62 protein-coding genes and 1 tRNA gene (2 of these 63 only partly in view) are annotated in these 54831 nt (G+C 72.9%); 34 read left to right on the plus strand and 29 right to left on the minus strand.

Annotation, left to right across the window (positions count from 1 at the left end):
- A protein-coding gene (locus FB380_RS21755) for an LLM class flavin-dependent oxidoreductase (protein WP_166757450.1) crosses the window boundary here: on the plus strand, positions 1-460 show its end. The gene continues 584 nt to the left of window position 1, outside the view; the window shows 460 of its 1044 coding nt (coding positions 585-1044); its start codon lies beyond the left edge, outside the window; it ends in the stop codon at positions 458-460.
- Positions 461-467: 7 nt separating this feature from the next.
- On the opposite strand, the gene FB380_RS21760 is transcribed toward FB380_RS21755, so the two are convergent.
- Both FB380_RS21760 and FB380_RS21765 read right to left on the minus strand, forming a co-directional pair.
- The gene (locus tag FB380_RS21760) at positions 468-1205 is read right to left on the minus strand and encodes a GAF and ANTAR domain-containing protein (protein ID WP_166757451.1); all 738 of its coding nucleotides are present in this window, start codon (positions 1203-1205) and stop codon (positions 468-470) included.
- Between the two features lie 99 nt (positions 1206-1304).
- On the minus strand, positions 1305-1727 hold the full coding sequence (locus FB380_RS21765) for a hypothetical protein (RefSeq protein ID WP_166757452.1): 423 nt from the start codon (positions 1725-1727) through the stop codon (positions 1305-1307).
- Between the two features lie 278 nt (positions 1728-2005).
- On the opposite strand from FB380_RS21765, the gene FB380_RS21770 reads away from it, so the two are divergent.
- Entirely contained in the window at positions 2006-3124 is a 1119-nt protein-coding gene (locus FB380_RS21770) for an alpha/beta hydrolase family protein (RefSeq protein WP_166757453.1), read from the plus strand.
- A 179-nt stretch (positions 3125-3303) separates the two neighbouring features.
- On the plus strand, positions 3304-3480 hold the full coding sequence (locus FB380_RS21775) for a hypothetical protein (protein ID WP_166757454.1): 177 nt from the start codon (positions 3304-3306) through the stop codon (positions 3478-3480).
- Between the two features lie 193 nt (positions 3481-3673).
- Here the strand turns inward: FB380_RS21775 and FB380_RS21780 are convergent.
- Positions 3674-3749: transfer RNA gene (locus FB380_RS21780), tRNA-Arg, on the minus strand.
- Positions 3750-3956: 207 nt separating this feature from the next.
- Between FB380_RS21780 and ssb the strand changes: the two genes are divergently transcribed.
- Together ssb and ettA are read left to right on the plus strand one after the other, a co-directional pair.
- Positions 3957-4475, plus strand: a complete 519-nt coding sequence (gene ssb, locus FB380_RS21785; RefSeq protein ID WP_166757455.1) for a single-stranded DNA-binding protein — start codon at positions 3957-3959, stop codon at positions 4473-4475.
- Positions 4476-4591: 116 nt separating this feature from the next.
- Positions 4592-6262, plus strand: coding sequence for an energy-dependent translational throttle protein EttA (gene ettA, locus FB380_RS21790; protein ID WP_166757456.1), 1671 nt, complete (start codon positions 4592-4594; stop codon positions 6260-6262).
- A gap of 182 nt (positions 6263-6444) precedes the next feature.
- On the opposite strand, the gene FB380_RS21795 is transcribed toward ettA, so the two are convergent.
- On the minus strand, positions 6445-6876 hold the full coding sequence (locus tag FB380_RS21795) for a protein-tyrosine phosphatase family protein (protein ID WP_166757457.1): 432 nt from the start codon (positions 6874-6876) through the stop codon (positions 6445-6447).
- A 72-nt stretch (positions 6877-6948) separates the two neighbouring features.
- Between FB380_RS21795 and FB380_RS21800 the strand changes: the two genes are divergently transcribed.
- Entirely contained in the window at positions 6949-7374 is a 426-nt protein-coding gene (locus FB380_RS21800) for an acyl-CoA thioesterase (protein WP_229682278.1), read from the plus strand.
- Positions 7375-7394: 20 nt separating this feature from the next.
- Here the strand turns inward: FB380_RS21800 and FB380_RS21805 are convergent, their stop codons facing one another.
- From FB380_RS21805 to FB380_RS21820, 4 genes are read right to left on the minus strand one after another with little or no spacing between them, the layout of a single operon-like run.
- Positions 7395-7928 (minus strand): MOSC domain-containing protein, encoded by a 534-nt coding sequence (locus FB380_RS21805; RefSeq protein WP_166757458.1) that lies wholly within the window; start codon positions 7926-7928, stop codon positions 7395-7397.
- Positions 7925-8584 carry an energy-coupling factor transporter transmembrane component T family protein gene (locus tag FB380_RS21810; RefSeq protein WP_166757459.1) on the minus strand — a complete coding sequence of 220 codons (660 nt, stop codon included), beginning with the start codon at positions 8582-8584 and terminating at the stop codon, positions 7925-7927. The genes FB380_RS21805 and FB380_RS21810 overlap by 4 nt, the downstream gene beginning before the upstream one ends.
- Positions 8581-9297 carry an energy-coupling factor ABC transporter ATP-binding protein gene (locus tag FB380_RS21815; protein WP_229682277.1) on the minus strand — a complete coding sequence of 239 codons (717 nt, stop codon included), beginning with the start codon at positions 9295-9297 and terminating at the stop codon, positions 8581-8583. Before FB380_RS21815 ends, FB380_RS21810 begins: the two co-directional genes overlap by 4 nt.
- Before the next feature lie 20 nt (positions 9298-9317).
- Complete coding sequence (locus FB380_RS21820) at positions 9318-9881, minus strand: biotin transporter BioY (RefSeq protein WP_166757461.1); 564 nt, start codon at positions 9879-9881, stop codon at positions 9318-9320.
- Positions 9882-10431: 550 nt separating this feature from the next.
- On the opposite strand from FB380_RS21820, the gene FB380_RS21825 reads away from it, so the two are divergent.
- The gene (locus FB380_RS21825; protein ID WP_166757462.1) at positions 10432-10800 is read left to right on the plus strand and encodes a hypothetical protein; all 369 of its coding nucleotides are present in this window, start codon (positions 10432-10434) and stop codon (positions 10798-10800) included.
- 144 nt (positions 10801-10944) lie between these two features.
- Here FB380_RS21825 and FB380_RS21830 read toward each other — a convergent pair whose 3' ends face one another.
- The 4 genes from FB380_RS21830 to FB380_RS21845 form a co-directional block, all read right to left on the minus strand.
- Positions 10945-12483 (minus strand): ATP-binding cassette domain-containing protein, encoded by a 1539-nt coding sequence (locus FB380_RS21830; protein WP_166757463.1) that lies wholly within the window; start codon positions 12481-12483, stop codon positions 10945-10947.
- Positions 12484-12637: 154 nt separating this feature from the next.
- Positions 12638-14167, minus strand: a complete 1530-nt coding sequence (locus tag FB380_RS21835; protein ID WP_229682276.1) for a glycoside hydrolase family 13 protein — start codon at positions 14165-14167, stop codon at positions 12638-12640.
- Positions 14168-14311: 144 nt separating this feature from the next.
- A complete protein-coding gene (locus tag FB380_RS21840; protein ID WP_166757464.1) occupies positions 14312-14710 on the minus strand; it encodes a globin in 399 nt (132 codons plus the stop codon).
- Positions 14707-16110, minus strand: coding sequence for an MFS transporter (locus FB380_RS21845; RefSeq protein ID WP_229682275.1), 1404 nt, complete (start codon positions 16108-16110; stop codon positions 14707-14709). The genes FB380_RS21840 and FB380_RS21845 overlap by 4 nt, the downstream gene beginning before the upstream one ends.
- A gap of 205 nt (positions 16111-16315) precedes the next feature.
- On the opposite strand from FB380_RS21845, the gene FB380_RS21850 reads away from it, so the two are divergent.
- Entirely contained in the window at positions 16316-17314 is a 999-nt protein-coding gene (locus tag FB380_RS21850; RefSeq protein ID WP_208383946.1) for an ABC transporter substrate-binding protein, read from the plus strand.
- 56 nt (positions 17315-17370) lie between these two features.
- Here FB380_RS21850 and FB380_RS21855 read toward each other — a convergent pair whose 3' ends face one another.
- Positions 17371-19449 carry a prolyl oligopeptidase family serine peptidase gene (locus FB380_RS21855; RefSeq protein WP_166757465.1) on the minus strand — a complete coding sequence of 693 codons (2079 nt, stop codon included), beginning with the start codon at positions 19447-19449 and terminating at the stop codon, positions 17371-17373.
- A 133-nt stretch (positions 19450-19582) separates the two neighbouring features.
- Between FB380_RS21855 and FB380_RS21860 the strand changes: the two genes are divergently transcribed.
- The gene (locus tag FB380_RS21860; RefSeq protein ID WP_229682274.1) at positions 19583-20212 is read left to right on the plus strand and encodes an HNH endonuclease; all 630 of its coding nucleotides are present in this window, start codon (positions 19583-19585) and stop codon (positions 20210-20212) included.
- 22 nt (positions 20213-20234) lie between these two features.
- The gene (locus FB380_RS21865; protein ID WP_188959677.1) at positions 20235-21089 is read left to right on the plus strand and encodes an SCO6745 family protein; all 855 of its coding nucleotides are present in this window, start codon (positions 20235-20237) and stop codon (positions 21087-21089) included.
- 9 nt (positions 21090-21098) lie between these two features.
- Here the strand turns inward: FB380_RS21865 and kynU are convergent, their stop codons facing one another.
- Positions 21099-22364 (minus strand): kynureninase, encoded by a 1266-nt coding sequence (kynU, locus tag FB380_RS21870; protein ID WP_166757466.1) that lies wholly within the window; start codon positions 22362-22364, stop codon positions 21099-21101.
- Positions 22365-22400: 36 nt separating this feature from the next.
- On the opposite strand from kynU, the gene FB380_RS21875 reads away from it, so the two are divergent.
- From FB380_RS21875 to FB380_RS21885, 3 genes are read left to right on the plus strand one after another with little or no spacing between them, the layout of a single operon-like run.
- Positions 22401-23837 (plus strand): amidase, encoded by a 1437-nt coding sequence (locus FB380_RS21875; protein WP_166757467.1) that lies wholly within the window; start codon positions 22401-22403, stop codon positions 23835-23837.
- Between the two features lie 46 nt (positions 23838-23883).
- Positions 23884-24216, plus strand: a complete 333-nt coding sequence (ctaJ, locus tag FB380_RS21880) for an aa3-type cytochrome oxidase subunit CtaJ (RefSeq protein ID WP_166757468.1) — start codon at positions 23884-23886, stop codon at positions 24214-24216.
- Positions 24217-24223: 7 nt separating this feature from the next.
- Complete coding sequence (locus tag FB380_RS21885) at positions 24224-24745, plus strand: DUF5130 family protein (protein WP_166757469.1); 522 nt, start codon at positions 24224-24226, stop codon at positions 24743-24745.
- Between the two features lie 110 nt (positions 24746-24855).
- Here the strand turns inward: FB380_RS21885 and pepN are convergent, their stop codons facing one another.
- Positions 24856-27414, minus strand: a complete 2559-nt coding sequence (gene pepN / locus FB380_RS21890; protein ID WP_166757470.1) for an aminopeptidase N — start codon at positions 27412-27414, stop codon at positions 24856-24858.
- A 155-nt stretch (positions 27415-27569) separates the two neighbouring features.
- Here pepN and FB380_RS21895 point away from each other — a divergent pair, with 155 nt between their 5' ends.
- Positions 27570-28235: a DsbA family oxidoreductase gene (locus FB380_RS21895; protein ID WP_166757471.1), complete on the plus strand. Its 666-nt coding sequence runs from the start codon at positions 27570-27572 to the stop codon at positions 28233-28235.
- A gap of 1750 nt (positions 28236-29985) precedes the next feature.
- Here the strand turns inward: FB380_RS21895 and FB380_RS21900 are convergent.
- Positions 29986-30411 carry a restriction system modified-DNA reader domain-containing protein gene (locus tag FB380_RS21900; RefSeq protein WP_166757472.1) on the minus strand — a complete coding sequence of 142 codons (426 nt, stop codon included), beginning with the start codon at positions 30409-30411 and terminating at the stop codon, positions 29986-29988.
- Positions 30412-30660: 249 nt separating this feature from the next.
- Here FB380_RS21900 and FB380_RS21905 point away from each other — a divergent pair, with 249 nt between their 5' ends.
- The 4 genes from FB380_RS21905 to FB380_RS21920 are packed head-to-tail and all read left to right on the plus strand — an operon-like array spanning position 30661 to position 31893.
- The gene (locus FB380_RS21905) at positions 30661-31011 is read left to right on the plus strand and encodes a helix-turn-helix transcriptional regulator (RefSeq protein WP_166757473.1); all 351 of its coding nucleotides are present in this window, start codon (positions 30661-30663) and stop codon (positions 31009-31011) included.
- Entirely contained in the window at positions 31008-31229 is a 222-nt protein-coding gene (locus tag FB380_RS21910; RefSeq protein ID WP_166757474.1) for a hypothetical protein, read from the plus strand. The genes FB380_RS21905 and FB380_RS21910 overlap by 4 nt, the downstream gene beginning before the upstream one ends.
- On the plus strand, positions 31226-31522 hold the full coding sequence (locus tag FB380_RS21915; RefSeq protein ID WP_166757475.1) for a hypothetical protein: 297 nt from the start codon (positions 31226-31228) through the stop codon (positions 31520-31522). Before FB380_RS21910 ends, FB380_RS21915 begins: the two co-directional genes overlap by 4 nt.
- Positions 31516-31893, plus strand: coding sequence for a hypothetical protein (locus FB380_RS21920; RefSeq protein WP_166757476.1), 378 nt, complete (start codon positions 31516-31518; stop codon positions 31891-31893). Before FB380_RS21915 ends, FB380_RS21920 begins: the two co-directional genes overlap by 7 nt.
- 993 nt (positions 31894-32886) lie before the next feature.
- On the opposite strand, the gene FB380_RS21925 is transcribed toward FB380_RS21920, so the two are convergent.
- From FB380_RS21925 to FB380_RS24230, 7 genes are all read right to left on the minus strand, one after another.
- Positions 32887-33711 carry an IS3 family transposase gene (locus FB380_RS21925; RefSeq protein WP_249523878.1) on the minus strand — a complete coding sequence of 275 codons (825 nt, stop codon included), beginning with the start codon at positions 33709-33711 and terminating at the stop codon, positions 32887-32889.
- A gap of 47 nt (positions 33712-33758) precedes the next feature.
- On the minus strand, positions 33759-34049 hold the full coding sequence (locus FB380_RS21930) for a transposase (RefSeq protein ID WP_166756776.1): 291 nt from the start codon (positions 34047-34049) through the stop codon (positions 33759-33761).
- Between the two features lie 494 nt (positions 34050-34543).
- Positions 34544-35662 (minus strand): hypothetical protein, encoded by a 1119-nt coding sequence (locus FB380_RS21935; protein ID WP_166757477.1) that lies wholly within the window; start codon positions 35660-35662, stop codon positions 34544-34546.
- Between the two features lie 73 nt (positions 35663-35735).
- On the minus strand, positions 35736-35972 hold the full coding sequence (locus FB380_RS26345) for a VapC50 family PIN domain-containing toxin (protein WP_481822776.1): 237 nt from the start codon (positions 35970-35972) through the stop codon (positions 35736-35738).
- 3 nt (positions 35973-35975) lie between these two features.
- Positions 35976-36287 carry a PIN domain-containing protein gene (locus FB380_RS24225; protein ID WP_208383948.1) on the minus strand — a complete coding sequence of 104 codons (312 nt, stop codon included), beginning with the start codon at positions 36285-36287 and terminating at the stop codon, positions 35976-35978.
- 41 nt (positions 36288-36328) lie between these two features.
- Positions 36329-36781 (minus strand): helix-turn-helix domain-containing protein, encoded by a 453-nt coding sequence (locus tag FB380_RS21945; protein WP_166757478.1) that lies wholly within the window; start codon positions 36779-36781, stop codon positions 36329-36331.
- 321 nt (positions 36782-37102) lie between these two features.
- Entirely contained in the window at positions 37103-37408 is a 306-nt protein-coding gene (locus tag FB380_RS24230; RefSeq protein WP_208383949.1) for a site-specific integrase, read from the minus strand.
- Here FB380_RS24230 and FB380_RS24235 point away from each other — a divergent pair.
- The 9 genes from FB380_RS24235 to FB380_RS21985 all read left to right on the plus strand — a co-directional run bounded on the left by FB380_RS24235 (position 37400) and on the right by FB380_RS21985 (position 43678).
- A complete protein-coding gene (locus tag FB380_RS24235; protein ID WP_208383950.1) occupies positions 37400-37558 on the plus strand; it encodes a hypothetical protein in 159 nt (52 codons plus the stop codon). The two genes, FB380_RS24230 and FB380_RS24235, sit on opposite strands and share 9 nt — an antisense overlap.
- Before the next feature lie 180 nt (positions 37559-37738).
- Entirely contained in the window at positions 37739-38080 is a 342-nt protein-coding gene (locus FB380_RS24240; RefSeq protein WP_208383951.1) for a hypothetical protein, read from the plus strand.
- 201 nt (positions 38081-38281) lie between these two features.
- Complete coding sequence (locus FB380_RS21955) at positions 38282-38782, plus strand: hypothetical protein (protein WP_166757479.1); 501 nt, start codon at positions 38282-38284, stop codon at positions 38780-38782.
- Positions 38783-38904: 122 nt separating this feature from the next.
- The gene (locus FB380_RS21960; RefSeq protein WP_166757480.1) at positions 38905-41154 is read left to right on the plus strand and encodes a cutinase family protein; all 2250 of its coding nucleotides are present in this window, start codon (positions 38905-38907) and stop codon (positions 41152-41154) included.
- 634 nt (positions 41155-41788) lie between these two features.
- Positions 41789-42235: a DNA-processing protein DprA gene (locus tag FB380_RS26260; RefSeq protein ID WP_373286333.1), complete on the plus strand. Its 447-nt coding sequence runs from the start codon at positions 41789-41791 to the stop codon at positions 42233-42235.
- Between the two features lie 177 nt (positions 42236-42412).
- Complete coding sequence (locus FB380_RS21970) at positions 42413-42625, plus strand: Lsr2 family protein (protein ID WP_229682308.1); 213 nt, start codon at positions 42413-42415, stop codon at positions 42623-42625.
- A 22-nt stretch (positions 42626-42647) separates the two neighbouring features.
- On the plus strand, positions 42648-42779 hold the full coding sequence (locus FB380_RS21975) for an LPXTG cell wall anchor domain-containing protein (RefSeq protein ID WP_166757482.1): 132 nt from the start codon (positions 42648-42650) through the stop codon (positions 42777-42779).
- A gap of 165 nt (positions 42780-42944) precedes the next feature.
- A complete protein-coding gene (locus FB380_RS24995) occupies positions 42945-43229 on the plus strand; it encodes a hypothetical protein (protein ID WP_243851491.1) in 285 nt (94 codons plus the stop codon).
- A gap of 197 nt (positions 43230-43426) precedes the next feature.
- Positions 43427-43678 carry a helix-turn-helix domain-containing protein gene (locus FB380_RS21985; protein ID WP_166757483.1) on the plus strand — a complete coding sequence of 84 codons (252 nt, stop codon included), beginning with the start codon at positions 43427-43429 and terminating at the stop codon, positions 43676-43678.
- Positions 43679-44019: 341 nt separating this feature from the next.
- Here FB380_RS21985 and FB380_RS21990 read toward each other — a convergent pair whose 3' ends face one another.
- Positions 44020-44280, minus strand: a complete 261-nt coding sequence (locus tag FB380_RS21990; RefSeq protein WP_166757484.1) for a hypothetical protein — start codon at positions 44278-44280, stop codon at positions 44020-44022.
- Positions 44281-44710: 430 nt separating this feature from the next.
- On the opposite strand from FB380_RS21990, the gene FB380_RS21995 reads away from it, so the two are divergent.
- Positions 44711-45340 carry a hypothetical protein gene (locus tag FB380_RS21995; RefSeq protein ID WP_166757485.1) on the plus strand — a complete coding sequence of 210 codons (630 nt, stop codon included), beginning with the start codon at positions 44711-44713 and terminating at the stop codon, positions 45338-45340.
- Positions 45341-45472: 132 nt separating this feature from the next.
- Positions 45473-46240, plus strand: coding sequence for an SDR family oxidoreductase (locus tag FB380_RS22000; RefSeq protein ID WP_166757486.1), 768 nt, complete (start codon positions 45473-45475; stop codon positions 46238-46240).
- Positions 46241-46256: 16 nt separating this feature from the next.
- Here FB380_RS22000 and FB380_RS22005 read toward each other — a convergent pair whose 3' ends face one another.
- Both FB380_RS22005 and FB380_RS22010 read right to left on the minus strand, forming a co-directional pair.
- Entirely contained in the window at positions 46257-47012 is a 756-nt protein-coding gene (locus FB380_RS22005) for an MBL fold metallo-hydrolase (RefSeq protein WP_166757487.1), read from the minus strand.
- A complete protein-coding gene (locus tag FB380_RS22010) occupies positions 47009-47686 on the minus strand; it encodes a DUF429 domain-containing protein (RefSeq protein WP_166757488.1) in 678 nt (225 codons plus the stop codon). The genes FB380_RS22005 and FB380_RS22010 overlap by 4 nt, the downstream gene beginning before the upstream one ends.
- 38 nt (positions 47687-47724) lie before the next feature.
- Here FB380_RS22010 and FB380_RS22015 point away from each other — a divergent pair, with 38 nt between their 5' ends.
- Both FB380_RS22015 and FB380_RS22020 read left to right on the plus strand, forming a co-directional pair.
- The gene (locus FB380_RS22015) at positions 47725-48210 is read left to right on the plus strand and encodes a ribose-5-phosphate isomerase (RefSeq protein ID WP_166757489.1); all 486 of its coding nucleotides are present in this window, start codon (positions 47725-47727) and stop codon (positions 48208-48210) included.
- Between the two features lie 10 nt (positions 48211-48220).
- Positions 48221-48811, plus strand: coding sequence for a hypothetical protein (locus FB380_RS22020; RefSeq protein WP_166757490.1), 591 nt, complete (start codon positions 48221-48223; stop codon positions 48809-48811).
- A 45-nt stretch (positions 48812-48856) separates the two neighbouring features.
- Here FB380_RS22020 and FB380_RS22025 read toward each other — a convergent pair whose 3' ends face one another.
- A complete protein-coding gene (locus tag FB380_RS22025) occupies positions 48857-50098 on the minus strand; it encodes a GNAT family N-acetyltransferase (RefSeq protein ID WP_166757491.1) in 1242 nt (413 codons plus the stop codon).
- Between the two features lie 109 nt (positions 50099-50207).
- On the opposite strand from FB380_RS22025, the gene FB380_RS22030 reads away from it, so the two are divergent.
- Positions 50208-50555 (plus strand): MmcQ/YjbR family DNA-binding protein, encoded by a 348-nt coding sequence (locus tag FB380_RS22030; RefSeq protein WP_166757492.1) that lies wholly within the window; start codon positions 50208-50210, stop codon positions 50553-50555.
- A 16-nt stretch (positions 50556-50571) separates the two neighbouring features.
- Here the strand turns inward: FB380_RS22030 and FB380_RS22035 are convergent, their stop codons facing one another.
- Both FB380_RS22035 and FB380_RS22040 read right to left on the minus strand, forming a co-directional pair.
- Positions 50572-51237, minus strand: a complete 666-nt coding sequence (locus FB380_RS22035; RefSeq protein WP_229682306.1) for a response regulator — start codon at positions 51235-51237, stop codon at positions 50572-50574.
- Positions 51234-52559: a sensor histidine kinase gene (locus FB380_RS22040; RefSeq protein ID WP_166757493.1), complete on the minus strand. Its 1326-nt coding sequence runs from the start codon at positions 52557-52559 to the stop codon at positions 51234-51236. Before FB380_RS22040 ends, FB380_RS22035 begins: the two co-directional genes overlap by 4 nt.
- A gap of 260 nt (positions 52560-52819) precedes the next feature.
- On the opposite strand from FB380_RS22040, the gene FB380_RS22045 reads away from it, so the two are divergent.
- A complete protein-coding gene (locus FB380_RS22045; RefSeq protein ID WP_166757494.1) occupies positions 52820-54622 on the plus strand; it encodes a hypothetical protein in 1803 nt (600 codons plus the stop codon).
- Positions 54623-54729: 107 nt separating this feature from the next.
- On the plus strand, positions 54730-54831 hold the 5' end (the start) of the coding sequence (locus tag FB380_RS22050) for a sigma-70 family RNA polymerase sigma factor (RefSeq protein ID WP_166757495.1). Its footprint extends 915 nt past the window's final position; the window shows 102 of its 1017 coding nt (coding positions 1-102); it begins with the start codon at positions 54730-54732; its stop codon lies off the right edge, out of view.

The following is a 54831-nucleotide window of genomic DNA, read 5'->3' on the forward strand; positions in this document are numbered from 1 at the left end:
GACCGCGGAGAAGGGGATGAACCTGATGAGCTCGACGCTGCTGTCGGAGGACACCGGGGTGCCCTTCGACGAGCTGCAGGCCGAGCAGATCGCCCTGTACCGGGCATCGTGGGCCGACGCCGGCTGGGCACACGAGCCGCGGGTCTCGGTCAGCCGCAGCGTCCTGCCGATCACCAGCGACCAGGACCGGCAGTACTTCGGCTCGGGTCAGGGCGGTGCGGACCAGGTCGGCATCCTGGAGGGGGTCCGGGCCCGGTTCGGCAAGAGCTACGTCGGCGAACCCGACCAGCTGGCCGAGGAACTGGCCAAGGACGCCGCCGTCCGGGACGCCGACACGCTCCTGATCACCGTGCCCAACATGCTCGGCGTCGAGTACAACGCCCACCTGCTGGAGACGGTCACCCGGCACGTCGCACCGGCGATCGGCTGGGTGCCGCCGGCGGAGCGGGCCGCGGGCTGACCCGCGGTCAGTCGGTCGGCATCGCCCCGGTGCTGGTGAGCTCGTCGGCGATGTCGAACAGCTTGCGGTTGGTGTGCGACGACGCCCGGACCATCAGCTCGAACGCCTGAGGGGCGGTGAGCCGGTGCCGCTCCATCAGGATGCCCTTGGCCTGCCCGATCATGTCCCGCCGGTCCATCGCGCTGCGCAGGTTCGACTCCTGCCGGGCCGCGGACAGCGCGATGGCGGCGTGCGAGGCGAAGATCTGGCCCACGGACTCCGACTCGGCGTCGAAGGAGCCCGGCAGCTCGGCGTAGAGGTTGAGCGCCCCGAGGTTGTCGCCCTCGGTGAACAGCTGGAAGCTCAGCATGCTGCCGGCCCCGCGCCGGTGGGCCTCGGTGGCGAAGCGGGGCCACCGGGTCTCCGCACCGAGGTCGGGGACCCGGACGGTCATCTCCTCGCGGAGGGCGTCCAGGCACGGTCCCTGGTCGAACTCCGACTGCAGGGCGTCGATGTCCCGGGCCAGCTGGCTGGTGGCGGCGTGCGGGTGGACGTGGCGGTGGATCACGAGGCTGACGCTGGCCATGTCGGTGCCGGGGACCGTGGCGACCGCCGCGGCCGTGATCGAGGACAGCGTGGCCTCGACGTCGCCGTGCTCCTGCTGCAGCGTCCGGGCGATCCGGCCCATCACCTGTCCGAGGTCCTCGGGTGTGTCGTCGTGCCGGCGGGGCTGGCCGGTCTCTGGAGCCCCTCGGTGCGTGGGCATGCCTGCACGCTAGCCCCCGGGTGAAGTCCCTCGGGGCCTTTCCAGAGCAGGATCGTCCTCAGCCTCGTCCCAGCGGCCGGGGACACGGGCGGGCCGGGCTCACTCCCCGTCCGACGGCTCCTCGCCGGTCAGCTCCTCGGGCACCGGGACGCCGGTGAGCTCGAGCAGGCGCCGCACGGTCTCCTCGACGAAGAGGTCCTCCGGGTCGTCGTCCTCGTCGTCCGGGGCGAGCAGCGCGGCGACGTCCTGCGGGTCGACCTCCCGCCCGGTCGCCCGGCGCGCCCAGGAGGCGAGCCCGCGGGCCTCCGCGTCGTTGTCGACCGGGGCGCTGGCCGTCGGGTCCTCGAAGTAGACGCGGGGCTGGAAGCCGAGGTAGCAGCGACCGCCGCCGTCCCCGGTCGGCCGGTAGTCGACGGTGGCGATGTCGCTGTCGTGGACGTCGACGACCAGGTACGGCTCGCGGGGGGCGTCCGGGCTGGTCCAGGCGCCGTCGCTGTAGGTGAACGTCCCGAAGAGCCCCATGGCCGGCCAGGCTATCGACTGCTGTGCCGACGGGCGGGGTGCGGACCGGCCCGGCCGGTGCGGTCAGGGGCTCGCCGGCGGCCGCCTCGCTCGCTCGCGGGCGCGCGCCGCCAGCAGCCGGCTGGTGAACGGTGAGAAGACTCTCCCGGCCTCCCCGAGCGTTCCTCGCGCCGACCCTGCAGGCTGTGACCGGCCTGTGACATCAGCCGCGGGACAGACGGGTCGGTCAGCCACCCGTCGGCGGGATGTCCGAACCCCTCAACGCGCTTGGAGCCCTCGTGCGCCCGTTCCGCATCGTGCTGGCAGCGCTGGTCGCGCTGCTCGCCACCGCCACGCCGTCCGTTGCCGCCCCGACCGGCGGATCAGGCGGCCCGCTCACCGACCGCACGTTCCAGACCTTCACCGGCGCCGGGTACACCGCACAGCACCACCTGTACGCGGGCGGGATCGACACGTCCCGACCGGTCGGGCTGCTCGTCTACGCCGACGGCACCGGCGAGTACGGCTTCGAGAACCCGTCGGCCGGCTACGCACTCGGTGGGGTCGACGGGGTCGTCGCCGTGGCGAAGCGGAACAACATGGTCCTGCTGGTGCCCTCCAGCCCCAACCGCGCCTGCCAGTGCTGGGAGCGTGGCGACCCGACCGGGTACGCCGACCACCTGGCCGCGCTGATCGAGTCCGTCCACGGCCGGTACGACATCGACCGGGACCGCGTGTGGCTGAGCGGCTACAGCAGCGGTGCGCAGCTGACGACCCGGTTCCTGTTCCCCCGGCACCCGGAGCTCCTGACCGGCGGCGGGACCATCGTGATCGGCGGGGGCGGCGCACCTGCGGTCGCCGCGGACGCGTTCCCCGCGTCGCTCAGGGCCGACGTGCACATGCACTGGGACACCGGTGCGCTGGACACCGACACCAACGGGTCCGCTCCTGGTGGGCTGAACTCGCTGAGCGGTCCCTACGGGGCCGAGGTCGGTGAGGCCTGGTACGCCGACCGCGGGTTCCAGACGTCGCACGAGCACCCGGCCGGGGTCGGCCACGCCCGCAACGGTCAGTTCGGCACGATCATCGAGGGCGTCCTCGACCGGCACGCCACCCCGATCGCCGGGTTCGAGCCCGCGGCCGGCCCGCAGCCGTGGGAGCACACCGTCACCCCTACCCGCGTCGGCGTGACGGTGTCGGTGTCCGTCCCCTCGAACACGACCCGGACCACGCTGCGGGTCTCCGCGTCGCCCTTCGGCTCGCAGACCGGCTTCTACACCTACCGGACGACCAGCGGCGACGTCGTCCCGCTGTCCCTCACCCGCAGCCTCGCGCCGGACCGGACCTACCACTACCAACTGGAGACCGGGACGGACCGGACGGTGGTCGCCTCCGGCACCTTCCGGACGCTTCCCTGACCCGGGTGCCGAGACGCCCTGCGCACGCTGGCCGTCCGGCCCGGCCCGTGCCGATTCCCCGGGCCTCACCGCTTCCCTGACGACGGCGGTGACCCGGGGGTTGGCGCCGCGGGACGTCGGGCATGTCGGCCGTGCGTACACCCGACGTCGGCCCCGGCCGATCGACCACGAGGAGAACGATGACCAGCACCTCCCTCCCCACCCGCCGGAACCGGTGGCGCTCCGCGGCCGCCGGTGTCGCCATCGCCGCCGCGTCGTTCACCATGACCGCCTGCGGCGACGACGAGGCTGCCGACGAGACCGGCATCCTCGAAGAGGGTGACCTCATGGAAGAGGACGAGGACCCGGACGAGTAGGACGCGTCCGGCAGGCCAGGTCGGCGGGGCGCGCGGTCAGCGCCCTGCTGCCTGCGGCTGCCGCACCTGACGTGAGCTGACGCCGGAGCGCGGGGCCGAGCTGCTGCCGGCCTCGATCGGCGCCCCGTGCCCCCGGCCGGACGGGGCCATCGGCGCAGCAGGCCGGCGGACCGCCCGGCGGTCCCCGGTCAGGTGGCGCGCCCGGCAGGGATCGAACCTGCGGCCAAGTGCTTAGAAGGCACCTGCTCTATCCGCTGAGCTACGGGCGCTCGCCGCCAGATCATCGCATCGGTGCCGGCGATCGTGCCCGGACCGGGTGGTGTGCCGTAGCGCTGTGTCCCGACAGGACGGCGCCCGTCGTCCACAGCGCGCGTGCGCGTCCACAGTCGGCCGGGAGTCCTGTCCCGCCGGGTCCGCGCGCTGGACGGTGGTCCCAGCCCGGCAGGTCGCCGGGGGACAGCACCCTGAGGAGCACCGTGAACGAGACCGATCTCGTCGTCGTCGGCAACATCGTCAACTCCCCGCAGCGCACCCGGCTGCCCAGCGGGGACAGCGTCACCAACTTCCGGATGGCCTCCACCTCCCGTCGCTTCGACCGGGAGACCCAGGCCTGGACCGACCACCGCACCTTCTTCGTCGACGTCGAGTGCTGGGGCGACCTCGGCGGCAACGTGTCGCACACCCTGAGCAAGGGCGACCCGGTGGTCGTCACGGGGGAGATCTACACGCACGAGTGGGAGAGCGACCAGGGGCGGCGCAGCCGGCCGCAGATTCGGGCCGCCCACGTCGGGCCGGACCTGACCCGGGGCGTCGCCGACTTCCGCCGGTCGGCCCGGACGCTCCCGCAGACCGAGCCGGCCGAGGAGCCGACGGACGCGCCGGCGGAGGACCCGTACGCCGGCCGGTCCACGGATTACCAGGTGGGGGAGGAGGCGTTGCACGAGGCGGACTCCGAGCTCACCGATGCGCGCACCGCGGTGCCGGCGCTGACGTGAGCCTCCCCGACTGGGAGGATCGGAGCTGAGAACGCCGGGGCGGGGCCGGGGACGCCGGCAACGGCTGCCCCGCCCCTGCCCCCGCTCGCGCACCTGACGGAAGGCTCCAACCCACAGTGGCCCAGTACATCTACTCCATGGTCCGTGCCCGCAAGGCGCACGGCGACAAGGTGATCCTCGACGACGTGACGCTGGCGTTCCTGCCCGGCGCGAAGATCGGTGTCGTCGGCCCCAACGGTGCCGGCAAGTCGACCGTCCTGAAGATCATGGCCGGCATGGAGACCGCCTCCAACGGCGACACCGTGCTGGCCCCCGGCGCCACGGTCGGCATCCTCGAGCAGGAGCCGCCGCTCAACGAGGACCTCGACGTCCGCGGCAACGTGGAGGAGGCGGTGAAGGACCTCCGCGCGGCGCTCACCCGCTTCGAGGAGGTCAGCACCGCCATGGGCGAGCCCGACGCCGACTTCGACGCGCTGATGGCCGAGCAGGGCGAGCTCATGGAGGTCATCGAGAACGCCGACGGCTGGGAGCTCGACAACCGCATCGAGCAGGCGATGGACGCGCTGCGCTGCCCGCCGGGCGACGCCGACGTGAAGGTGCTCTCCGGTGGTGAGCGCCGCCGGGTGGCGCTGTGCAAGCTGCTGCTGGAGGCCCCCGACCTGCTGCTGCTCGACGAGCCCACCAACCACCTGGACGCGGAGAGCGTCGCGTGGCTGGAGCAGCACCTGGAGAAGTACGCCGGCACCGTCGTCGCCGTCACCCACGACCGGTACTTCCTGGACAACGTCGCCCAGTGGATCCTCGAGCTCGACCGCGGCCGGGCCTACCCCTACGAGGGCAACTACTCCACCTACCTGGAGACCAAGGCCACCCGCCTCAAGGTCGAGGGCGCCAAGGACGCCAAGCGCGCCAAGCGGCTGAAGGACGAGCTGGAGTGGGTGCGTTCGGGCGCGAAGGCCCGGCAGGCCAAGAGCAAGGCGCGGCTGGCCCGGTACGAGGAGATGGCCACCGAGGCCGACAAGTTCCGCAAGCTCGACTTCGAGGAGATCCAGATCCCGCCGGGCCCGCGGCTGGGCAACGTGGTCATCGAGACCAAGGCCCTGACCAAGGGCTTCGGCGACCGGGTGCTCATCGACGACCTCTCCTTCACGCTGCCGCGCAACGGCATCGTCGGCGTGGTCGGGCCCAACGGCGTCGGCAAGACGACGCTGTTCAAGATGCTGGTCGACCAGGACGAGCCCGACGACGGCGAGATCAAGGTCGGCGAGACGGTCAAGATCAGCTACGTCGAGCAGAGCCGCAGCGGCATCGACCCGGCCAAGAGCCTGTGGGAGGTCGTCTCCGACGGCCTGGACCACATCAAGGTCGGGAACGTGGAGATGCCGTCGCGGGCCTACGTCTCCGCGTTCGGCTTCAAGGGCCCGGACCAGCAGAAGAAGGCCGGCGTCCTCTCCGGCGGTGAGCGCAACCGGCTGAACTTGGCCCTGACGCTCAAGCAGGGCGGCAACCTGCTGCTGCTCGATGAGCCCACCAACGACCTGGACACCGAGACGCTGACCAGCCTCGAGGGCGCACTGCTGGAGTTCCCCGGCTGCGCCGTGGTGGTGAGCCACGACCGGTGGTTCCTCGACCGGGTGGCGACGCACATCCTGGCCTACGAGGGCGACTCGAAGTGGTTCTGGTTCGAGGGCAACTTCGACGACTACGAGAAGAACAAGGTCGAGCGGCTCGGCCCGGACGCCGCCCGCCCGCACCGCGCCACCTACCGGAAGCTCACGCGCGACTGAGGAAGGACCCCTCCGCCCCCCACCGCTCGCACGCTCGCGGCGGGCCCCTGCGGAGGGGCCGGCGGGCCCTGCGGAGGGCCCGCGGAGTGTGACCGGGCACGGTGACGGCCGGCTGGAGCTGGGTGCTCCGGCCGGCCGTCGCCGTCTGCGGCCCCTCCGTCCGCCGGCCCGGGGGCCCGCCGTCAGGCGCTGAAGCCGGCCACGAAGCGGGCCTGGCCGCGGGTCTCCACCGCGTGCCTGCCGTAGTGGCCGCGCACGAAGGCGACCGCCCGGGCCGGGGGCAGCCCGTCCAGGACCGCCAGGCAGGCCAGCGCCGTCCCGGTGCGCCCGGTGCCCCCCGAGCAGGCGACCTCGACCCGCTCGGTGCCCGCGCGCTGCCACAGCTCGCGCAACGCCTCGTGCAGGTCGCCGGGCGCGGTGGGCAGCCGGAAGTCCGGCCAGCACACCCAGCGGGTGACCCACGGGACGGGGCACGGCGGGCGGCCCAGCAGGTACAGGCCGAAGGCCGGGGGCGGGCTCCCCTCCGGCAAGGGGCGCCGCAGGCCACGACCGCGGACGCGGCGTCCTGACGGCAGCACCAGCACGCCCGGCTCGGTCTCCGCCCACGGGTCCATCACCGCACCGTAGGCCCGCACGGCCCGACGGGGAACAGGGTCGGTGCGGACGTGCGCGGGCCATGAGGCAGGGTGACCGACGTGAGGCACACCGTCGCCGTCCCGATGCGCTGGTCGGACATGGACGCCTACCAGCACATCAACAACGTGGCCTTCCTCGGCTACTTCGAGATGGCTCGGGTGGACCTGTTCTTCGACCAGCCCACCCACGACGAGAAGACCGGCCTGCGCCGGGGCATCGTGGTCGCGTCCCACGAGATCGCCTACAAGCGGCCGGTCCTCTATGACGCCGACCCGCTGCAGGTGCAGATCTGGGTCTCCGGCGTCCGGGCGGCCGCGTTCACCTGCCACTACGAGCTCTTCGACCACGGCCGGCTGGCCGTCACCGGCAGCACCCTGCTCGTGACGTTCGACTTCGCGCTGGACCGGCCGCGCCGGCTCACCCCGGAGGAGAAGACCTTCCTGAGCTGCTACCACGACGAGCCCGCCGGCGCCTGACCCCCGGGGTGGCGGGGAGGTCAGTCGGGGAGCGCGACGACGCGGTGCACCGGTCGGTCCGGGCCGACCGGCGCGCCCCGGTCGGCCGCCTCCTCCTCGGTGACCGCCCGGACGGGGTCGCCCTCGGCGATCTCCGCGCCGCCGAACACCGCGGCGTTGATGCCGCCGCGGTGCACCATCGCCTTGACCAGCCGTGACCCGGTCAGCCGCTCCAGGTGGGCGCACGGCGGGCAGCGCTTCATGCCGAACAGCAGCGCGTCACCCACGGCGAACCACCGGCCGACCAGCGACGGCAGGTGGACCCCGGCGGTCACGAGGTTGCGGCGGGTGTCGCCGGGCGTGAGGGGCACGGCCACCTCGGCGGCGACCGCGGCGACGTCGTCCCGGTCGATGAGCGTCAGCTGCTTCTCCAGGTCCGGGTACTGCGCCCAGGTGCCACCGCCCAGGGCGTAGCGGTCGCCGTCCAGTCCCCGGCCGGCCAGCAGCCGGGCGGCGGCGACCCGCTCCATCGGAGCCGCCGCGGTCGGGGTCCGCCAGATCTCCAGCAGGGTCATGGGTCCTCCCGTGGTGGGGGTCGTCGGCGCCGCGGGGCCGGCGCGTCGTCTGCGCCCCGGGCGTCCAGGGCCTCGCTCACGTCGTGCGCCATCTGCAGCACCTGCACCAGCAGCGGTGCGATGGTCGTCCGCAGCGCGAGCAACCCGCGCGGCGAGCCGCCGCGGGCTGCCTGCGCGGCCCGGATCCGCTCGGCGCGCTCGGTCAGCACCGGGATGAAGCGCAGCGCCATGGTGATCGCCAGGCCCACCCGCGCCGGGCGGACGCCGAGCAGCCGCAGCGGTGCGCACAGCCGCTCCACCACCGCCACCATCTCGTTCACCCGGGTCGTCGCGGTGACCACCGCCGCGGCCAGCACCAGGGCCAGCAGCCGCAGCGCGACGTGCGCGCCGGTGCGCACGTCGGTGGTGAGGGCGTGCACGACCAGCAGCGCGAGGAGCCACCAGCGCACGGCGCGGGCCTGCCGGGCGAGCACGTCGGCCGGCAGCCGGGCCACCAGGAGCCCCACGCCGAGCACCCCGGCCAGCGCCGCACCCGCCGCGGTCAGCGTGGGCAGCGCGAACAGCACGACGGCGAGGACGGCGAGGCAGAGCAGCTTGACCCCGGCCGGCAGCCGGTGGACTGGGCTGCGGCGCGGGACGTAGAGGGCGAGGGTCACCTGCCGGCCATGAGGGCCCGGTACGCGGACACGGCCACCCGCGGGTCGGCGTCCTCGACCACCCGGCCGCCGTCGACCACCAGGACCCGGTCGAAGCCGTCGAGCAGGTCCAGCTGGTGGGTCACCACGACCACCCGCTGCTCCAGGCCGGCGATCAGCTCGGCGATCCGGCGGGCGTTGACCAGGTCCAGCAGCGTCGTCGGCTCGTCGAAGACGATCCGGGCCGGCCGCATGACCAGCACACCGGCGATGGCCAGCAGCTGCTTCTGCCCACCGGACAGCAGGTGCGCGGGGTGGTCGGCGTGCCCGGCCAGTCCGTGGCGGTCCAGCACCTCGGCGACGCGGACGGCGCGCTCCTCGGCCGGCACGCCCTGGTTCTCCAGCCCGTAGGCGACGTCCTCGGCGACCGTGGGGTGCACGATCTGCGCGTCCGGGTCCTGGAAGACGAAGCCCACCCGGCGGCGCACCGCACGGACCTGGGTGCGGGTGTCCAGCCCGTCCACCAGCACCCGTCCGGACGTGGGCACGACCAGGCCGTTCAGCAGCCGGGCGAAGGTGCTCTTGCCCGACCCGTTGGCGCCCACCACGCCGACCCGGCGCTCGGTCAGGGTGAGGTCGATGCCGTCGAGCACGACCCGGTCGCCGTACCGGTGCCCGACCCCCCGCAGCTCGATGCCGCGGTCGGGTTCAGCAGCGGCGGATGCGGTGTCCACCGCACCCGGACGGCGGAACCTCACCGAGCGCCAGCGGCCCGCCGCGGACGCTCGATCACGGGGTAGCTGCGCCGGACGACGTCGGCGATGGCGGCCGCGACGAAGGCCTTGACCAGGTCGCCGGGGACGAAGACGGCGGCGCCGCTCCACAGCGCGGTGTCCCACGGGAGCCCGGCGACGGCCTTGAGCACCGGGACGCCGATCGCGTAGACGACCACGATGCCGCCGATGACGTTGGCCACCATGCCGACGGCGACGTTGTAGCGGGACCAGGTCCGCTCGGTGAGCCAGCCGATGACGGCGGCGGCGAGCGGCCAGCTGTAGAGGTAGCCGGCGGAGGCCCCGGCGAAGGGGGCCAACCCGCCGGCGCCGCTGGCCAGCAGCGGGAGACCGATCGCCACGAGCACGAGGAACAGCAGGACGGCGAGGAACCCGCGGCGGGCACCCAGGACGCTGCCGGCGAGCATGACGCCCAGCGTCTGCGCCGTGATCGGCACCGGGCCGATGTTGATCGCGGGCAACGTGCCCAGCACCGCGATGATCGCGGCGAAGAGAGCCACGTACGCGAGGTCACGGGTCTTCACGACGGTTCCTCCACAGGCAGCGGGAGGGCGGCAGGCCCCCGGCGGAAGATACCGGAGACGGGGTGTCACGCCGGAGTCCGGGCGGCGGGGGAGCGCCGCTCCCGATCGCGGTGGTGATCGCTCCGGGTGCCTGGCCGCTCACCTGCAGGTACGTCCACCGGTTTGCTGGGCCTCCCCGAGGCGTGTTGTCTGGGGCCCCTGAGCCCCCTCGGCGAAGGCGGAACAAGGCATGGCAACCGGGTGGTGGGCGTCGCTGTGGTCACGAGGACGCCCGGCGTCGCCGGTCTCCCCACCGGAGCCCTCGCGGCGACCGGACGGGGCGGCCGACGACGGCACCCGGTCGACGCGGACGCCTCCGTCCGGTGAGGCCTCCGGCGAGGTGGCTCGGCAGGGCCCACCAGGAGGTGTCCCCGGTGCCGGTACGGCACCGGGGGCACGACCGAGCCCCGTGCACCACCAGGCGCCCGGCCCGTCCGGCCGACCCCGATCACCTGACCTGGTGCGCAGCACACCGCTGCGTCCCCCACCGAGAACGACAGGAGCCCCCTCCGTGGCACAACTCGACAACGTCATCGCCGACCTGCTCGCGATCGACGGCGCCAGCGGCGCCGCGATCGTCGACATCGACAGCGGGATGGCCCTCGCGGCCGGCGGCACCCCGGGGTTCGACCTCAACGTCGCCGCTGCCGGGAACTCCAACGTGGTGCGCGCCAAGCTCCGCACCATCGCCGACCTGGAGCTCAAGGACGAGATCGAGGACGTCCTCATCACGCTGCAGGGCCAGTACCACCTGATCAACGTGCTCAAGGGCGAGGGCAACTCCGGGCTGTTCATCTACCTGGTCCTCAACCGCGTCACGGCGAACCTGGCGCTCGCCCGGCACAAGCTGCGGGCCGTCGCCGCCGGCGTCGCCGTCTGAGGAAGGGCCCCCGCTCCCTCGTCTCGTGCGTGCGCGGGACGAGGGGACGGGGCCCTCCCGTCGACGGTGGACCCTCGGCGGAACACGGCGCGCGGCGCCGACGCACCGCCCGGACGGGGCGGTAGGCGCCGACGCCGACCGGGCTCAGGCCGCGCTGTGGGTGCTGGTGGCCTCGGCGATCCGTTCGCGGACCGCGGCGACGGGGAGGCCGCTCGTGTCGATCCAGTGTGCGACGCGTCCGCTGGAGACGATGCCGACCCGGTCACAGCACTCGGCGAGTTCGTCAGGGTCCACGGACACGACGACGACGGACGTCCCCCGTCCGGTCGCCTCGTCCAGCATCCGGCGCACCTGCTCCCGGGCCAGGACGTCCAGGCCGCGGGTGGGCTCGTGCAGCACGACGACGTCCTCGGTGGAGGTGGCCATCCACCGCGCGAGCGCGAGCTTGTGCTGGTCCCCGCCGGACAGTGCGCCGAAGACGGTGCGGATGCTGAGGGTCTTCACGTCCATCCGGTGGACGGTCCGGATCACCCCGCGCAGGGTGGCGATCTCCTTCTGCAGGTCCGGCAGTGCGCCCCGCCGCTCCTGGGTGAGCGTCCGTGCGATGGTCTCGCCGGGGTCGACACCGTAGGCGTCCTCGTCCGGGCGGTACGCGGGCAGCCGCAGGGTGCCGTCCTCGACCGGTGAGCCGAGCGAGCGGGGCTGACCGTGCAGCAGGAGCTCGTCGGTGACCGCCGGCAGCTCCCCGGACAGTGCCCCGGCGATCTCGCCGACGCCGGAGGAACGGTGCCCGGTCAGGCCGACCACCTCGCCCCGGTGCACCAGCAGGTCGACGCCCTGGACGGTGCCGGGCACCCGGAGGTTGCGCACCTCCAGGGCCACCTCGTCGGCCGGTGCCGCCCGGGACCCGGCCGGCGAGACGGCGACCTCCCGGGTCCGGGGAGGGGCCGGGGCGACCCGGGGCGCGGGCAGCACCGGTTCGCCCACCGTCTCGGCGGCGAGCCGCACGGGGTCGAGGGTGTCGGCCGGGCTGTCGAGGGCGATCCGGCCGTCCCGCAGCACCAGCACCCGGTCGACCACCTCGAGCATCTCCGGCAACCGGTGGCTGATGTACAGCACGCCCCGGCCCTGGCGCACCAGCCGGGCGGTGACGGCGTGCAGGGCGCTGACCTCCACGGGCAGCAGCGCCGCCGACACCTCGTCCAGCACCACCAGCCGGGTGTCCTCGGCGAGCACGCGGGCGACCTCCACCACGCCGTGCAGGAAGTGCGGCAGCTCACCGACCAGGGTGTCCGGGTCGACGTCGAGGGTGACCTCGCTGAGCAGCACCTGCGCCTGCCGGCGCAGCTCGGCCCGCGGTCGCCCGGCCTGCGGCGTCCCGCGGAAGACCGCCTGGGCGACGGTGAGCGCAGGGTCGATCCGGACGAGCTGCTCGACCACCCCGACGCCCAGCTGGCGGGCGTCCCCGGTCGACAGCGGGGCGTAGGGGCGGCGCCGCAGGGTCATGACCCCCGAGTCGGCCGCGGTGATGCCGGCCAGGATGTCCCCGAGGGTCGACTTGCCCGCGCCGTTGGTGCCGACGAGCCCGACGACCTCACCCTCGGCGAGGCTGAAGGTGACGTCCCGCAGGACCCGACGGGCACCGAACGACTTGGTCAGACCGTCGACCTGCAACAGCGTCATGGGCGGGCGAGCCTCCGTCGAGAGGGTCCCCGACACGGGTCGGCGGACGGTGGTCCCAGCGCCCCCCCGCGACGCTGTGCAACCACTCAGATGCTACCGGCTGCGGAGCGGGCCGCCTCCCGGGCGGACGGGTGCTGCCCGCCCCCGAGGGGGCTCAGGAGCTCAGCCACACCGCCGCGTCGACCGGCACCGACCCGTCGGCGACCGGGGCGCTGGACAGCAGCACCCGGCCCTCCGGGAGCGGCACCGGCGCGGCCGAGAGGTTGAGCAGGCACACCAGCCCACCGGGTCGCCGGAACACCAGGCAGCCCTCCGGTGCCGGCAGCCACTCCACGCCGTCGCCCCCGAACTCCGCGGAGCTGCGGCGGAGCGCCAACGCCGTCCGGTACAGCGACAGCATCGAGTCGGCGTCGGCCGCCTGGGCCTCGGCCGTCAGCGGCGCCCAGCCAGGGGGCATCGGCAGCCAGGTGTCGGCGGTCGTGGAGAAGCCGTACGGCGGCTGCTCGCCGGACCACGGGACCGGCACCCGGCAGCCGTCCCGGCCGCGCTCGGTCCGTCCGGACCGCTCCCAGATCGGGTCCTGGAGCACCTCGTCGGGCAGGTCGACGTCGGGCATGCCGAGCTCGTCGCCGTTGTAGACGTAGGCGACGCCGGGCAGGGCCAGCTGGAGTAGTGCGGCTGCCCGGGCCCGCCGCGTGCCGACCTCGCCGCCGCCGTAGCGGGTGACGTGCCGGGGACGGTCGTGGTTGGACAGCACCCAGCAGGCCGGCGCCGGGGTGGTGGCGACCGTGGCCAGCGAGTGCTCGATCGCCGAGCGCAGCTCATCGGCGTCCCACTCGGCGGTCAGCAGCCGGAAGTTGAACGCCAGGTGCAGCTCGTCCGGGCGCAGGTACTGGGCCAGCCGCTCGTCGTCGAAGACCCAGACCTCGCCCACCGCCATCCGGTCGGGGTACTGGTCCAGCACCGTGCGCACCCGCTGGTGCAGGGCGTGCACGTGGTCCTGGTCGAACCGCAGGTCGCCGGGGCCGTCGTCGGCGAACAGGCCGGTGTCCTCGGCGGGGACCATGTCCGGCAGCCCGGCGGGCTTGGCCATCCCGTGCGCCACGTCGATCCGGAAGCCGTCCACCCCGCGGTCCAGCCAGAAGTGCAGGGTCTCCTCGAGGTCGGCGACGACCTCGGCGTTGGCGTAGTCCAGGTCGGGCTGCTCGGGGGCGAACAGGTGCAGGTACCACTGGCCGTCGGGCACCCGGGTCCACGCCGGGCCGCCGAAGACCGAGGGCCAGTTGTTCGGCGGCTGGGCGCCGTCCGGGCCGGACCCGTCGCGGAAGAAGTATCGGTCCCGCGCCGGCGAGCCGGGCGGGGCGGCCAGCGCCTCGGCGAACCACTCGTGGTCGTGTGAGCTGTGGTTGGGCACCAGGTCGATCGTCACCCGCAGGCCCAGCGCATGGGCGTCGGCCAGCAGCGCGTCGAAGCCGGCCAGGTCGCCGAACACCGGCTCCACCCCGCGGGGGTCGGCGACGTCGTACCCGTGGTCGTGCATCGGGGAGGGGTAGAACGGCGTGATCCACAGCGCGTCGACCCCGAGCTCGGCGAGGTACGGCAGGTGCGCCCGGATGCCGGCCAGGTCGCCGACGCCGTCGCCGGTGGCGTCGGCGAAGCTGCGCACGTAGACCTGGTAGAACACCGCCTCCCGCCACCAGTCGGCGGTCGCGGGGGAGACGGGCGTCGGGTGCTGGCTCAGCGGGGGCTCCTCGGGTCGTGCGGTCGGATGGCGCTGCTGCCGGGACCGGCCGCGGGCGCGCAGGAGGTGGGGGGGCGGCGGGCTCCCTCAGCGGTTCTGCATGCTGTGCGCCGCCATCTCCAGGTAACCCCACAACGTGGCGTCCTGCTCGGCGGTGAGCCCCAGCGAGTCGACGGCGGCGCGCATGTGGGTCAGCCACGCGTCCCGGGCCGCGGCGTCGACGGCGAAGGGGGCGTGCCGCATCCGCAGGCGGGGGTGCCCACGCTCCTCGGAGTAGGTGCGCGGCCCGCCCCAGTACTGCTCCAGGAACATCCGCAGCCGGGTTTCGGCGCCGTCCCAGTCGTCGGCCGGGTACATCGGGCGCAGGACCGGGTCCTCCCGGACCGCGCCGTAGAAGTGCGCGACGAGGGTGCGGAAGGTCTGCTCGCCGCCGATCTCGTCGTAGAAGCTGTCCGCCGAGGGCAGCGACCGGCTCGTCTCGCTCATGACTGCGATGGTCCCCCAGGGACCGGCGCGGGGCTCACGCGGGCAGTGACCTCCGCGGGTCGGCTGCGCCGCAGGGCGATGAGCGGGACGACGACGACGACCAGGCCGATGCCGCCCGACAGCGCCACCACCGTGCTCGGTGCCAGCGCCTCGGCGCCGAGCCCGGCCAGCACGACACCGAGCCCCTGGACGCCGGCGAGCCCGGCGGCCGCCACGCCGAACGCCCGCCCGCGGTAGGCGCTGGGGACGGCCTGCACGAAGGCGACGTTCAGCGGGATGGAGCAGGCGCCGCCGACCCCGGCGACGAAGAAGAGCGCCACCACGGCGGTGAAGGCGGCGGTGCCGGTGCCCAGCCACACCGGCACCAGGCCGGCCAGCAGCACGCCGCCGAGGGACAGGGCCACCAGCGGGGCCAGCAGCCGCTCGCGGACGTGCGGCGGGCAGAACCGGCCCACGACCACGCCGCCGACGGCGGTGCCGGCCGGCGCGGCGGCCAGCAGGACGCCGGTGGCGGCGGTCGTGCCCTGCAGCTGCAGGCCCAGCGGGGTGGCGATGCCCTCCGGGGCGTTGACGAACAGCGCCGCCACCCAGAGGACGCCGACGATGGACAGCAGCCGCGGGCTGGCGGCGACGAAGCGCATGCCGCTGGCGGTCTCCCGCCACAGCGAACCGACCCCTGCCTCCGCGTCGGCAGCGCCCGGTGCCGGGCGGGGCCGGAGGCCCAGGGACAGCCAGCCGGCGGAGACCGCGAACGTGGCGGCGTTGAGCAGCAGGGCGGCCGACGGGGAGAAGTGCAGCAGCAGGGCACCGCCGAGCAGGAAGCCGATCAGCTGGGCGACCTGGGCGGTGATGCCGGTCAGCGAGGTGGCCACGGCGTAGCGGTCGTCCTCCAGCACGTCGGCCATCAGCGCCGACCGGGCCGCCTCGAACGGCGGCGAGCACAGCGACACCAGCAGCAGCAGGCCCAGCAGCAGCGGCAGCGGCATGCCCGGGACGGCCATGCCGGCCACCAGCACCGCGCGGACGACGTCGCTGGTGATGAGCACCCGGTGCCGGGGGAGCCGGTCGGCCAGTGCGGCCAGCACCGGCCCGCCCAGGATCCACGGCAGGTAGCTGATGCCGAAGGTGATCGCCGACAGCAGCGCCGACTGGGTGCGCTGGTAGACGAGCACGGTGAGCGCCACCCGGGCGAGCTCGTCGCCGATGGTGGAGAGCAGGTAGGAGCCGAAGAGCGGCCGGAACTCGGCGACCGCGAAGACCTGCCCGTAGGTGGCCGGCCGGCTGGTCCCGCGGCCCGCCCGAGGGCGGGGCCGGCTCAGCAGCGTCCCCTGTCGCCGGGGGCGGCGATCACCGCTCGTGCCCGTTCCATGACGCGGGAGTGTGGCAGGTCGGTGGTGCACCGTCGATCACCGGCGGTGGAGGCGGTCGGCGTGCCGTCCGCGTTCCGGTACCGACAGGCTCGGCAGCCGTCCGGATGGTGGCTGCCACGAGGCGGAAGGGCCCGTTGACGTGACCTGCCTCACGACCTAGCGTCCGCCGCCACCCGTCCGAACGTCGACCCGCAGCGCCGTGCGCCGGGGGTGGCGAGACCCCCTGGAGGAACGCGTGCGCAGGACGTCGAAGAGCTCGATGGTGCTGGGCTCGATGGTGATCGGCGCCCTGGTGCTCGCCGGTTGTGGCGGCGGGGACGACGACGCGGCCGAGCCCGCGGCCTCCGGCGCGGGGTCCGCTGAGCTGACCACCGTGCGGGTGGGCGCGATCCCGATCGTGGACGTCGCACCCCTGTACCTCGGCCAGGAGGTCGGGATCTTCGCCGACCACGGCCTGGAGGTGGAGCCCTTCCTGGCGCAGGGCGGTGCCGCCATCGTCCCGGCGGTGCTCTCCGGGGAGGCCGAGTTCGGCTTCTCCAACATCACCAGCCTGCTGCAGGCCGAGTCGCGGGACGTCCCGCTGGCCCTGGTCGCACCGGGCTCGGCCGCCAGCGGTGACCCGGCTGCCGACTTCGCGGCGGTGATCGTGCCGGCCGACAGCCCGGTGCAGGAGCCGGCCGACCTGGCCGGGACGAGGGTCGCGATCAACTCGATCAACAACATCAGCGACACCGTCGTCCGGGAGACGGTCCGGCAGGACGGTGGCGACCCCTCCTCCATCCAGTTCGTGGAGCTGGCGTTCCCCAACATGGTCGCCGCGGTCGCCGACGGCTCGGTGGACGCGGCGTTCGCGGTGGAGCCGTTCGCCACCGTCGGGGTCAGCCAGGGCATGCGGGTGGTCGCCGCGCCCTACACCCTGACCGACGAGGCGCTCACCGTCGCCGGGTACTTCACCTCCGACCAGTACGCCGCGGAGGAGCCGGAGACCGTGCAGGCGTTCGCCGACGCCATGGCCGAGGCCCAGCAGTACGCCACCGAGCACCCCGACGCGGTGCGCGAGGTGCTCGGCTCCTACACGAACATCGAGCCGGCGATCGCCCAGGAGCTCACGCTGCCCAGCTACCAGACCGAGGTCGACCGGGGCTCGGTGGAGCGGTTGCTGGAACTCGGCGTCGAGGACGGGATCATCCCCGAGGGCGTGGACCTGGACAACGTCTTCGCCGATCTGCAGTGAGCCGCCCGGGCTGGTGCCCGCCGCAGGCCCGGGCAGGCACCAGCCGGTTGCCCTCCTCAGGCCCGGTCGGGAACCAGCCCGGTGTGCGCGGCCAGGAAGGCCAGCTGGTCGGCGGCCAGCCCCACCGTGCGGCTGACCGCCCGGGCGCCGTGGCCCACCGACAGCTCCCGGCGCAGCACGATCGGCGCCTCCGCCGTCGTCGCGTGCTGCAGGGCGGCGGCGAGCTTGCGGGCGTGCAGCGGGTCGACCCGGGTGTCGGACTCGAAGGTCGTGAACAGCACCGCCGGGTACGCGGTGCCCTCGACCACCCGGTGGTACGGCGAGTAGCCCAGCAGCCAGCCCAGCTCCACCGGGTCGGCGGCGGTGCCGTACTCGTCGTTCCAGGTGCGCCCCAGCCCGAACAGCTCGTACCGCACCATGTCCAGCAGCGGTGCGCTGCAGACCACGGCGGCCACCAGGTCGGGGTGCTGGGTGGTCATGGCGCCCACCAGCAGCCCGCCGTTCGAGCCGCCCATCACGGCCAGCTGCGCCGGCGTCGTCCAGCCCTCGGCGACCAGGTGGCCCGCGGCCGCGGCGAAGTCGTCGAACACGTTCTGCTTGTGCTCCCGCATCCCGGCCCGGTGCCACTCCTCGCCGTGCTCGGAGCCGCCGCGCAGGTTCGCCACCACCCACACCCCGCCGGCGGCCACCCAGGCCAGGGCCTGCGCGCTGTAGGCCGGGGTGAGCGAGACGTTGAAGCCGCCGTAGCCGTAGAGCACGGTCGGGCGCGGGGTGTCGGGGCTGCCGGTGGCCGACAGCACGAACAGGTGCACCGGCGTCCCGTCCGGGGAGGTCGCGTGGGCCTCGACCACCTGCACGGCGGGCACGCTGCCGGCCACCGGGGCCTGCTCGTGTGCGGTGAGCGCGGTGGGGTCGGCGGCGTCCCAGCGCAGCACCGACGGTGGGGTCGCGTAGTCGGTGAAGCCGACCCAGGCGGCCGTGCCGCCCTCCGGCGGTGCGCTGACGCCGGCGACGCTGCCCGGGGGGAGCGCGGTCACCTCGGTGAGCCGGCCGGAACCGTCGGCGGCCCACACCGAGAGCCGGTCGGTGGCGTCGACCGCGTGGACGGCGAGCACCCGCAGGTCGCCGTCCGGGCCGTCGACCAGGGCGACGTCGCCGAGCACCCCGTCCTCGGACTGCGGGACCACCTCCTGCCAGGCAGCCGGGGCCCAGCCGGCCGGGTCGGTCGGGTCGGCCACCACCAGCCGCCCGCGGGGAGCGTCCCGATCGGTGTGCAGCCACAGCCGGCCGTCGCGGGCCACCCACGCCGAGGTCTGCGCGTCCACGCCGACCTGCAGCTCGCGGAGCACCCCGTCCCCGGCCAGGTCGGCCAGCCAGACGTCGTCCCGCGGCGCGGTGCCGACCGAGGCGGAGACGACCAGCCAGCGGCCGTCGGCGCTGGTGCGGGCGCCGAAGTAGGTGGAGGGGTCGCTGCCCTCGCCGTGCACCAGGACGTCGTCGGCGGGGTCACTGCCCACCCGGTGGCGCCACACCCGGCGGTGGAACTGCTCCTCGCCGGCCGGGACGAGCCCGGGGGCCAGCCGGCGCACGTAGAAGAGCTCCTGCCCGCCGGGCAGCCAGCCGACGGGGGAGTAGCGGCAGCGGTCGATCGGGCCCTCGACCAGCTCGCCGGTGCCGACGTCCAGGACGAACAGCTGCGACTCCTCGTCGCCGCCGACCGACACCTGGTAGGCGAGCCGGTCGCCCTCCCACGAGGGGGACCAGGCGTCCAGCGTGGTGGTGCCGGCCGGGTCCAGCGCCGTCGGGTCGACCAGCACCCGCACGGTGCCGTCGGGCTCGGTGACCCGCAGCACGGCGTGCTCCTGGCCGGGGTCGCGCCGGGTGGAGAACGCCCGCCCGTTGCGCCACACCGGGATGCCCACCGCACCGGCGTGCACCAGCTCGGCCAGCCGGTCGGCGAACGCCGGACGGGCCGGGAGGCCGGCGAGGAGGCCCGCGGCCAGCTCGTCCTGCGCGGCGGCCCAGGCCACGGTGCGCGGGTCCCCGGCGTCCTCCAGCCAGCGGTAGGGGTCGGCGACCGGGTGACCGTGCAGGTCGTCGACCAGGTCCAGGCGGGGGGCATCGGGGTAGCGCACGCGCCGACCGTAGCTGCGGCCACCGACGCACCGTCGGGTCGGTCGATGGCAGAGAACGCCGTCGTCAGTGCAGGATGAGGGTGCCCGTGGGCTGTCGAAGCCGTCGGTGGCCGGGGGCACTCGGAGGTGTCCCGTGTCGATCACCGCACTCGGGTCGTCGTCCGGGCCGGGTCACACCGGCTCCCGACGCGACGCCCCGTCCCGCCCGCACGCGCCTGCCCGTCCGCACACGCCGTCCCCGGCAGCCTGCACCATCGGCGCGACGTTGCTGCTCAACGCCACCTACGAGCCGTTGTGCGTGGTCTCCAGCCGCCGCGCGATCGTGCTCGTCCTGGCCGCCAAGGCCGAGGCCGTCGACGTCACCGACGACGAGGTGCACGCCGAGCGGGTCACCGTCGCCGTCCCGGTGGTCGTGCGGCTGACCCGGTACGTGCGGGTGCCCTACCCGGTCTCGGTGCCGCTGTCCCGCCGGGCGGTGTTCACCCGGGACGGGCAGACGTGCGTGTACTGCGGGGGCTCGGCGACCAGCATCGACCACGTCGTGCCGCGCAGTCGCGGCGGTACGCACAGCTGGGACAACGTCGTCGCGGCCTGCCGGCGCTGCAACCACACCAAGGCCGACCGGTCGCTGGCCGAGATGGGCTGGTCGTTGCCGCACCCACCCGGCGCCCCCAGCGGCGCCGCCTGGCGGCTGCTCGGGCACCGCACCGTCGACCCGCGCTGGCGGGAGTGGCTCGGGATGCCCGACTCGGTGAGCGCTTGAGCACCTTGGCAGGATCTCCCGTGTGAGCAACGGAGCACGGCGGTTGTGGGCACTCGGCGAGCCGTTCCACGCCCTCACCTACTTCGCCGACGAAGCCCGCACCGCCTACGCCGGCGCCGGGCTCCGCGGCTTTTGGGCCGGGTACTTCGCCGGCCGCGCCGCGCCCCTCGGGCCGGTCGGACCGGCGCTGGTCACGGCCACCTTCGGGTCGTTCGCCCCGGACTTCGTCGCCCGGCGGGTGCCCGAGGTCTGGACGGCGGTCGCCCCGGCCGACGCCCTGGCCGCCCGGCTGGCCGGGGTGGACGCCGCGGTCCAGCGGTCGCTGCCGCAGTGGATCGGCTCACCCGAGGCGCAGGAGGCCGCCACGCTCGCCCGCCGGGCGGCCGAGGCCGTCGACGTCCTCGGCCGGCCCCTGGCGGCGGCGAACGCCGACGTGCCCTGGCCGGCGGAGCCGCACCTGGTGCTGTGGCAGGCGCTGACCACGCTGCGCGAGCACCGGGGGGACGGCCACCTCGCCGTCCTGCTGCACCACGAACTGCTCGGGTTGCCGGCCCTGGTGCTGACCGCCGCGGCCGGGACGACGTCGGCCGACTGGCTGCAGAAGGCCCGCGGCTGGTCGCCCGAGCAGTGGACGGCCTGCGCCGAGGAGCTCACCGGGCGCGGCCTGCTGGCCGACGGGGGGCTCAGCGCCGACGGGAGCGCGCTGCGGGCGGCCGTCGAGGCCGACACCGACCGCCTGGCGCAGGGCCCGTGGACGGCGCTCGGCGACCGCGGCTGCGACCGGCTGGCCGAGCTGCTGACGCCGGTGCGCCGGGCGGTCGTGGCGGCGGGGGAGTGGCCGGCGCAGAACCCGATCGGCGTCCCCGAGCCCGACTGAGCGCCCTCGTCAGGTGACCCGGGCGCGTTCCACCGGGTAGGCCTCGTGGGCCCGGTCCGCGAGCACGGTGCGCAGCCGGGCCATCGCGTCCCAGACGTCGACGAACCGGGTGTACAGCGGTGCCGGGCCCAGCCGCAGCCGGTCCGGCGTGCGGAAGTCCGGGACGACGCCGCGGTCGATCAGCGCCTGGGTCAGCTGCCACGCCTGCGGGTGCGCCAGGCTGACGTGCGACCCGCGCCGGGCCGCCTCCCGCGGTGAGGCGACGGTGACCCCGTCCCCGGTCAGCCACTCGTCGGCCAGTGCGATCACCAGCTCGGTCAGGGCCTGGCCCTTGGCGGCCAGTCGCTCGATGCCGGCCTCCGCGGTCAGCCGGGCGCCGACCTCGACCGCGGCCATGGCCAGCACCGGGGGGGTGCCGACGGCGAACCGGTCCACGCCGTCGGCCGGGTCGTACGCCGTCCCCATCGCGAACTGGTCGCGCTGCCCGAACCACCCCCAGATCGGCTGGCGCAGCTGCTCCTGGAGCTCGCGGCGCACGTAGAGGAAGGCCGGGGCGCCGGGCCCGCCGTTGAGGTACTTGTAGGTGCAGCCGACGGCCAGGTCGGCGCCGGCCGCGGTGAGGTCGGCGGGCACGGCGCCGGCGGCGTGGCTGAGGTCCCACACCACCAGGGCGCCAGCCTCGCGGGCCAGCCGGGTCACCTCGGCGATGTCGATCAGCGCGCCCGAGCGGTAGGCCACCTGCGAGAGGACGACGACGGCGACCCGCTCGTCCAGCGCGCCGGCCAGCACGTCGAGGTCCAGGCCGGTGTCGATGTGCGCGGCCACCTCGCGCACCGTCATCCCCCGCGCCTGCGCCACCCCGGCCACGATGTAGCGGTCGGTGGGGAAGTCGTCGGCGCAGCAGACCAGCACGTCGCGGCCCGGCCGGGCGTCGGCCGCGGCGACCAGCAGCTTGTACAGGTCGACGCTCGTCGTGTCCCCGACCAGCACCTCACCGGGCTGTGCGCCCAGGACCCCCTCGGCGAGGACGTCACCGATCCGGCGGGACTGCTGGACCCAGTCGCGCCAGGAGCCGACCAGGCCCTGCCCCCACTCCTGCTCCACGACCCGGGCGACGGCGGCGGGGGTCTCCGTCGGCAGCCGGCCCAGGGAGTTGCCGTCCAGGTAGAGCAGCCGGTCGGGGCCGTCGTCGTCGGTGCCGGTGAACCGCGAGCGGAACCCGGCCAGCGGGTCGGTGGCGTCGGCGGCTGCGGCGGCGGCGCGGGAGAGGTCCACGGGGAGATCCTGCCGGTGGCGGCTAGCGTCCGGGAGGTGACCTCCTCGACCGGCACCCAGCTGCACGACCTGACCGCCCTGGAGCAGGCAGCTGCGGTCCGCGCGAGGGAGGTGAGCCCCACCGAGCTCGTGGAGCACTCCCTGGCCCGCATCGAGGCGCTGGACACCGCCGTCGGGGCGTTCCTGACCGTCACCCCCGACCGGGCGCGCGCCGCAGCGGCGGCAGCCGACCGGGCGGTCCTGGCGGGCGGGGACCTGCCACCGCTGCACGGCGTCCCGACCGCGATCAAGGACCTGGCCAACACCGCCGGGGTGCGCACCACCTTCGGGTCGGCCGTGCTGGCCGACTTCGTGCCGGCCGTCGACGACGCCGTGGTCACCGCCCTGGCCGCGGCCGGCACGATCAGCCTGGGCAAGACGAACACCCCCGAGTTCGGCTTCCCCTGCTACACCGACAACGACCTCGCCGGACCGGCCCGCTGCCCGTGGGAGCCCTCGCTGCTGGCCGGCGGTTCCAGCGGTGGCGCGGCTGCTGCGGTGGCCGCCGGGCTGCTGCCGTTCGCCCACGGCTCCGACGGCGGCGGCTCGATCCGCATCCCGGCCGGGATCAACGGGCTGTTCGGCATCAAGCCCAGCCGGGGCCGGGTGAGCAACGCCCCGCTGGGCAGCGAGACCACCGGCCTGGGTGTGCAGGGGCCGCTGGCCCGCACCGTGCGGGACGCCGCCGCGATGCTCGACGCGATGGCCGGGCCGGTGCCCGGTGACCCGTTCTGGGCCCCGCCGCCCCCGCCCGGGGAGACCTTCCTCGGCTACGCCGACCGCCCGCCGGGCCGGCTGCGGATCGGCCGCTACCTGGACTCCGGCATGCCCGGCGCCGACCTGGACCCCGAGGTCCGGGCGGCGTTCGAGGACGCGTCGGTGCTGCTGTCCGACCTCGGCCACGAGGTCGAGGACCTGCCGGCCGCGCCACTCACCCCGGAGGTGTTCCCCGCCTTCGAGGTGGTGTGGGCGCTGTCGGCCACCACGCTGCCCGTGCCCCCCTCCCAGCTGGACCGGCTGCGGCCGCTGACCCGTTTCCTGCGGGACCGCGGGCTGGCGCTGAGCGCGCGGGACGCCATGCAGGCGATGTTCACGCTGCGGGTCTTCGCCCGCCGCTTCGTCCAGGCGATCAGCCGCTACGACGTGCTGCTGGCCCCGATCTGCACGCTGCCGCCGCGGCCGGTGGGCTGGTTCGACGGGGACGGCGACGGGGCGGCCGACTTCGAGCGGCAGAAGCGGTACGCGGCCTTCCCGGCGGTCTACAACGTCACCGGTCAGCCGGCCGTCAGCGTGCCGCTGTGGTGGACGGCGGGTGGGCTGCCCGTCGGCACGATGCTGGTGGGCCGCCCGGCCGACGAGGCGACGCTGATCTCGCTGTCCGCGCAGCTGGAGGAGGCGCGGCCGTGGGCGCACCGACACCCGGCGCTGTGGTGACCCGTCCTGCCGGGCCGGTGATCGGTGGTCCCGGTAGATTGCCCCCATGTCCGTGCTCGAGACCGTGCTCATCTACGGCGTCGTCCCGCTGGTGATCGTGCTGCTGTTCGCCGCGGTGACGTTGTTCCCCGGCCGCAGCAAGGACCGCACCAAGTACCGCCCCGGGCAGTCCTGGGACTACGCGCCCCTCTGGTACGAGCCGCACCCCGACGTCCCGGGTGTGGTCGGCGGCCACGCGGAGGACGCGCCCGGTGCCGGGCACGGGGCCTCGCGGCTGGGCGCCACCGCCTCGGCGCTGGCCATCGGCCAGCGCCCGCACGTGGCCGAACCCGACAGCGTCCGGCGCACCGCGGCCGGCGGCGCCCGTGGGACCTGGTGACGGCGTCATGAGCACCTCTGCCGCCCAGCGCCCCTCTTCCTCCGGAGACCTCCCCGCGATGACCCAGCAGCTCAACCGGAAACCGGCCCCTGACCAGTACGGGCCCAGCGCGACGAAGGAGACCGGGAACAGCTCCGTCATGGAGCCCGGCTCCGGGCCGTTCAGCTACCGCGACCTCGCCCGGCTCGACGAGGCGCTGACCATGTCGGCCCGGGAGACCGGGCTGCGCTTCACCCTCTACGTGGGTGAGCTGGGCACCGACACCCGGGCCACCGCCGAGGAGCTGCACTCCCGCTCCGGCGGGGACACCTCCAACAGCGTCCTGGTCGCCCTCTCACCCGGGCAGCGGGTGCTGGAGATCGTCACCGGCACGGCTGCCGCCCGCCGGCTGCCCGACCGGGCGTGTGCCCTGGCCGTGCTGTCGATGACCAGCCGGCTGGGCGCCGGCGACCTGGTCGGGGCGATCATCAACGGGCTGCGACAGCTCTCCGACGCCGCCGGTCACCCCGCACGCCGCAACGCCCACTGAGAAAGGACCCCCGGCCCCTACCACTCGCAAGCTCGCGGTGGGCCCCGGCAGGGGGCCTCACGCCAGCGGCCCAGGACTCGAGGAGTCCTGGGCCGCTGGCGTTCACGGGGTCATCCCTCGCCGGCTGCCGCAGCGTCCCGCTTGCGCGCCCACAGGGCCCGGGCGATGCCGTCCCGGCCCTCGCTCACCAGCCGGCGCAGCGGCGCCGGGCCCTCGTGCTCGGCCAGCCACGTGTCGGCCGCAGCGAGCGTCCGCTGCTCGACGACCTTCGGGAACAGGTACTCCACGGCGTTCTTGGCGATCTCGCCCGGACGCCGTTCCCACATCCCGCTGATGTCGGCGAAGTACCGGTCCACGTACGGGGCGGTGAGCTCCTGCTGGGCCGGGTGCCAGAAGCCGGCCACCATCGCCTCGTGCACCGCGTTGGCGATCGACTCGTCGGTGAACGCCCGCTCCCAGGTCTCGGCCTTCGACTCCGCCGAAGGCCGCAGTGCCCGGGCGGTCGCGGCTCGGCGGGCGCCGGTGGCGGTGGCGTCCCGCGCGGCCTCCGCCTCGATCTCCGGGTCGCCGGCGGCGCCCACGGCGACCAGGCCGTGCAGGAACGCCCAGCGGGCGTCGGCGTCGACGGTGAGGCCCTCGACGGGGCGGGACCCGTCGAGCAGCCCCCGCAGTGCCGCCAGGTGCTCGTCCCCGCGGGCCGCGGCCGCCAGCGTGCGCGACCACTGCAGCTGGGCGTCGCTGCCGGGAGCCGCGCTGTGCAGCGCGGCCAGCGCCTTGTCGGCCAGCATCGTCCAGCCGGTCGGTGCCCAGGCCGGGTCGGCGTAGGAGGACAGCGCCGACTGCACCCGGGCGAGCAGGGACTGGACGACGCTGATCTCGGTCTCCGCGTCGACGCCGGCGAGGACCAGCTGGACCCAGTCGCGGGCCGCCAGCTCGCCGTCGCGGGTCATGTCCCAGGCCGCCGACCAGCACAGCGCCCGCGGCAGCGGGTCGGGGATGGCGCCGATCTGGCTGCGCAGGGTGGCCAGTGACCGCTCGTCGAGGCGCAGCTTGGCGTAGGTCAGGTCGTCGTCGTTGACCAGCACCAGGTCGGCGGCGGGGTGGCCGACCAGCTCGGCGACCTCGGTGCGGGCGCCGTCGACGTCCAGCTCCACCCGGTGCGACCGGGTCAGCCCGTCGGGCCCGGAGCTGTAGAGGCCGACCGCCAGCCGGTGCCGGCGCAGCACGGGGTGCGCGGCGACGGCGGTCTGCTCGATCGCGAAGGAGGCGTACCGGCCGGACTCGTCGAGCTCGTACACCGGGCGCAGGGTGTTCACCTGGCTGGTCTGCAACCACTGGGCCGACCAGTCGGACAGGTCGCGGCCCGAGGCCTCGGACAGCTCGCTGAGCAGGTCGTCGAGGGTGGTGTTGCCGTACTCGTGCTTGCGGAAGTACCGGCGCACCCCGGCGAGGAAGTCCTCCTGCCCGACGTAGGCCACCAGCTGCTTGAGCACCGAGGCGCCCTTGGCGTAGGTGATCCCGTCGAAGTTCACCTCCACCGCGGCGACGTCGACCATGTCGGCGGCGATCGGGTGGGTGGAGGGCAGCTGGTCCTGCGCGTAGGCCCAGGACTTCTCGGTGTTGGCGAACGTCGTCCACGCGGTCGTGTACTCGGTGGCCTCGGCCTGGCAGAGCGTGGAGATGTAGGTGGCGAAGGACTCGTTGAGCCACAGGTCGTCCCACCAGCGCATGGTCACCAGGTCGCCGAACCACATGTGCGCCAGCTCGTGCAGGATCGTCTCGGCGCGCCGCTCGTAGCGCGCCCGGCTGGTCTTGGACCGGAAGACGTAGTCCTCCAGGAACGTCACGCACCCGGCGTTCTCCATCGCCCCGGCGTTGAACTCGGGGACGAAGAGCTGGTCGTACTTGTCGAACGGGTACGGGTAGTCGAACACCCGGTGGTAGAAGTCGAACCCGGCCTTGGTGACCGCGAAGATCGCCTCCGGGTCGAGGTGCTGGGCCAGCGACGCCCGGCAGTAGATGCCCAGCGGGATGCCGTCGTGCAGGTCGGTGACCCGGGCGTAGGGCCCGGCGACCAGGGCCACCAGGTAGGTGGAGATGCGCTTGGTCGGCGTGAAGTGCACCAGCTGCGACCCGGCCTCACCGGCCTCGATCGTGCGGTCACCGGTGTTGCTCACGACCTGCCAGTCGAACGGCGCGGTGACGTGCACGGTGAACGTCGCCTTGAGGTCGGGCTGGTCGAAGCAGGTGAACATCCGCTTCGCCTCGGCCGGCTCGAAGTGCGAGTACAGGTAGACCTGACCGTCCTCCGGGTCGACGAAGCGGTGCAGGCCCTCGCCGGTGCGGGAGTACCGGCAGTCGGCGTCGACGACCAGCTCGTTGGTGGCGGCCAGCCCGGGCAGGGCGAGGCCGCCCTCCTCGGTGTAGCCGCTGACGTCGAGCTCGACGCCGTTGAGCGTCGCCGAGCGCACCCGCTCGGCGACCAGGTCGACGAAGGTGTCGGCGCCGGGCGTGCGGGCCTCGAAGTGGATGGTGGTGACCGAGCGGAACGTCTCCTCGCCTGGATGGCCCTGGCCGTCGGTCACGTCCAGGAAGAGGTCGTAGCTGGAGACGGCCAGCAGCGCGGCGCGGGCCGCGGCGTCGTCACGAGTCAGGTTGGGAACTGCCACGCCCCGGAGCTTCCCATGCGGGGACGACGGTCTCCTCCGGTGTGGTCCCGGAGGGAGCGGGGAACAAGCCGGGGACGGCCCGACTTGGTCGGCCCAGAGGACCGGGTGTCGCCCGACCGACGGCCCGCCGCACCCACGACAGACTGAGGAGCACCATGACCGAGGCAGTGCAGAGCTCACCCGTGAAGGCCCGCGTCGACTTCTGGTTCGACCCGCTGTGCCCGTGGGCGTGGCTCACCAGCCGCTGGGTGCTGGAGGCGGCGAAGGTCCGCGACATCGACCTGCACTGGCACGTCATGTCGCTGTCGGTGCTCAACCGCGGCCGCGACCTCTCCGAGGAGTACCAGGAGATGATGGCCAAGGCGATCGGCCCGGTGCGGGTGGCGGTCGCCGCCGCTCAGCAGCACGGGGACGCCGTGCTCGGTGACCTCTACACCGCGATGGGCTCGCTGCGGCACCACGACGGCCTGGAGATCGAGGACGTCATCGCGCCGGCCCTGGAGCGCGTGGGCCTGCCCGCCGAGCTGGCCGAGGCCGCCGGCTCCACCGAGTACGACGAGGCGCTGGAGAAGAGCCACCACGAGGGGATGGACCCGGTCGGCGACGACGTCGGCACCCCGGTCATGCACATCGACGGCGTCGCCTTCTTCGGTCCGGTGATCAGCAAGGTGCCCACCGGCGAGGACGCCGGCAAGGCCTTCGACGGCGCCGTCCTGCTGGCCAACCTCCCCGACTTCTGGGAGCTCAAGCGCACCCGGCTCTCCGGGCCGGACATGTCCTCGGTGCCCGCCGACGCCCTGGAGCTCACCGGCACCCGCTGACCACGGTGCTCCTCGCGGTCCCGCACGGCGCGGGTGCGTGACGGGTCGGGTGGCCGTGGGCGACCCCGCTCACCCGCCGCAGGACGGCCGCCTCCCCGGACGGGGAGGCGGCCGTCTCCGTCGATGGGGACGACCACATCCCCGCTCGGGCGCGTGGACGGCGTGCGCGGGATGCCTCGTCGACCAGGGCGGGGGAGCGCTGGACCTGGCCAGCTCACCGTAGGCCTTCCCGAGCCGGGCAGTGCTCCAGCTCGAAGGGCGACCCGATGAGCTCGCGCATGTCCACGATCCCGCCCTCGCTGCGGGCCGCATCTTCGGCAGCAGCGGCGAGCTGCGGGTGCTGCGCGCCGCCGCATCCCTTTGTTGACGGCCAACCCGCCGACCTCGGTGACCTGGCTTCTGGCCTGGACCGTCGCGGACTCACCCTGTTGCTGGCCTAGATCGCCCACATCGGCGGCAGCCACGAACACTGCGAAGAGACCACCGACCCCGCCAGCGGCATCACCTATCTCGGGGACAAGGTGCCCCCGCTCATGGCCTGGCCCGCCCGGGGTTGAGCACACTCGCCGGGTGCCCTACCCGCCCCGGTCCAGGCTGCGGCCCCTGCCGCAGTTCGCCGGCACCGCACGCACCGGCACCGTGCCCAGCGCCGAGCTGCAAGCGCAGCTGGAGGCCTACGTTCTCGAGCAGTATGGATCCGGCCGGTCCCTGTGACAGGTCGGCGAATTGGTCGACCGCTCCCAGACCGCGGTGCGAAGAATCCTGGACAAGCACGGAGTGCCTCGCCGTGAGGCGGGGGCCACCCGCGTGGCCAACGGCTGAATCGTCACCGAAGGGCGCGCCCTTGGCGCTGGATGAGCGAGGCCCTGGCGACCGAAGTCGCCAGGGCCCCGTCCGGTCAGAAGGCTGAACTACTTGCCCCTGCGCCGGCTGGGCGTTTGCGACAGGGCACTGCCCGCGGCGGTCTTGGACTCCTTGGACGTCCGACCGTCGCGCAGTACCTTCGACGCTGCTTGGGCGGCGGCCTTACCGGTCTGATTCTTTGCAGCCACGAGGGCCTCCAGAGGTAGGACAGTGAGCGGATGACCGGCTCAAGCCAGACGCTGGTTCTGCGGACAGGACCGACCGCAGAAGCCAACGTGAGACTGGAGCCGGCGGCGATCAGCGACACCCGGAGGTGCCGCTGATCAGCGCGGCTTGACCCGGATGGTGACCGTGCGGGTCACCTTGACCGGGACCCGAACGACCTTCGTCGTACGCACGACGCGAGGCATCGGCATCTCCTTCCCGACAGCCTCTGGAGTCCCGACCGAAGCCCCCGCGGTCCGCGGACGGCGTCGGCGACCTGTAGCTTCGGGTTCCCTCTCGCCAAGAGGAACACCAAGCCCCGGAACGGTCCCACCCCGGACCTTCCGGGGCTTTGTGCTGCCTAGGAGTAGTCGTATCACACCGTTGTGCTTCGCCGCGCCTCCCACCGGTAAGAAACCCCAACATGTTGTGGTTGTGCACAGGATGGGCCACAACATGTGCACACCCGCCTGTGGATAGTGGTGGCCGGTGGGCCTTCAGGTCCTCGGTCGGGACGGAGGCTACCGGCGGCCACCGACAATCCTGTGGGGCGAAGACCGCCGCCCCAGGATCCCCGGCTGCAACCGAGGGTTTCTTCCTGGTGTAGGCGCCCTGTTGGGAGCGTGCGCGGCGCGGAGCGGTGAGCAACTGGAGCACTCTGGTGTGCGAGCTGCCTGTTCGATCAGGCGGCGCTCTCGTCGGACTCCCGGCGACGCAGCTCCTCGCGCACGTCCTGCAACCGCTGGCCTGTGCGGGTGAGCACCCACTGACCCCAACCGTTGATCTCGTGCCCGACCACGGCCTTCAGTGCGGGAGACACCTTCGGGTAGACCTCGCCGCCCACCTTGATGCCACCGTCGGGTGTGACCGTTCCGCGATGGACGCGACCCTTTCGGGGCTGTTCGTGGACCAGCTCGTCGCCGACCTCGAGTAGTCCTGCGTCCAGGTACGGCAGGAGGTCCCCTGGTCGACTGGCGGCCTTTGGCTCGAACGAGGCGTCATCGGCGAACAGCAGTCGACGGAGGACGTCGTTCTCCCGGTCCTCGAAGGGGCGAGCGTAGCGCTGCAGGAGCGCGTATACCTCGTCGTCGATCTCGATCTTGCGCATGGTGAATCCTCTCGGACAAAAAAACTTCAACACGTAAAGTCTCCAAGTATCAAAGTTTTTAGTCAACCTGTGCGGTCTCGGCCCCCTGGCCCCGCGCCGGAACCCGCCGGACCCGCGGGCGCGCAAGAGCCGTGGAGCTATACCGCTGCTTCTGCCGCGACGTCATCCTCACCGCCTGACTGTCACCCAAAAACCACCCAAGCAACTAGCCGCCGACCTGCCAGTTGGCTACGGTTAGGTGTGGCCACGATGGGACCGACTACGACGCGGAACACGGAACGCCTGGCCGGGAACTTGCTGCGGGTTGCCCGGGCCAAGGCCGGGGTCACCCAGGCCCAGCTCGCCGAGCTCGCCGAGGTGCCCCGCTCCACCGTCGAGCGGATCGAGGCCGGGACCCGCCAGCCGTCCCTGCTGACTCTGAGCAAGCTGCTGGCCGCGGTCGACCTGGAGATGCGTGTGCGGGTCGATGACTACGACGACCACGACGACATCCTGGACGCCCGCTACGCCGCCATGAGTTCCCAGCAGCGTGAGGCCACCGATCGGCGACACAACGCCCTGGTCGCCCTGGTCGACGCTGGAGCAGCGTCGCCGGCGTGAGCGTCACCGATGCCCTTGCCGTGGTCGGTGCGTTCGTGTGTGCTTGCTTCGTCCTTGTCGGGCTGGTGCACCTGCGGACCGCCGTCGTCGGTGGTGAGTGCCGGCCCCCGCTGCGAGAGGACGTGCGCGGCAACCTGGCGATGGTCAGCCTCAGCACGGGGTTGGTTTTCTCAGAATCGTTCCTGCTGGCCACCCTGGTCTGGACTGTTGTCGCGTGAGCGAGCTGCAGCCCGGGACCGAGTCGGGCACTGAGTTCGATCCCCGGCCCATTCTGGACGCCCTGGAGCGGCACCGGGTGGATTACGTCATGGTCGGTGGCTATGCCGCCCGCATGCACGGCGCCCGCCGGCCCACCAGTGACATCGACGTCGCTCCCAAGATCACCCGGGAGAACCTCGACCGGGTCGCGGCCGCGCTGCGCGACCTCAGTGCACGTGTGCGCACCGAGGAGGTCCCCGAGGGCCTGCCGTTCAGCGCCACCGGGGGAGCCTGTCGGGCTACCGGATGCTGAACCTCCAAACCCTGCACGGGGACCTGGACCTCACGATGCGGCCAGCAGCGTTCGACCGCGGGTACGACGACCTGGTGGCTCGGTCGACCTACAAGCCACTGGGTGAGGTCCGCGTGCGCGTCGCGGCACTGGGTGACGTGATCCGGTCCAAGGAGACCGCCGGGCGTCCCAAGGACCTGGAGGCGCTGCCGGAGCTGATGAAGCTGGCCAACCAGGCACGCACCGCGGTGAACTTTCCCCACCCGCCGCAGCCCGCGACCAGGAAGCCGACGGCTGCACCGACCGCGGCTGAGCGGATCGCAGCCGCCCGCCAGCAAGCCGGCGAGCGGCGCCGCCTAGCTCCCGAGGCAGGCCCGGACCTGGGCCGCTGAGAGAACGGCCCGCGATGGACCCGGCACGGCAGCAGATCAGCCTCCCCCGAGGGCGTCCCCGCGCCCAGGACGAGGGACTGGGTACGTGGTGCGGGCTGGCTCGGCCGGATGTTCGCCCACGAGCTCAGGAAGCAGAAGGGGTGGGCCCGGGCCAGAGCGGCCGCCAGCCTCATCGTCTACCCGGCCGCCGCGCCCGTGGTCGCGTGGTCCAAGCGCAGGAACACTGTGGTCGAGCATGAAGGGCGAGCCGACGCTGACCAGCGGTGAGTCGCTGAGCGATGGGCGGCTGCCGGTGGAGTCCCGCACTGCTGCAGGCGCATCGAGGAATGCTCTTCGTGTCTGTGGGTGTGGAGTGCGGCAGGCCGTACACCCTCTCGGGGCAGCATCGCCGACTCCTCGCAGCCCGGGTGCGCCGGCTGTACTGTAGTGGGCGCCGCGTACAACGCTGCCCGCCGCCAGGCCCCAACCACTGAGGTTGGGGCCTCTCCTCTCTCCGGGCCCGCCAGCGACCAGGCGGCCGTGAGCAGCCGGCCAGCGTCTCGCAGAACTCTTCCCCGAGAGAGCGCGACGTTAGGGCTTCCGGTCCTGTCTCCTGCACGCGTGCCTCGAGGCTCGATGGCTGTCGCGATGAACACGCGTCGGACAAGCACGCCCACTCACACCTCAAGGCCCCTCCGCTCAGCGGCTGGGGCCTTTCTTATGTCCGAAGCGCGCCTGTAACTGCGCAGGCCAGCCGGCGCCGAGGCGAACACGGCGCCACGGCCGGAGGTTCTCGGCCAAGTGGCCGGATCCTCACGCCAGGTGAATCGGCGGAACCGCCGGCCCATGACTTTGGTGAGCGACTGAGCTAGCGCTCACCAACATCCAGGACGCGACTTTAGGCGCCGCGGTCCTGTTCCGTGCTCGCTGCCATGCGAGCTTCCACAACCGCCGAAGCCACCCCGAGACAGCCAGGAGCTTGACCCGGTTCTCCGGACACGTTCGGTTCGGTGATCATGCCGCGGTGAGTGCGGCGGTGTGAAGGGCTTCGAACTCTGCGGGGCTGCGGTAGCCGAGGCCGGAGTGGCGTCGTCGGGGGTTGTAGAAGCCTTCGATCCACTCGAAGATCGCCGAGCCCAGTTCGGCTCTGGTCGACCACTGGCGGCGGTCCAGGAGCTCGCGCTGCATGGTCGACCAGAAGCTCTCCATCATGGTGTTGTCCACGCTGGAGGCGACTCGGCCCATCGAGCCCAGCAGCCCGGCCGAGCGGAGCCGGTGCCCGAAGATCCAACTGGTGTACTGCGATCCGCGGTCGCTGTGCACGATCGCGCCGGGTGCTGGCCGGCGGCGCCAGCGGGCCATCTCCAGGGCGTCGACGACCAGCTCAGAGCGCATGTGGTCAGCGATCGACCAGCCGACGATGGTCCGGCTGAACACGTCGAGCACGGCGGCGCAGTAGACCTTTCCCTCGGCCGTGGGGTGTTCGGTGATGTCGGTGGCCCACAGCCGGTCCGGTGCGTCAGCGGCGAACCGGCGCTGCACCAGGTCCTCGTGCGGTGCCGGCAGGGGTCCGGTGCGGCGGTGCTTGCGCCGGTGGCAGACCCCGACCAGCCCAGCGGTGCGCATCAGCCGGGCGACCCGCTTGCGCCCGCACGCCAGCCCGAGACCGAGACGGAGTTCGGCGTGCACCCGAGGCGCCCCATAGGTGGCGCGAGAGCTGACGTGCACCTCGCGGATCGTCGTGGTCAGCGACGCGTCGGCGACTGCCCGGAGCGATGGTGGGCGGCCGTTCCACTCGTAGAAGCCTGAGCGGGAGACCCGCAGAATCCGGCAGGTCACCGTCACGGGGAAGCCGTCGGCGGCGAGCTCACGAACCAGCCGGAACGCTATTTTGGGTCCGGGAGCACCTCGCGGGCGAAGTAGGCAGAGGCCCGCTTGAGGATCTCGATCTCCATCTTCGCGACCCGCAGCTCCCGGCGCAGGCGCACCAGCTCGGCCCTCTCATCGCTGGTCGTGCCCTCGACCCGGCCGGCGTCGACGTCATCGAGCTTCATCCACCGCCGCAGGCAGGACTCCGCGATCCCCAGATCATGGGCGATCTCAGCGATCGGCTTCTCCCGCTGGCGGGCCAGCTCCACGGCACGGCGACGGAACTCCAGCGGCTTGGCTGCAGGCATCCAGGACTCCTCTCCCAGGCGATTCTCGCCTCAGGTCAGGTGTCCGGGAAACCGGGTCAAGCTCCGCCATGTCCTCGGGGCTTTCGGCCTGCCTTGGAGACGACACATGCTGCCCGCTGCTGTCTTCGACACCTCTGCACTCGCGGCCATCGTCTGGGGGGTCATTTATGTCATCCAGATGACTGTGAACTGGCAGGAGGGGCGCTCGATGATCAAAAAGACTCCGGCTGGTCATATAGTTCAGCTGGCCCGAGCCCTCAACTCACCCAGGATCATCGGCCGTAGGGCTGAGCCGGAGAAGCCTGCGCCGCCGGCTGACTGACTCTGGTCAGCAGACGCGGCTCTCGTAGCCGGCTGGGGTTGGTCTACGGACCAACCCGCCATGTCGGCATGCCTGGAAACGGCTCAGCGGGCCCGCACGTAGATTGGTATCCCGCTGTTCGGACGGTCAGGTCGAGTTCTCAAGCAGCTCAGCGAGGCGGCGTCCGCAGCGCTCAGAGATCTGGCTGGTCAGCGTCCGGAGGAACGTCGAGCTGGGTATCGAGGTGGGCGTAGTGCGCTTCCAGGCTCTCCAGCTGAGCAGGGCCAAGCTCGAGATTGGCATCCAGCGCAACCGCCGCCAGTTCCTCCCCGCCCTGCAGTCGAAGACCACAGGAGGGGCAGCGGAAGGCGGTGGGGAACAGCACGGCTCGGGGGTGGCCGATTGTAAAGAAGCTGTGCCCCTCCTCGGTGACCGTCTCCTCGGCGTTCCAGTCCAGGTCCGCGGAGCCGCTGAGGATGCCGACCCGCTCGCAAGCGGGGCAGGGCGTGGCAGCTCGATCGTGCTCATCTTCGATCCCGACGGCGGCCACCTTGTCCGTCGCGGCCAGCTCTGTGGCTCGCTGTTCCGCAGGCAGATCGCCGTAGCGCTCCTTGAAGACCTGCTTTGCGCGGGCTACGAGTAGGGCGACCCTCTGCTGCACCTTCGTGCCGTGCTGGTCGCGGAGTCCCTCGGCCACGGAGGTGAAGTCGCCGAACAGCTCGCTGAGTGAGCGGCCCATCAGGACCAGGATCTCGTCTGCGCCCTGAACGGCTAGCTGGGCTACCTCATCGGCGAGGCCACCGTCGTCCCCGATGTGGGCGACGCCGTTGCGGGCCTGGAAGACCAGGGTGAAGCGGTTGGCGAAGGTCTTACCCGCTCCGTCGTTGCCGGTCGCCTGGATCGTGCCGATCCGCACGAGCGCTTCCCACATGCCGACCGTCTTCAGGACATGCCCCGGCTTGACACGCTGCCCCTGGCCGGCGAGCCGAAGGAGCGAGGAGAAGTCGAATTTGCTGTCCATCACCAGGGTGGGATGCAGACTGGCCAGGTAGGCCTTGGCCAGGTGCTCGAGCATGATGCCGAGCTGCAGGGAAGCGTCATCGTGCTCTGACCCAGCTCGAGCGCGCAGCCCTCGGCTGGCGTGCCTCTGCGCCGACTCGAACAGCGAAGCAGAGCTGATCGGGGTCACGGCACCCGCGACACCGATCCCGGCCCCCAGAGATATCCAAGATCCTGCGCCTGTCCCGCGGTGCATCCGTGCCTCGAAGATCCGCATGATGGGGTCGAGGGAGAGGTCGGGGGAATCGGTCACGTAGTGGTTCTACCCCTGCGCTGGGAGCCAGAGCGTCGGGCGGGCCCCGCCCGTAGAGGGCTCGGTCGGGCGGTCAGGAGCGCAGCGCGGCCACGGTCGCCACGAGCCCCTCGTTGCCCAGGGCGGTGAGCAGCTGGTCGACATCCATCGGGGGCTTGCTGAGGCTGTCGGCGATCTTCTGCACCAGGGAGAAGACGACCTTGGAATCAAAATCGACCATGGCGTGCAGGAAGTCATCGGCGCTGCTGGCCTCGACGTCCCAAGCGCTCAGTCGGTCGGCCGGGAAGTCCTTGAGGTTGATGGTGACGATCGTCTAGGCGCCGACCTTGATCGCCGAGGCCACCACGTGCCGGTCATCGGGGTCAGGCAGCTCGAGGACGTCGATCAGTGGCTCGTAGCCGGTGATCAGCACGTCCCGGATCGCGCCGTTCATCAGCTCCCGGGTGCGGTCGAGGCTGGCGGGATTGAGGTCCGGCCGGTTCTTCTTGAGGTTCCGGAAGACCTCATCGATGATTTGCTCGGTCCAGCGGGCGCGCACCAGTCCCGCCCGGGCGACCTCGATCAGCAGGCTCCGCTGGTGGGAGGGGTAGAGCACGTTGGCGTCGTAAACGACGACGAAGGCCACGCGGCGCGCTTCTCTCCCTCAGCTTTCGGTCTTGGCCGGGGTCAGATCATCTCCTGGGTGAGGGCGTGCAGCTCACCGGCCGCGGCACTGCGGCGGCGGTCGTCGGCGCGCATGTAGGCCATCAGCGAAGCGGCCTTGATCCGCCGGTGCGTGCCCACCTTGCGGTAGTCGATCGCGCCCTGCTCCAGCAGCCCGATGAGGAACGGGCGGCTGATGTTGAGCATGTCCGCGGCCTGCTGGGTGGTCAGCTCGGCCTGGGCAGGGACGATCGAGACGCCTTGGCCGGCGGCCATGTGAGCCAGCACGCGCGCCAGCAGCTCCACCGCGGAGCGGGGGACGGTGAGTGAGTCCCCGTGCTCGTCGTCGACGAGCAGGCGCACGGCCTCGCGCCCGGGGTGGGTGGCCAGGAAGTCCTTGACTTGCGGGAGGGCTGCGACGGCGGCGGTGATGTCACCGTCATCGGGCATGACCGGGCGGTCCAGTAGGGAAGTCATGGCGATCTCCTGATCACTCAGCGGCTCGGGGGGCCTCCTGCACCGCTACGTCCATCAAACGCAGTAAACGAAGCGAACGCAATATCTATCGGTCGACGGTGGCTGTGACTTCACCCGACCGGGTGACCGCGTCCCGCGATGTGGCGCTGGCTGCGATGCTTGTCGTCGCCGTGAGGTCTGTTGATTGATCCGGTGCCGGTTCAGCCGTCGATCGGGCCGCCTGAAAAGCGCACTCGTACGGACACGCAGCCACCTGGCGTCTGCGAGACAGCAGGGTGCCGGCCGTCCGCTCAACGACCTGGCCATCCCGTCCTCGCCGAGTCAGTCGTCGGCGAGGGCGGCGGCGACGGCGTAGGTGGCGTTGCGGGAGAGGTTGCCGCGGGTGCGGTCGTAGAGCCGGGTGGTGCGGGGGTCGCGGTGGCCCATGGAATCCTGGACGTCGCGGAGTGCAACACCGGCGTCGAGGGCGGTGGTGGCGTAGGTGTGCCGGGCGGAGTGTGGGCTGATCCGGTCGGGGGCGGCGATGCCGGCGTCGGTGGCCAGGCGGCGGAGCAGTCGCCAGGCGGCCGTGCGGTCCAGCGTCCCTACCTGACCTGCCAGGCCGGTGGGCTGGTGCTGGTGCCGCACGACGCGGAGGCGGTGGCGCGGCTGGTGGAGGTCGCGGAGACCGCCTACCGGGTGGCGGGTGCGCTGTGGCCGGTCGAGGCGTCGATGGCTGCGCAGGCCGAGGCCGATGAGCTGGCCGAGCGGCGGGTGCGCGAGCGCGCTGGGCGATGACCGTGGCCGGGGGCCGCCGCGTGGCGGTTGCCGGTTCGCGCCGATGGTGCTGCTCGCCGCCTCGCCGGTGGCGTGCTGTGCCGTCCTGGCCCAAGGGCTGGCCGCGGTGGTCGCACCGGGGTTCGACTCCTCTGGGCAGCGCGCACGGTGACGGGGGGTCCGTCGCCGGGAGAGGCAGACATGGGCACCCGTTACGAGTTCGCCGCAGCCAGCACTGCGACGGTGGAGCTGTGGTCCTCGGCCGAGGTGGCCGAGCAGACCGGTGAGGAGCTTCCTGCCGACCAGGTGGCTCTGACCCTCGCTGGGGACGAGGCGACCGTGCTGGTCGGCACGCCGGGGGAGCTGCGGGCACTGGTCGAGAAGATCGCCAGCGCTGTGGCTGAGAAGCCCTGCGAGCTGCGCATCCTGATCCCGGGGGAGGTCGACGAGTTCCTGACGTGCCCGCACTGCGGCAGCGAGCGCAGTCGGACTCGGCCCGACTCTTACCGACTCGCAACGAGCCCCCTTGTGATCACGCAGTAGAAGCCTGTACACAGGCTGCGCGCGCCGGATACCCGATCTCGAATGGTTCGCACGGCGGGCGCACGGAGCGGGGGGCTGGCGATTTTTGATTCTTCACTGACAGTTCGTGCGGGCCTACGCCTGGCTGTTCTCTGGGTCATGCCTGAGCGCACTCATTGCCTAGTGTCATGCCATAGTTAGGGAAGCCAACGGCTTTTGGTTATGCAACGAAAGCAGATTTTTTTCGTACGTGTCGGCCTGCTGGCCGCGGTGGCGGTCGCCGTACTAGCGGCGTGCGGCGTGAGCCTGTCTTCTGGCGCATCGGACGACCGGCCGGACTTCGCCACCATTCAGACAGCTGCCGAAAGCCTGCCCGCTCCTACCGACGCGCGACGCTACCCCGAGCGGGACGAACTGCGGCGCGATGACTCATGTCTCGATGCGGCTTGCCCATTCGTCAGGCGGGCGTACCTCGCTCCGATACCGGCCGGGCAAGTGACCGCCTTCGCCGAAAAAATCGTCACGACCGCCGGGTACGAGTTGCTTCGAGCGACGGATCCAGATTGCGACCCGGAACGCTTGACCTGCTTCGCGCGCGCCCGTGCCGGCGGCATCGAGGTTGCTGCCTCTGTGCTCCCTTTGGGTGCTGTGTCCCAGCCCGAAGAGGCCGCCCCGGCCGGTCACGTCTGGCGACTGGTCTACCTCGACGCGCACGCCCAGTAGACCTGCCCACCGTTCCGCTCATCCAGTCGCCGGGAGGCCCCGTGAAAATTCAGCGTTCCTTTGCGCTACTTGCGACCAGTACGCTCATATTCGGGGCGCTGGCGGCAACCGCAGGTTCGTCTATGGCGGCGACGCCCGGCTGTCAGCAGATTCTGTCAATCTTCGCGCGCGGCTCCGGTCAGCCGCTCAACTTCCGAGAGGCGCCCGCCTTCGCCGCCATCGTCGACCGCAACATTGCGGACGGCGTGCGCTTCGAAAGCCTCGAACTCGGCGATCTCGACGCCAACGGCGTCGTCGACGAGAGCGATTACCCGGCGAACGACAAGGACGAGTGGTTCGGCCCGACTTCAGTCTGGGATCCGAACAGCGACCTGATCGTGGGCAAGTACAACGCGAGCCGGCAGGCGGGGACCGACGAGCTGGTCACGTTCCTCAATGCGCGAGTAGCCGCATGCCCCGGTGAGGTGTACGTCCTTGGTGGCTATTCGCAGGGCGCTGATGCGGTCGGTGCAGCCTTGCCTGGCCTCAGCAGTGCGGCCCGGGCGGCAATCGGCTACATCGCGCTCTTCGGCGACCCAGAGTTCAACCCCTTCGGCGCCTGGGCGCGCGGAGACTTCCCGTGGTACACCGTCGGCGGCGTCTTCGGGCCGAGGGTGCCTTACATCCCGGGTGACCTCGCCGGCAGGGTCGGCAGTTGGTGTGACAAGAGCGACGGCATTTGCCAGGGCAACCCGCTTAACCTGAACAATGCTGCGCACGGGCAGTACCCAGACTTCGAGATGCAGCAGGCGGCGAATGAAATCGCCATCACGCTGCGCGCCATCCGCCCGGAACTGCGCGACGACCTGACGGTCACGCCGATCCCGATCAGCCTGCGGCCGACGCAGAACGTCGACGTGACCTTCGTCGTCGATACGACCGGCAGCATGGGCGACGACATCGACGCCGCCCAGACCTCGATCACTGCGGTCACCGACGCCTTGTTCGGCGTTGCGGCCTCGCCGCGCGTCGCCTTGGTCAACTACAAAGATCTCGGAGACCCGTACCAGGCGCGGGTTGACGCCCCCTTCACGGCCGACCGGGCGGCGTTCGCCGCGGCGGTCAACACGCTCGGAGCGAGCGGTGGTGGCGACTACCCGGAGTCGGTGTACTCCGGGCTCATGACCTCCTTTGGCCTCGACTGGCGACCCGGCGCCCTGAAGTTGGCGATTGTCATCGGCGACGCCCCGGCGCACAACCCGGAGCCTGGAACGGGCTACACGCTCGAGCAGGTATTGCGGACGGCCTTCGAGCTCGACCCAGTGGTAATCAACCCCATCGTGGTCGGCGGCGAAGCGACGGCGGTGGCGAGCTTCACAGAACTGGCTGACGGCTCTGGCGGCCAGGTCTTCGATGCTGCCAATGCCGGCGAAGTGGTTACCGCCATCGAGGCCGCCGTCGAAGGCTTCTCATCGGCGCCGGTTGCCCAGGCGGGCGGGCCGTATGTGGCCGCGCCGGGCGACGAGCTCACCTTCACCGGTGCCGGATCCTTCGATCCGGCCGGCGCCATCGTTGAGTACGCCTGGGACTTCGACGCGGACGGGGTCGTCGACCAGAGAGGCGACTCGCCGGTCGTCTCCCACACCTACCCGCAGCCGTTCACCGGCCTGGCCTCGTTGACGGTGACGAACGTCGACGGGCGGACCAACACGGCGACCGCTGAGGTGACGGTGGCGCCGGGACAGCAGCGGCCGCAGCCGCCGGCGGCGCCGACGGGAGTCCAGGCAGTTGACGCCGGTGGCGGCACGGTGACGCTCAGCTGGCAGCCGCCGGCAAACGCCGGGGACAGCCCAATCGGAGGCTTCCGGGTGTCCCGCAGTGACGGCGTCTTGCTCGGCGTCACGCCGGCCGACCAGCTGACGCTGGACATCGCCGAGGTGCCGACCGACGCGGACGTCAGCTTCCAGGTTCGAGCTGTCAATGAGTTCGGCCTGAGTGAGCCGGCCACCAGCAATACACTGCGGCCATCACCCGGCGGCCCGGTGGCGCCGGCGGTCGACATCAAGCCAGGCTCGGCGGACAACCCGATCAATCTGCGCAGCCGCGGCGTGATTCCGGTGGCCCTGCTGTCGGCGGACGGCTTCGAAGCCACCGCCGTCGACTACCGCACGCTGTGCTTCGGCGATGCCGAGGCGCCAGCCGAGCGTGACTGCGGGGAGAGCCATGGCCGGGGTCACGTCGAGGACGCCAACAGTGACGGCCGGCCTGACTTGGTGCTGCACTTCAACACCCAGCAGACCGGCATCGACCGCGGTGACAGCCGGGCCTGCGTGAACGGCCGGCTGCCGGGCGGGGACGTCTTCGAGGCCTGCGACGTCGTGCGCGTGCGCTAACTGCGCGCCGGGGCGGGGTGGGCGGGGCAGTATGTCCCCGGCACCCCGCTCCGGGCTGGTTTAGGTGGGGGACGCCCAGGTCAGTTCAAATCGCCGGGGATTGGCTCGTGGGCCGCTGGTCGGCCCGACGTGCCGCAGTCGCAGGTCGGCAAACAGCACCGCCAGAATCACGCCCGGCGGCCTACCGAGTCGCGTCCTGATGTTCACCCACGGCCAGATGAAAGATCCGGGCTAACAGCATCCGAGGCGACAAGCGGCTGCCCAAGCGTCGTGCGGCCGCAGCTGACTGAGCTCTTGGCCTCAGGGCAGGTCGGTGATGGTTATGCAGGCCCGGTTGGCGGCCACGCAAACCGCGGTCAGGCGATCGCCGGCGCCCAGGGTGAGCGGCACGCTGTCGGGGGCGGCGGTGAGTTCCTCGAGCTGGGCACGGTCACCGAAGAGGACGACGGCGGTGCTGGTGTTGTGCCGCCGGGAGACCCACCGGAGCCCGTCGGGCTGCGTCGGGTGGTCGTGCAGCGCCTGGGCCCAGGCCGCGGTGGCGCGGTAGCTGGGGGGGTGAGATCCCGGCCGACGGAGACGAGAACGTGTTGCTGAACCGCATGGCCCAGGCTCGTCACACGCAAGGGACCTGGGAGTGTGTCGTCGACGGAGACGTGGTGGTCTGCACCCGCCGTTGACCGAGCACCGACGTCGATCCCGTCGAACAGCCGCGCTGAGGCCATGTCGACGAGCACCGCCCCAAGCGCGCACGCCGCCCTCTTCGAGCGCATCGTCGGCAGCGGCGGGCTGCTGGTATCCCAGGCCCCGCCGGGCCGCGCCGACCAACGTCCGCTTCCGGCGGCGCACCGCGCTGATGGTGGCCCTGAGCGCCGGTGCCGTGGTCGTCGAGGCCGCGGCCCGCTCCCGCGCCCTGTCCGCGGTGCACTCCGCACAGGCCATCGGGCGCCCGGTCTTCGCCGTCCCCGGGCCGGTGACCTCCGCCTGTTCGGTGAGCTGCCATGTGCTCCTCTCCAGTGGTGAGGCCCGGTTGGTCACCGGCGCCGCCGACGTCCTGTCGGCCCTCACCATCCGGTCGGCCTGAGGAGGCCGCCCCCGCATTTCCCCGGCCGGTCATCAGCCGGCCGGGGAGGCCCGGCGGCCACCGCCGAAGGGTCTGCCGATCAGAATCACCTGTCCGCGTGGCGACGACGTCTGATCAGCGGCGCGGGCCCGTAGCGTCCCCGAGGCCAACCCCGCATCCCAGACAGGAGCACCTCCAATGGCAGGTCCAGACGCCGCGACGATCCGCGCGTGGGCACGGGCGGTGGGCAAGCCCGTCGGCTCCCGCGGCGCGATCGCCGCCGAGCTCTACAACGCCTACCGCCGGGCGCAGATGATCGGCCGGCTGCGCCGCGTCGGCAGCGTGGCAGTGGCGGTCGCACCCGAGGTCCTCCGCGCGGTCTCCAAGCGCGGGCCTCGTCCCCAGCAGTGACCCCGTGGGCGAGGTCGACCTGGTGCTCGTACTGGCCGTCGCCACGGGCAACACCTCGAGCGGGCGCGAGGACTCAGTCGCTTGGATCGGCTGGCTCGCCGTCGTGGTCATCGTCCTGATCGCCCTGTGGGTGAAGAGGCGTCGCAGCAAGTAGGTGGGCGCGCCGAGGCCCCCCATACGTTCCCGGCCGGACGAGCCGGCTAATTCGCCGGCCGGCACCGTGCTGCACGGCGGTTGCTGCAGCATGGTGACCGCCGGTCGGCAGGGGAAGGTGACCGAGGGAAGTCTCGGCAGCCGGCCGAGCAAGTTCACTGGAGCGGTGATCTTCGAGCCGCGAGCGTCCGACCCGGACCTGGTCGACGTCGAGAACGCCCTCGTGCGCGCCGCCGTGGGCGAATACGCCGTCGAGGCTGCGGTGCTGCTGCTGGCCAACGGCGGTCACTGGCTGCCCGCACTGCAGGCCGCCGGCCTCATCGACCTCGAGCCCGACCCCGCCGGTGGGGAGACCTGGGCGCAGGTGCGATGGGACGACGTCCGCGGGGCCCTGCAGGCCGGCACTCTCGGCCGGCGACGACGGTCAGCAGCGGCTGCTACGCGCCCCTGAGAGCCTCGCGGACGGTCAGCCGGTCGACCTGGGCGACCTAACCGGTGACCTCGACCGGGCGAGCCTCCGGCTGTTGTTGGCCGCCCTCGCGCACGCCGCCGGCAGCCACGACCAGCAGGACCCCGACGTTCCCCTATCCGGGGATCCGCTGCCTCCGCTGGTGGCCTGGCCCGCTCGAGGCTGACCACACTCGACCCATGCCGTACCCGTCCCGGCCGTCGCTGCGGCCGCTGCCGGAGTTCGCGGGCACCGCGCGCACCGGCACTGTGCTCAGCGCCGACCTGCAGGCGCGGATGGAGGCCTACGTCCTGGAGTCCTACGCCGGCGGGCGATCACTGCGGGAGATCGCTGAACTGATCGACCGCTCGGTGACCGCCGTGCGGCGCATCCTCGCCCGCCACAAGTTGCCCACACGGCGGGCCGGCGCGCGTCCGGTAGCCGACGGCTGAGAATTAATACGGCTCGTCAAGAATGCGCCCCGGGCTACCTGGCTGCGGGACCGCTCCTGCGACGGCAGAAAAACGCATACGTCTTGTCAAGAAGACCCTGGATCTCTCGGCAGCGCCGGCACAGTGTCGGCTGCTGCGCCGCGGCCGAACCCCGGAAACCCTTGCTGCGCAAGGAATCAAAGGGAATGAGCACCGGCTGCACGCCTGGCGGATGTTAGTACGACTCGTGAACTTGACAGGACGTATGCAAAAGCGGATTCTTCAAGGCGCGGGTGTTCGAGGCCCGCGGCTGAGCCGCCCGGCCCCTGTGACGAGGGACCGGACGGCGTCCAGCAGGTGGATCAGTTCGACTGCCGCCGCAAACGGCAGACGAGGGCGTTACCAGCGCTCAGGACGAGCATCACCACGGTCGACCCCGCCCACTGGGTGGGGTCATCGTGCTGTCCGAGGACAGCCGCGACCTGGTTGCCCAGGGCCAGGGCCTTGGAGATCAAGACCAGGGTCTTGGTCGCCACCTCGAGGTCTACGTCCGGCAGGCGCTCGCGGAAGTTCGCCGGATCCTTGCGGTGCCGACCCCTTCCGCTACTAGAGTTTTCAGGCATTCTTGTCCTCTCCGCGGCTCCGGCCTCCCCTCTCGACGGGTTGTGTTACCGGTACCATTTCTCGGTGACCGGGAAGGTCACTGAGAGCAACCTAGTCGACAGGTCCGACACGTGAAAGCCACCCTGGACGGGTGGGCTCACCGGCGCGCCCCTGCCTTTAGATTACCCGATTCATAAATTGCGTATTTACGCAAGCATGTGTGCAGGTGGCGCCGTCCATGCGGTGAGCGCACGCGCCCTCCCGAGCATTCGGAATGTCCTTTACGGGCCAGACCGAGCCGCGAAAAGTTACGGCGTGTCGGCGACTCCCGCGCGTGTCGCGCCCCGACGCCGGCAGGTCGTCAAGCGGGGGACGTGCCGCGGCTGAGCCACTAGACATGCCGCAGCCGGCCCAGGCCGACCGGGTCGCCGAACAGCGACGGAGACCCCCATGTCCGCCCTGTCCACGCGCCGCATCGCCGCCGTCACCATGGCCGGGCTGGTCACCGGTGCAGCCACCCTGGTTGCTGCTCTAGCGGCCCTGGCCGCACCGGCACCGCTGCCGACCCCCGTCGTCTCGGACACGACCCTCGTCCCGGGGCAGCCGTTCACCGTGACCTTCACCGGGTGCACCCCCGACCCGGTCGGCTCGACCCCCGACGCCGACGGATCGACACCCTTCATCTGGTACGAGATCACCAACGTGACCGTCCAGTTCGCCGACGTCACCCTCCCTGACGGCAGCGTCGTCTTCGAGAACTCGTTGCCGCTCGGGACGCCCCCGGGGGAGTACACGATCGAGGGCGTCTGCGACCACCTCTACCGGGTGCAGTTCTACCCGGACGTCACCGTGACGGTGGCCGAGACCGCACCCACCCCGCCGGCCCCGCCGACCGACCCGGAGAAGGACGACGCCAAAGCCAAGGCCAAGGCGTTGGTCCTGGCCAAGGCCAAGGCGTTGGTCCTGGCCAAGGCCAAGGCGTTCATCAAGGACAAGGACCTGACCAAGGACACCGCGAAGGCGAAGGCCAAGGTGTTGGCCAAGGTGCTGGCGAAGGCCAAGGCCAAGGCCAAGGGGTGAGCTCGGGCGCGACGTGCGGCTGAGCGACGAGGCGGGCACCGAGGACACGTCCTCGGTGCCCGCCGACGCCGTGGAGCTGCGCGGCACCGGCTGAGCACCCCCGTCCGGGAGCGGGTGCGGCAGGATGACCCGATGCCGCACCCCCTTCGTCAGCGGATCTTCATCACCGGTGCCAGCGCGGGCCTCGGTCAGGGCATGGCCCGGGAGTTCGCCGCCCGCGGCCGGGACCTGGTCCTGGTCGCCCGGCGGCTGGACCGGCTGTCGGAGCTCCGCGGGGAGCTGCTGGCCCGGCACCCCGGCATCCGCGTCGTGGTCGGTGAGCTGGACGTCGACGACCCCGAGGCCGTCGCCGAGACCGTGCCGCGGCTGGCCGGTCAGCTCGGGGGCATCGACCGGTTCGTCGCCAACGCCGGCATCGGCAAGGGGGCGCCGGTGGGCACCGGGCACGCCCGGCCCAACCGCCAGGTGCTGGTCACCAACGTGCTGGGCACCCACGCCAGCTGCGAGGCGGCGGTCGCGTTGTTCCGGTCCCAGGGGAGTGGCCACCTGGTGGTGATCTCCTCGGTCGCCGGGGTGCGGGGGATGGGCGGCACCCGGACGGCGTACGCCACCTCCAAGGCCGCCGACGCCGTGCTCGCCGAGGGCATCCGGGCCGACCTGCTGGGCGACCGGCGCACCCGCGACATCCGGGTGACGACGATCCACCCCGGCTTCATCGAGACCGACATCAACACCGGCCGCCGCGGCCCGTTCACCGTCGACCTGCCGACCGGCGTGACCGCGCTGACCGCGGCGATCGAGCGGGAGCCGGTGCGCGCCTACGTCCCCGAGTGGCCGTGGCGCCCGGTCGCCGGCCTGCTGCGCGTTCTGCCGCTGCCCGTCGTCCGGAAGCTCGCCTGAGCCGAGGGCCGGGGCCTCAGAGCCGGGAGCGGGCGATCTCCCTGGTCCGCTCGTCGAACGGCGGGTCGGTGGCCGGGTCGGCGAGCCACCGGGCCAGCAGGGCCAGCTCGTCGCGCTGGGCGGTCACGAAGGCCGCGTCCACCACCCCGCCGTGCCCGGGGACCACGGGCCCCCGCACCAGCTCGAGCAGCGCCGTGGTCGTGACCGCCCACTCCAGCGGATAGGCGTCCTCCATCGCCGGGGGCGCCCCGTCCTCGACCAGGTCCCCGGCGAACAGGACGTCGTCCACGGCGACCACCAGGTCCGCGCCGGTGTGCCCCCGCCCCAGGTGGCGCAGCGTCACCGTCCGGCCGCCCACGTCGAGCACGGCGAGGTCGTCGACCAGGCGGTCGGGCGGGTCGATCGGTGCGGTCGCGACGAGCTCGGCCGCGGGGTCGCCGTCCTCGCGGAGACCGGTGACCACCGAGGCGCGCTGCTGCTCACCGGTCGCCTCGAGCTCCTCGGCGCACTGGCGGTGCCCCCAGATGTCGGCCGGGCGGAAGGCGGCGTTGCCGAAGCAGTGGTCGAAGTGCGCGTGGGTGTTCACCACCGTCCACGGGTGCGGGGTGACCGCCCGGACCGCCTCGGCCAGGGCCCGGCCCTCACCGAGGTGCGAGCGGGTGTCGACCACCAGGCAGCCGCCGTCGCCGACCACCAGGCCGCAGTTGAGGTCGAGCTCCCGGTGCCGGCGGACGAACACCCGGTCGCCGATCTCCCGCCAGCCGGCGGTCACCAGCAGATCCGCATCGGCCGGCCGCGGGAGTCGGTCGTCCCGTTCCCCACGCACTCGGCCGCTCCGGCGGCCAGCCGCTGGGCCGACCAGGCGGCGGCGCAGGCGTCGAGGGCGTCGACCAGGGGGACGCCGGTGGGCGCTGCGGCGAGCGCCTCCTCGACGTCCATCACCGCGCGCAGCGTCGCCAGCCGCTGCACCGTGCCGCGGGCGGTGCCCTTGCGGTCGGTGACCCCGCCCAGCCCGAGCCGGAACGCCAGCTCGGGGTGCACCTCGACCACCCGGTCGGTCGGTGGGTCGCCGAGGACGTCGTCCAGGGCCCGGATGGAGCGGACCAGCATGAACGCCTGGGCCGACGGCGCGCGCGGGGGATCGGTGGCCGCACGGGAGATGGCCCGGGCCTCCGCGTAGTCGTCGGTGGCCAGCACCGCCCGCACCGGTGTGGGGAACACCGAGCTGGCCGCGCCCGTGGGCCGCAGCAGCCCGGCAGCCGCGACGTCGCAGGCCCGGGCGCCGTCCTCGGAGAGACCGATCGGCATGTCGATGGCCACCACCTCGACGTCCGGCACCGCGAGCACCGCCGCCGCGTCGTCCAGCACCCTCAGCTCCACCGTGCGTCCGTCGAGCAGCGCACCGACCCACTTCCCGCGCCAGCCGTCGACCCCCAGAACCGCCACCGGGCCAGCCTGCCAGGAGTCGGTGAGAAGATCGGCACATGCGCGTCTTCCTCGGTACCGACCACGCCGGTCTCGAACTGAAGTCCCACCTGATGCAGGTGCTCGCCGACGAGGGCTTCGAGCCGGTCGACTGCGGGGCCTACGACTACGACCCGCAGGACGACTACCCGCCGTTCTGCTTCGAGGTCGGGGAGCGGGTCGTCACCGAGCCGGGCAGCCTCGGCATCGTCATCGGCGGCTCGGGCAACGGCGAGCAGATCGCCGCCAACAAGGTCCCCGGCGTCCGCGCCGCGCTGATCTGGAACGAGAGCACCGCCCAGCTGGCCCGCCAGCACAACGACGCCAACGTCGCCGCGGTGGGCAACCGGCAGCACAGCGTGGAGGAGGCCACCGCCCTGGTGCTGACCTACCTGCGCGAGCCGTTCAGCGGCGAGGAGCGGCACAGCCGCCGGATCGGTCTGCTCAGCGAGTACGAGCAGAACCGGCAGCGTCCGGCCGGCGGGCTGCCCACCCGCACCCCGTGAGCGGGCGCCGGTGACCGGGGACGACCTGCGGGCCGCCGGCGCCGCGGTGCGGGAGCTGTTCGCCCGGGTGCCCGACGGTGCGGCGGCGGTGCCGACGCTGGGCACCGACGTCGTCGGCGTCGCCGCGCACATCACCTCCTGCCTGACCTGGTACGCCCAGGACCTGGTCGCCGGGCCGGTGGAGGTGAGCGCCTTCGACGTCGTCCGCCGGCCGGACGCCGACCTCGCCGAGACGTGCCTGCAGTTGGCTGCCGCGACCGAGGTGCTCGCCCGGGTGGTCGACACCGCCGGACCGGACGAGCGCGGCGCGCACGACTGGGGGCTGGCCGACGCCTCCGGCTTCGCCGGGATGGGCTGCGCGGAGCTGCTGCTGCACACCGGCGACGTCGCCATGGACCGCGAGCTGGCGTGGAGGCCGCCGTCCCGGCTGGCCGAGGCGACCCGGGCGCGGCTCTTCCCCTGGGCCCCGGCCGACGCCGACCCGTGGGCGGCCCTGCTGTGGGCCACCGGCCGTGGCGAGCTGCCCGGCCGGGAACCGGTCACCTCCTGGCGCTGGCACTGCGCCCCGCTGTCGGAGTGGGACGGCACCCAGCCCGGCTGAGGCGCCGGAGCGGTCAGGCCCCTCCCAGAGGGGCGCGGGGCCCGCTCAGAAGTCGTCGGGGCACCAGGGCGCGACCGGCCAGCCGAAGGCCGTCGACGCCTGGGTCACCGCACCCGGGCTGATCTCGGTCACCCGGCCGGCGGCCTGCAGCGAGGCGAACGAGACGCCGCCCAGGTAGGCCGCTGCCAGCGCGTCCACGTCCACGACCAGGTCCGGGTCGCGGTCGGTGCGGTCACTGTAAGCACCGGCCGGGTGGCCCCAGACGTGCCAGCGCCCGTCGTTCCAGTCACAGAACCGGTCGCGCACCTCGAACACCATGTCCAGCCGGGCCGGGTACCGGCGGGCGGACAGGGCAGCGCCCACGTCGACCAGCCGCACCCAGAGCGCATCGACCGGCCGGGCGTGCCACGCCCGGCCGTTCACCAGCAGGTGCGCCAGCGGGTCGTCGACGGGACCGGAGGGGTACTCGATCGTGCGCATGAGGTCCTGCCCGAGCAGGAAGCGCCACAGCGCGGCGTAGCCGGTCGGGCTGCTCGCCCGGACCTCCTCGACGGTCAGCGTGCCGTCGGGCTCGCTGGTGTCGGTCCAGGCCGCCCGCAGCCGGTAGCTGGCGAAGCCGGTGACCGTCCCGTCCGCCTCCACGTGCAGGGCCAGCTGGCGGGGCGGGCCACCGGCGGCGCGCTCGGCGGAGTCGTACAGCCGCCGCTCCCACCACGTCTCGTCCCGGGCCATGTTGCCCGGCACCCACCGGCGTAGCTGCTCGTGCAGCGCCTCGGCCGCCGGGCGGAACTGCTCGACGTCGACCAGCCGGACCGTGCCGGTGCCGCAGTCGACGTCCGGGCGCAGCTGCAGCCGCTCGGTCAGCCCGGTCCAGCCGCCGCGCCGGGCGGCCGGGGCGTACCCGAAGCGGCCGTAGATCGGCCACTCCGCGGCCCACAGCGCCGCCACCGGCTCCCGGCCGGCCGCGTGCACCTCGGCCAGCTGCCGCCGCATCATCGCCGTCAGCACCCCGCGCCGCCGGTGGGTGGGGGAGACGGTCACCCAGGTGACGCCCGCGGTCGGCACCACCGCCCCGGGCACGGTCATCTCCAGGCTGTAGATCCCGGCGGTGGCGGCCACCCGCTCGCCGTCGAACAGGGCCAGCGAGCGGTCCAGCTCGGCCATCGGGGACGGGGAGTCCATGTAGGGGCCGGTGTGGTCGTGGCCGAAGGTGGTGCGCATCCCGCGGACGAATCGCGGCCACTCCTCGGCGGTGATGGGGCGGAGCTGGTCGGCGAAGTCGGTCACGGGAGGTGTCTACCCGGCGGGTACGACGCTCGGCCAACGAGTTCCGGCCTCAGTGACCGGCGGCCGGCAGCCAGCCCTCCCTGTCGGTGGCCGGTGGCACCCTGCCGCCATGGCAGCCACCCCCGACGACGTACGGGCGATCGCCCTGGCCCTGCCGGAGGCCACCGAGCGGCCGGCGTGGGACATGGCCTGCCTGCGGGTGCGCGACAAGGTCTTCGCGTCGATGCCGCCGGCGGAGGAGTGGGTGGCGATCCGGCTGGCGCCCGGGGAGAACGCCGAGCTGGCCGCCGAGCGGCCGGCGGTGTTCTCGGTGCCCCACCACTACCGCAACAGCAGCATGGTCGTCGTCCAGCTCGCGGCCGTGGACCGGACGGAGCTGGCCGAGCTGCTCACCGAGGCGTGGCGGCTGCGGGCACCGGCCCGGCTGCGGGCGGCCTTCGACGCCGGGGCCGGCTGAGCCGGTGCGCCCCCGGTCAGCTGCGCAGGTAGGCCAGGGTCGCCATCACCCGGCGGTGCTGGTCCTCGTCCTGGGACAGGCCGAGCTTGGCGAAGATGTGCTGGGTGTGCTTCTCCACCGCCCCCTGGGTGACGACCAGCTCGCGGGCGATCGCGGCGTTGGAGTGCCCCTCGGCGATCAGTCCCAGCACCTCCCGCTCCCGAGGGGAGAGGGAGCGCACCGGGTCGTCCCTCCGGCGCCGGGCGAACAGCTGGGCGACCACCTGCGGGTCGAGCACGGTGCCGCCGGCCACGACGTCGTCCAGCGCGGTCAGGAACTGGTCCACCTGCGCGACCCGGTCCTTGAGCAGGTACCCGACACCGCCGGCGCCGTCGGCGAGCAGCTCGTCGGCGTAGGCCACCTCGACGTACTGGGAGAGCACCAGCACCGCGGTGCTGGGGACGGCGCGGCGCGCCTCGACCGCGGCCCGCAGCCCCTCGTCGGTGTGGGTCGGCGGCATCCGGACGTCGACGACGGCGACGTCCGGGCGGTGCTCGACGACCGACCGCACCAGCGACGGCCCGTCGGCGACGGCGGCCACCACCTCGGTGCCGGCCTCGCCGAGCAACCGGACGAGGCCCTCCCGGAGCAGCACCGAGTCCTCGGCCAGCACGACCCGCATCCGGTGTCCTCCCTCGGTCACCGGCACGGCAGCTCGCCGATCAGCCGGGTCGGCCCGCCGCGCGGGCTGTCCACGGTCAGCACCCCGTCGACCGCGCGCAGCCGGTCGGTCAGTCCGGCCAGCCCGTGGCCGGGGGCGAGCACGGCACCGCCGCGGCCGTCGTCCTCGACCACCACCCGCAGGCGGTCGTCCTCGCAGACCACCGTCACCCGGCTCCCGGTCGCCTCGCTGTGCTTGGCGACGTTCGCCAGCGCCTCGCTCACCAGGAAGTACGCCGAGTTCTCCACGGCCGGCGTCAGCCGCTGCCCGGGCGGCAGGGCGACGGCCAGCTCGACGGGCACGGGGGAGCGGGCCGCGAGGGCGGCGAGCGCGGCGGCCAGGCCGCGGTCGGCCAGCACCGGTGGCGCGATGCCGCGGGACAGCGCCCGCAGCTCCTCCAGCGTCTCCCGGGTCTGCGTGGCCGCCTCGTCCAGCGTCGCGCGGGCGCCGTCGGGGTCGCTGTCCACCATCCGGCGGGCCCGGTGCAGGTCCATGCTCAGCCGGACGAGCCGCTGCTGGGGACCGTCGTGGATGTCCCGCTCCAGCCGGCGCAGGGCGACGGCCTCGGCCGCCACGGCCGCGTCCCGGCCCTCCGACAGCCGGCCGATCTCGGCCTGGGTGGCGGCCCGGGAGGTCAGCAGCCCCCGGCCGAGCTGGGCCTGGGCGAGGGCGCACCCCCGGACGACGACCGGCAGCGTCAGCGCGAACAGCAGGCCGACCGCGGTGTAGAGGAGCACCCGGTTGGTGGCGGTGTCGGCGAGACCGATGACCTCGGGGAGCGTGTGGTTGTCCGGCCGGCCCGTCTCGTCGTAGGGGATCGACCAGTCCCACGTCACCGAGCTCAGCCCGGCCAGCGTGACCGCCCACCAGACCACCGCCACGACGAACGCCGGTGCCGCGACGAACAGCCGGAGCACCGCGTGCAGCGCGTCCATCCAGTACTGCGGCTCGCGCATCGGCCCGGACAGCCGGCGCAACCGGCCGGCGCCCGGCTCGGGCAGCCGGTAGACCGGGCGGGTCACCGGCCGGCGCAGGACCGCGGGCAACCAGGCGCGCTCGGCGGTGGCGAACCCGCGGGCGACGGCCAGGGTGCCGACCGCCACGGGCAGGCCGATCCACACCACGAGCAGCCCGAGCCCGACCGCGGCACCGGTCACCACCAGGACGAAGGCGAGCAGCGACAGCGGGAAGGCGACCAGGACGTAGCCGGTGTCGATGCCGAGCTGGTGCCACCAGCCGCGCCGGGTCTCCCGAGCGACGGGCAGCCCGGCCCGGACGGGGAGCTCGGCGGTGGTCGTCGTCATGCCGACCAGCCTGGCCGGGGGGAACGCGTGGTCCCAGCCCGCTGGCTGGCCGGTGCGGGGTCGGGCTGTCCCGACCTGTGTGCGCTCATCTCGGGCGGAGATGTTCCCGGCGTGCCCCGGGCGTGTCCAGGACCCGGCCCGAGCCGTGGGTTTCGCGCCGACGCGGGGCGCCTCTACTGTCGGGGAGCCCCCGACCGTGTTCGCGCCCGCCCGCCCCGGGACCCCGGCTCCCTGGTGGCTGCGGGCGCAGGAAGTAGCCCATGCGCCGCACCGCAGTCCTCCCCCGTACCCCGCGCGGTCCCGCCGTCCCGGCGCTCGCCCTGGTCACCGCCCTGGTGCTCGCCGGGTGCACCGGCTCGGACGACGGGGACTCCGGTGGCTCGGGCAGCGCGGGCGGCTCGGACGAGCCTGCCGCCGCCGGCGCCGTGACCGTGGCCCCGGATGCGACGCGCACCCTCGTGCCCGACACCGACCCGGTGGCTGCGGCGGTCTCCACCAGCCGCGCGCTCTACGAGAGCTCCGACGTCGCCGTCGTCGCCGGCAGCGGCGATGCGGACGCGGAGCTCCTGGGCGCGGTGGCCGCGGTGGGTCTCGGGGTGCCCCTGCTGCTGGGCTCCGACGCCCCCGCCGACGCGCTCGGGACGGAGCTGGACCGCCTCGGCGTGCAGACCGTGCTCGCCGTCGGAGACGACGCCGGTGACCTGCTCCCGGGCGGTTCGGACGTCGAGGTCGTGGCCGTCCCCGCCGACGCCGGGGCGCTCGAGGAGGCGACCGGCCTGGACCTCGCCGAGCCCACCACCGTGCCGGACGCCGAGCGGGCGACGGCGGTGGCCGGGCTGGCCCCGGACGCGCTGCCGGTCCTGACGGCGGAGGCCCCGCCGGCCCCGGCGACCCCCTCCGACGCCCCGGCGGACGGCACGGAGACCGAGGCGTCCGAGACCGAGGCCGCTGAGTCCGAGTCCTTCGAGTCCGAGGCGTCCGAGACCGGCTCGGCGGAGCCGACGGGGGAGCTGCCCGAGGTGCAGCGCCCCGAGCCGCTGGAGGACGTCGTGGTCCTGGCCAGCGGGGGCGCCCAGTCGCTGGCCGGCATCGCGACCGCCCGGGCCGCGGGCGCCGAGGTGCTGCTCACCGGTGGGGTGGCCGACCCGCGCGGGTCGGCGGAGGTCGTCGAGCGCCTCGCGGCCGAGCCCACGGTGCTGGTGCTCGGTGCCGACCTGGCCGGGGCGCCGGGGATCGACTGGAAGCTGGACGCCGCGGCCACCGGCACCCAGCTGCCCGGCGGCGGCCAGCTGCTGTTCCCGGAGCACACGCTGATCGCCCTCTACGGCATCCCCGGCAGTGGCGCGCTGGGCCTGCTGGGCGAGCAGGACCTGCCCGCCTCCATCGCGCGGGCCCAGCAGTACGCCGACGAGTACCGGCCGCTGGTCGACAACACCGTCGTCCCGACGTTCGAGATCATCGCCACGGTGGCCTCCGCCTCGGCCGGCCCGGACAACAACTACTCCGCCGAGCAGGACGTCGAGACGCTGCGCCCGTGGGTGGAGCAGGCCGGCGCGGCCGGCCTGTACGTGGTGCTGGACCTGCAGCCGGGCCGCACCGACTTCCTGACCCAGGCCAAGCAGTACGAGTCGCTGCTGGAGCTGCCCTACGTCGGCCTGGCGCTGGACCCGGAGTGGCGGCTCGGGCCGAACGAGGTGCACCTGGTCCAGATCGGCCAGGTCGGCATCGACGAGGTCAACCAGGTGGTCACCTGGCTGGCCGACCTGGTCCAGGAGAACGACCTGCCGCAGAAGCTGCTCGTGCTGCACCAGTTCCAGGTGCGGATGATCGTCGACCGCGAGCGGCTGGACACCTCGCGGGACGAGCTGGCGATCCTGGTCCACGTCGACGGTCAGGGCTCGCAGCCGGCCAAGCAGAGCACCTGGGAGGTGCTGCACCGCGACGCCCCGCAGCCGCTGTACTGGGGCTGGAAGAACTTCATCGACGAGGACGTCCCGATGATCTCGCCGCAGGAGACCATCGAGACGGTGCAGCCGACCCCGGAACTGGTCACCTACCAGTAGCCGGACTCCTTGGTTCTGTCGGACCCCTCCGGCAGGATCGACCGGGACGTCGCAGCGCGCCTCTGTCCGGGGCCGACCGAGCGGCGACCGAGAGCGGGAGTGCTGCGATGACCGGTGTCGTCACCGAGCCGCCGGGCGTGAGCCCGGCCGCCGAGCTGGAGCCGCGCCTGGCCGAGCACCGGCGGGAGCTGACCGGGTACTGCTACCGG

The organism is Modestobacter marinus (assembly GCF_011758655.1).
In the GTDB taxonomy this organism is placed as follows: domain Bacteria; phylum Actinomycetota; class Actinomycetes; order Mycobacteriales; family Geodermatophilaceae; genus Modestobacter; species Modestobacter marinus.

What these genes read in the sequence shown, in the direction of transcription:
- FB380_RS22040 (WP_166757493.1), bottom strand. Translation starts at nt 52,559, where the DNA reads ATGACGACGACCACCGCCGAGCTCCCCGTCCGGGCCGGGCTGCCCGTC.
- FB380_RS21970 (WP_229682308.1), top strand. Translation starts at nt 42,413, where the DNA reads ATGGCAGGTCCAGACGCCGCGACGATCCGCGCGTGGGCACGGGCGGTG.
- ctaJ (WP_166757468.1), top strand. Translation starts at nt 23,884, where the DNA reads ATGTCCGTGCTCGAGACCGTGCTCATCTACGGCGTCGTCCCGCTGGTG.
- FB380_RS22030 (WP_166757492.1), top strand. Translation starts at nt 50,208, where the DNA reads ATGGCAGCCACCCCCGACGACGTACGGGCGATCGCCCTGGCCCTGCCG.
- FB380_RS21895 (WP_166757471.1), top strand. Translation starts at nt 27,570, where the DNA reads ATGACCGAGGCAGTGCAGAGCTCACCCGTGAAGGCCCGCGTCGACTTC.
- FB380_RS21945 (WP_166757478.1), bottom strand. Translation starts at nt 36,781, where the DNA reads ATGACTTCCCTACTGGACCGCCCGGTCATGCCCGATGACGGTGACATC.
- FB380_RS21795 (WP_166757457.1), bottom strand. Translation starts at nt 6,876, where the DNA reads ATGGACCCGTGGGCGGAGACCGAGCCGGGCGTGCTGGTGCTGCCGTCA.
- FB380_RS21760 (WP_166757451.1), bottom strand. Translation starts at nt 1,205, where the DNA reads ATGCCCACGCACCGAGGGGCTCCAGAGACCGGCCAGCCCCGCCGGCAC.
- FB380_RS21905 (WP_166757473.1), top strand. Translation starts at nt 30,661, where the DNA reads ATGGGACCGACTACGACGCGGAACACGGAACGCCTGGCCGGGAACTTG.
- FB380_RS21885 (WP_166757469.1), top strand. Translation starts at nt 24,224, where the DNA reads ATGAGCACCTCTGCCGCCCAGCGCCCCTCTTCCTCCGGAGACCTCCCC.
- FB380_RS22045 (WP_166757494.1), top strand. Translation starts at nt 52,820, where the DNA reads ATGCGCCGCACCGCAGTCCTCCCCCGTACCCCGCGCGGTCCCGCCGTC.
- FB380_RS22000 (WP_166757486.1), top strand. Translation starts at nt 45,473, where the DNA reads ATGCCGCACCCCCTTCGTCAGCGGATCTTCATCACCGGTGCCAGCGCG.
- FB380_RS21930 (WP_166756776.1), bottom strand. Translation starts at nt 34,049, where the DNA reads ATGCCTGCAGCCAAGCCGCTGGAGTTCCGTCGCCGTGCCGTGGAGCTG.
- FB380_RS21830 (WP_166757463.1), bottom strand. Translation starts at nt 12,483, where the DNA reads ATGACGCTGTTGCAGGTCGACGGTCTGACCAAGTCGTTCGGTGCCCGT.
- FB380_RS21990 (WP_166757484.1), bottom strand. Translation starts at nt 44,280, where the DNA reads ATGCCTGAAAACTCTAGTAGCGGAAGGGGTCGGCACCGCAAGGATCCG.
- FB380_RS21805 (WP_166757458.1), bottom strand. Translation starts at nt 7,928, where the DNA reads ATGACCCTGCTGGAGATCTGGCGGACCCCGACCGCGGCGGCTCCGATG.
- FB380_RS21985 (WP_166757483.1), top strand. Translation starts at nt 43,427, where the DNA reads ATGCCGTACCCGTCCCGGCCGTCGCTGCGGCCGCTGCCGGAGTTCGCG.
- FB380_RS21900 (WP_166757472.1), bottom strand. Translation starts at nt 30,411, where the DNA reads ATGCGCAAGATCGAGATCGACGACGAGGTATACGCGCTCCTGCAGCGC.
- FB380_RS21995 (WP_166757485.1), top strand. Translation starts at nt 44,711, where the DNA reads ATGTCCGCCCTGTCCACGCGCCGCATCGCCGCCGTCACCATGGCCGGG.
- FB380_RS22015 (WP_166757489.1), top strand. Translation starts at nt 47,725, where the DNA reads ATGCGCGTCTTCCTCGGTACCGACCACGCCGGTCTCGAACTGAAGTCC.
- FB380_RS21960 (WP_166757480.1), top strand. Translation starts at nt 38,905, where the DNA reads ATGGCGGCGACGCCCGGCTGTCAGCAGATTCTGTCAATCTTCGCGCGC.
- FB380_RS21955 (WP_166757479.1), top strand. Translation starts at nt 38,282, where the DNA reads ATGCAACGAAAGCAGATTTTTTTCGTACGTGTCGGCCTGCTGGCCGCG.
- FB380_RS21840 (WP_166757464.1), bottom strand. Translation starts at nt 14,710, where the DNA reads ATGAGCGAGACGAGCCGGTCGCTGCCCTCGGCGGACAGCTTCTACGAC.
- FB380_RS21920 (WP_166757476.1), top strand. Translation starts at nt 31,516, where the DNA reads ATGCTGAACCTCCAAACCCTGCACGGGGACCTGGACCTCACGATGCGG.
- FB380_RS24240 (WP_208383951.1), top strand. Translation starts at nt 37,739, where the DNA reads ATGGGCACCCGTTACGAGTTCGCCGCAGCCAGCACTGCGACGGTGGAG.
- FB380_RS21775 (WP_166757454.1), top strand. Translation starts at nt 3,304, where the DNA reads ATGACCAGCACCTCCCTCCCCACCCGCCGGAACCGGTGGCGCTCCGCG.
- FB380_RS21765 (WP_166757452.1), bottom strand. Translation starts at nt 1,727, where the DNA reads ATGGGGCTCTTCGGGACGTTCACCTACAGCGACGGCGCCTGGACCAGC.